50 protein-coding genes, 2 pseudogenes and 3 riboswitches (2 of these 55 only partly in view) are annotated in these 57671 nt (G+C 46.7%); of the genes and pseudogenes, 13 read left to right on the top strand and 39 right to left on the bottom strand.

Annotation, left to right across the window (positions count from 1 at the left end; genetic code table 11):
* Nucleotides 1-137, top strand: the 3' portion of a protein-coding gene (locus ACQ5BJ_RS16040; RefSeq protein WP_430111488.1) for a glycerophosphoryl diester phosphodiesterase membrane domain-containing protein. 1678 nt of this gene lie to the left of the window's left edge; 137 of the gene's 1815 nt are visible here — the last part of the coding sequence; its start codon lies beyond the left edge, outside the window; it ends in the stop codon at nt 135-137.
* 82 nt (nt 138-219) lie between these two features.
* On the opposite strand, the gene ACQ5BJ_RS16045 is transcribed toward ACQ5BJ_RS16040, so the two are convergent.
* From ACQ5BJ_RS16045 to mug, 8 genes and pseudogenes are all read right to left on the bottom strand, one after another.
* Nucleotides 220-546: an MTH1187 family thiamine-binding protein gene (locus tag ACQ5BJ_RS16045; RefSeq protein WP_005543619.1), complete on the bottom strand. Its 327-nt coding sequence runs from the start codon at nt 544-546 to the stop codon at nt 220-222.
* A gap of 21 nt (nt 547-567) precedes the next feature.
* Nucleotides 568-2205, bottom strand: a complete 1638-nt coding sequence (locus tag ACQ5BJ_RS16050) for a formate--tetrahydrofolate ligase (RefSeq protein WP_268599365.1) — start codon at nt 2203-2205, stop codon at nt 568-570.
* Between the two features lie 267 nt (nt 2206-2472).
* Nucleotides 2473-3666 carry an iron-containing alcohol dehydrogenase gene (locus ACQ5BJ_RS16055; protein WP_430111491.1) on the bottom strand — a complete coding sequence of 398 codons (1194 nt, stop codon included), beginning with the start codon at nt 3664-3666 and terminating at the stop codon, nt 2473-2475.
* Between the two features lie 227 nt (nt 3667-3893).
* Entirely contained in the window at nt 3894-5777 is a 1884-nt protein-coding gene (locus ACQ5BJ_RS16060; RefSeq protein WP_430111493.1) for an ABC transporter ATP-binding protein, read from the bottom strand.
* Between the two features lies 1 nt (nt 5778).
* Nucleotides 5779-7580, bottom strand: a pseudogene (locus tag ACQ5BJ_RS16065) (ABC transporter ATP-binding protein).
* 54 nt (nt 7581-7634) lie between these two features.
* Entirely contained in the window at nt 7635-8087 is a 453-nt protein-coding gene (locus tag ACQ5BJ_RS16070; RefSeq protein ID WP_430111495.1) for a MarR family winged helix-turn-helix transcriptional regulator, read from the bottom strand.
* A 178-nt stretch (nt 8088-8265) separates the two neighbouring features.
* On the bottom strand, nt 8266-8439 hold the full coding sequence (locus tag ACQ5BJ_RS16075) for a hypothetical protein (protein WP_005543625.1): 174 nt from the start codon (nt 8437-8439) through the stop codon (nt 8266-8268).
* 214 nt (nt 8440-8653) lie between these two features.
* Nucleotides 8654-9160: a G/U mismatch-specific DNA glycosylase gene (gene mug / locus ACQ5BJ_RS16080; protein WP_430111497.1), complete on the bottom strand. Its 507-nt coding sequence runs from the start codon at nt 9158-9160 to the stop codon at nt 8654-8656.
* Nucleotides 9161-9440: 280 nt separating this feature from the next.
* On the opposite strand from mug, the gene ACQ5BJ_RS16085 reads away from it, so the two are divergent.
* Nucleotides 9441-9650: a cold-shock protein gene (locus tag ACQ5BJ_RS16085; RefSeq protein WP_005543627.1), complete on the top strand. Its 210-nt coding sequence runs from the start codon at nt 9441-9443 to the stop codon at nt 9648-9650.
* A gap of 136 nt (nt 9651-9786) precedes the next feature.
* Here the strand turns inward: ACQ5BJ_RS16085 and ACQ5BJ_RS16090 are convergent, their stop codons facing one another.
* Entirely contained in the window at nt 9787-10101 is a 315-nt protein-coding gene (locus ACQ5BJ_RS16090; RefSeq protein WP_163974858.1) for a YbjQ family protein, read from the bottom strand.
* A 331-nt stretch (nt 10102-10432) separates the two neighbouring features.
* Between ACQ5BJ_RS16090 and ACQ5BJ_RS16095 the strand changes: the two genes are divergently transcribed.
* Nucleotides 10433-11248 (top strand): hypothetical protein, encoded by an 816-nt coding sequence (locus ACQ5BJ_RS16095; RefSeq protein ID WP_430111499.1) that lies wholly within the window; start codon nt 10433-10435, stop codon nt 11246-11248.
* An 87-nt stretch (nt 11249-11335) separates the two neighbouring features.
* On the opposite strand, the gene ACQ5BJ_RS16100 is transcribed toward ACQ5BJ_RS16095, so the two are convergent.
* From ACQ5BJ_RS16100 to ACQ5BJ_RS16115, 4 genes are all read right to left on the bottom strand, one after another.
* Nucleotides 11336-11983 carry a TVP38/TMEM64 family protein gene (locus ACQ5BJ_RS16100; protein ID WP_163974862.1) on the bottom strand — a complete coding sequence of 216 codons (648 nt, stop codon included), beginning with the start codon at nt 11981-11983 and terminating at the stop codon, nt 11336-11338.
* Between the two features lie 302 nt (nt 11984-12285).
* Nucleotides 12286-12486 carry a cold-shock protein gene (locus tag ACQ5BJ_RS16105; RefSeq protein ID WP_005543633.1) on the bottom strand — a complete coding sequence of 67 codons (201 nt, stop codon included), beginning with the start codon at nt 12484-12486 and terminating at the stop codon, nt 12286-12288.
* A gap of 240 nt (nt 12487-12726) precedes the next feature.
* Nucleotides 12727-13434: an ABC transporter permease gene (locus ACQ5BJ_RS16110; RefSeq protein ID WP_005543635.1), complete on the bottom strand. Its 708-nt coding sequence runs from the start codon at nt 13432-13434 to the stop codon at nt 12727-12729.
* Entirely contained in the window at nt 13424-14347 is a 924-nt protein-coding gene (locus tag ACQ5BJ_RS16115; protein WP_430111502.1) for an ABC transporter ATP-binding protein, read from the bottom strand. Before ACQ5BJ_RS16115 ends, ACQ5BJ_RS16110 begins: the two co-directional genes overlap by 11 nt.
* Nucleotides 14348-14800: 453 nt before the next feature.
* Nucleotides 14801-14888, top strand: a riboswitch (cyclic di-GMP riboswitch).
* A gap of 151 nt (nt 14889-15039) precedes the next feature.
* Here ACQ5BJ_RS16115 and ACQ5BJ_RS16120 point away from each other — a divergent pair.
* Nucleotides 15040-19047 carry a MucBP domain-containing protein gene (locus ACQ5BJ_RS16120; protein WP_430111504.1) on the top strand — a complete coding sequence of 1336 codons (4008 nt, stop codon included), beginning with the start codon at nt 15040-15042 and terminating at the stop codon, nt 19045-19047.
* A gap of 79 nt (nt 19048-19126) precedes the next feature.
* Here ACQ5BJ_RS16120 and ACQ5BJ_RS16125 read toward each other — a convergent pair whose 3' ends face one another.
* Nucleotides 19127-19780, bottom strand: coding sequence for an anthrax toxin lethal factor-related metalloendopeptidase (locus ACQ5BJ_RS16125; protein ID WP_268620555.1), 654 nt, complete (start codon nt 19778-19780; stop codon nt 19127-19129).
* Between the two features lie 63 nt (nt 19781-19843).
* Nucleotides 19844-19929, bottom strand: a riboswitch (cyclic di-GMP riboswitch).
* A gap of 102 nt (nt 19930-20031) precedes the next feature.
* Nucleotides 20032-20117: riboswitch (cyclic di-GMP riboswitch) on the bottom strand.
* A 316-nt stretch (nt 20118-20433) separates the two neighbouring features.
* On the opposite strand from ACQ5BJ_RS16125, the gene ACQ5BJ_RS16130 reads away from it, so the two are divergent.
* Entirely contained in the window at nt 20434-21396 is a 963-nt protein-coding gene (locus tag ACQ5BJ_RS16130; protein ID WP_430111506.1) for an NAD-dependent epimerase/dehydratase family protein, read from the top strand.
* Nucleotides 21397-21574: 178 nt separating this feature from the next.
* Here the strand turns inward: ACQ5BJ_RS16130 and ACQ5BJ_RS16135 are convergent, their stop codons facing one another.
* The 8 genes from ACQ5BJ_RS16135 to ACQ5BJ_RS16170 all read right to left on the bottom strand — a co-directional run bounded on the left by ACQ5BJ_RS16135 (nt 21575) and on the right by ACQ5BJ_RS16170 (nt 29023).
* Complete coding sequence (locus ACQ5BJ_RS16135; protein WP_040734930.1) at nt 21575-21784, bottom strand: cold-shock protein; 210 nt, start codon at nt 21782-21784, stop codon at nt 21575-21577.
* 202 nt (nt 21785-21986) lie between these two features.
* On the bottom strand, nt 21987-22634 hold the full coding sequence (gene rnhA / locus ACQ5BJ_RS16140) for a ribonuclease H (protein WP_005543645.1): 648 nt from the start codon (nt 22632-22634) through the stop codon (nt 21987-21989).
* Between the two features lie 145 nt (nt 22635-22779).
* The gene (locus ACQ5BJ_RS16145; protein WP_430111508.1) at nt 22780-23016 is read right to left on the bottom strand and encodes a DUF6953 family protein; all 237 of its coding nucleotides are present in this window, start codon (nt 23014-23016) and stop codon (nt 22780-22782) included.
* Between the two features lie 150 nt (nt 23017-23166).
* Nucleotides 23167-24690 carry a serine hydrolase domain-containing protein gene (locus tag ACQ5BJ_RS16150; protein WP_430111510.1) on the bottom strand — a complete coding sequence of 508 codons (1524 nt, stop codon included), beginning with the start codon at nt 24688-24690 and terminating at the stop codon, nt 23167-23169.
* Nucleotides 24687-26057, bottom strand: a complete 1371-nt coding sequence (locus ACQ5BJ_RS16155) for an FtsX-like permease family protein (protein ID WP_268620550.1) — start codon at nt 26055-26057, stop codon at nt 24687-24689. Before ACQ5BJ_RS16155 ends, ACQ5BJ_RS16150 begins: the two co-directional genes overlap by 4 nt.
* Before the next feature lie 164 nt (nt 26058-26221).
* On the bottom strand, nt 26222-27337 hold the full coding sequence (locus tag ACQ5BJ_RS16160) for a sensor histidine kinase (protein WP_430111596.1): 1116 nt from the start codon (nt 27335-27337) through the stop codon (nt 26222-26224).
* Nucleotides 27330-28073, bottom strand: coding sequence for a response regulator transcription factor (locus ACQ5BJ_RS16165; RefSeq protein ID WP_005543651.1), 744 nt, complete (start codon nt 28071-28073; stop codon nt 27330-27332). The genes ACQ5BJ_RS16160 and ACQ5BJ_RS16165 overlap by 8 nt, the downstream gene beginning before the upstream one ends.
* A 191-nt stretch (nt 28074-28264) precedes the next feature.
* On the bottom strand, nt 28265-29023 hold the full coding sequence (locus ACQ5BJ_RS16170) for an MBL fold metallo-hydrolase (protein ID WP_005543652.1): 759 nt from the start codon (nt 29021-29023) through the stop codon (nt 28265-28267).
* Nucleotides 29024-29157: 134 nt separating this feature from the next.
* Here ACQ5BJ_RS16170 and ACQ5BJ_RS16175 point away from each other — a divergent pair, with 134 nt between their 5' ends.
* The gene (locus ACQ5BJ_RS16175; RefSeq protein WP_005543654.1) at nt 29158-29574 is read left to right on the top strand and encodes an Lrp/AsnC family transcriptional regulator; all 417 of its coding nucleotides are present in this window, start codon (nt 29158-29160) and stop codon (nt 29572-29574) included.
* 154 nt (nt 29575-29728) lie between these two features.
* Here the strand turns inward: ACQ5BJ_RS16175 and ACQ5BJ_RS16180 are convergent, their stop codons facing one another.
* The 3 genes from ACQ5BJ_RS16180 to ACQ5BJ_RS16190 all read right to left on the bottom strand — a co-directional run bounded on the left by ACQ5BJ_RS16180 (nt 29729) and on the right by ACQ5BJ_RS16190 (nt 33442).
* Nucleotides 29729-30904 carry a serine hydrolase domain-containing protein gene (locus tag ACQ5BJ_RS16180; RefSeq protein ID WP_430111512.1) on the bottom strand — a complete coding sequence of 392 codons (1176 nt, stop codon included), beginning with the start codon at nt 30902-30904 and terminating at the stop codon, nt 29729-29731.
* Nucleotides 30905-31067: 163 nt separating this feature from the next.
* Entirely contained in the window at nt 31068-32243 is a 1176-nt protein-coding gene (locus ACQ5BJ_RS16185) for a serine hydrolase domain-containing protein (RefSeq protein WP_262866395.1), read from the bottom strand.
* A gap of 29 nt (nt 32244-32272) precedes the next feature.
* A complete protein-coding gene (locus ACQ5BJ_RS16190) occupies nt 32273-33442 on the bottom strand; it encodes a serine hydrolase domain-containing protein (protein WP_262866396.1) in 1170 nt (389 codons plus the stop codon).
* Nucleotides 33443-33762: 320 nt separating this feature from the next.
* Here ACQ5BJ_RS16190 and ACQ5BJ_RS16195 point away from each other — a divergent pair, with 320 nt between their 5' ends.
* On the top strand, nt 33763-35586 hold the full coding sequence (locus ACQ5BJ_RS16195; RefSeq protein ID WP_367668545.1) for a response regulator: 1824 nt from the start codon (nt 33763-33765) through the stop codon (nt 35584-35586).
* An 80-nt stretch (nt 35587-35666) separates the two neighbouring features.
* Here the strand turns inward: ACQ5BJ_RS16195 and ACQ5BJ_RS16200 are convergent, their stop codons facing one another.
* A complete protein-coding gene (locus ACQ5BJ_RS16200) occupies nt 35667-36656 on the bottom strand; it encodes a CapA family protein (RefSeq protein ID WP_430111598.1) in 990 nt (329 codons plus the stop codon).
* A gap of 134 nt (nt 36657-36790) precedes the next feature.
* Here ACQ5BJ_RS16200 and ACQ5BJ_RS16205 point away from each other — a divergent pair, with 134 nt between their 5' ends.
* Nucleotides 36791-37567, top strand: coding sequence for a YheC/YheD family protein (locus tag ACQ5BJ_RS16205; RefSeq protein ID WP_005543672.1), 777 nt, complete (start codon nt 36791-36793; stop codon nt 37565-37567).
* Between the two features lie 55 nt (nt 37568-37622).
* Here the strand turns inward: ACQ5BJ_RS16205 and ACQ5BJ_RS16210 are convergent, their stop codons facing one another.
* Complete coding sequence (locus ACQ5BJ_RS16210; protein WP_268620541.1) at nt 37623-38075, bottom strand: SRPBCC family protein; 453 nt, start codon at nt 38073-38075, stop codon at nt 37623-37625.
* A gap of 1337 nt (nt 38076-39412) precedes the next feature.
* Between ACQ5BJ_RS16210 and ACQ5BJ_RS16215 the strand changes: the two genes are divergently transcribed.
* On the top strand, nt 39413-40177 hold the full coding sequence (locus tag ACQ5BJ_RS16215) for a helix-turn-helix domain-containing protein (protein ID WP_268620540.1): 765 nt from the start codon (nt 39413-39415) through the stop codon (nt 40175-40177).
* A 58-nt stretch (nt 40178-40235) separates the two neighbouring features.
* Here the strand turns inward: ACQ5BJ_RS16215 and ACQ5BJ_RS16220 are convergent, their stop codons facing one another.
* The 4 genes and pseudogenes from ACQ5BJ_RS16220 to ACQ5BJ_RS16235 all read right to left on the bottom strand — a co-directional run bounded on the left by ACQ5BJ_RS16220 (nt 40236) and on the right by ACQ5BJ_RS16235 (nt 42205).
* Nucleotides 40236-41027: an exodeoxyribonuclease III gene (locus ACQ5BJ_RS16220; protein ID WP_430111515.1), complete on the bottom strand. Its 792-nt coding sequence runs from the start codon at nt 41025-41027 to the stop codon at nt 40236-40238.
* Between the two features lie 213 nt (nt 41028-41240).
* Nucleotides 41241-41483: pseudogene (locus tag ACQ5BJ_RS16225) on the bottom strand (sugar phosphate nucleotidyltransferase); the annotation flags it as partial.
* Nucleotides 41383-41895, bottom strand: a complete 513-nt coding sequence (locus ACQ5BJ_RS16230) for a GtrA family protein (RefSeq protein WP_163977727.1) — start codon at nt 41893-41895, stop codon at nt 41383-41385. The pseudogene ACQ5BJ_RS16225 and the gene ACQ5BJ_RS16230, both read right to left, overlap by 101 nt.
* A 112-nt stretch (nt 41896-42007) precedes the next feature.
* A complete protein-coding gene (locus tag ACQ5BJ_RS16235; protein WP_430111518.1) occupies nt 42008-42205 on the bottom strand; it encodes a hypothetical protein in 198 nt (65 codons plus the stop codon).
* 422 nt (nt 42206-42627) lie between these two features.
* On the opposite strand from ACQ5BJ_RS16235, the gene ACQ5BJ_RS16240 reads away from it, so the two are divergent.
* The gene (locus ACQ5BJ_RS16240) at nt 42628-47142 is read left to right on the top strand and encodes a S8 family serine peptidase (RefSeq protein WP_430111520.1); all 4515 of its coding nucleotides are present in this window, start codon (nt 42628-42630) and stop codon (nt 47140-47142) included.
* A 144-nt stretch (nt 47143-47286) separates the two neighbouring features.
* Here the strand turns inward: ACQ5BJ_RS16240 and ACQ5BJ_RS16245 are convergent, their stop codons facing one another.
* The 8 genes from ACQ5BJ_RS16245 to ACQ5BJ_RS16280 all read right to left on the bottom strand — a co-directional run bounded on the left by ACQ5BJ_RS16245 (nt 47287) and on the right by ACQ5BJ_RS16280 (nt 55688).
* Nucleotides 47287-48774, bottom strand: coding sequence for a sensor histidine kinase (locus ACQ5BJ_RS16245; RefSeq protein WP_430111522.1), 1488 nt, complete (start codon nt 48772-48774; stop codon nt 47287-47289).
* Nucleotides 48771-49454: a response regulator transcription factor gene (locus ACQ5BJ_RS16250; protein WP_289356867.1), complete on the bottom strand. Its 684-nt coding sequence runs from the start codon at nt 49452-49454 to the stop codon at nt 48771-48773. The genes ACQ5BJ_RS16245 and ACQ5BJ_RS16250 overlap by 4 nt, the downstream gene beginning before the upstream one ends.
* A gap of 157 nt (nt 49455-49611) precedes the next feature.
* Nucleotides 49612-50511, bottom strand: a complete 900-nt coding sequence (locus tag ACQ5BJ_RS16255) for an NAD-dependent epimerase/dehydratase family protein (RefSeq protein ID WP_040734938.1) — start codon at nt 50509-50511, stop codon at nt 49612-49614.
* A gap of 5 nt (nt 50512-50516) precedes the next feature.
* Nucleotides 50517-51749 (bottom strand): methyltransferase domain-containing protein, encoded by a 1233-nt coding sequence (locus ACQ5BJ_RS16260; protein WP_372515339.1) that lies wholly within the window; start codon nt 51747-51749, stop codon nt 50517-50519.
* Nucleotides 51746-52831 carry a CDP-glucose 4,6-dehydratase gene (gene rfbG, locus ACQ5BJ_RS16265; RefSeq protein WP_430111600.1) on the bottom strand — a complete coding sequence of 362 codons (1086 nt, stop codon included), beginning with the start codon at nt 52829-52831 and terminating at the stop codon, nt 51746-51748. Before rfbG ends, ACQ5BJ_RS16260 begins: the two co-directional genes overlap by 4 nt.
* 2 nt (nt 52832-52833) lie before the next feature.
* Nucleotides 52834-53601 carry a glucose-1-phosphate cytidylyltransferase gene (gene rfbF / locus ACQ5BJ_RS16270; protein WP_005543691.1) on the bottom strand — a complete coding sequence of 256 codons (768 nt, stop codon included), beginning with the start codon at nt 53599-53601 and terminating at the stop codon, nt 52834-52836.
* Entirely contained in the window at nt 53598-54365 is a 768-nt protein-coding gene (locus tag ACQ5BJ_RS16275; protein WP_005543692.1) for a glycosyltransferase family 2 protein, read from the bottom strand. Before ACQ5BJ_RS16275 ends, rfbF begins: the two co-directional genes overlap by 4 nt.
* Before the next feature lie 201 nt (nt 54366-54566).
* The gene (locus ACQ5BJ_RS16280; protein ID WP_430111525.1) at nt 54567-55688 is read right to left on the bottom strand and encodes an SGNH/GDSL hydrolase family protein; all 1122 of its coding nucleotides are present in this window, start codon (nt 55686-55688) and stop codon (nt 54567-54569) included.
* 164 nt (nt 55689-55852) lie between these two features.
* Here ACQ5BJ_RS16280 and ACQ5BJ_RS16285 point away from each other — a divergent pair, with 164 nt between their 5' ends.
* From ACQ5BJ_RS16285 to ACQ5BJ_RS16295, 3 genes are all read left to right on the top strand, one after another.
* Entirely contained in the window at nt 55853-56146 is a 294-nt protein-coding gene (locus ACQ5BJ_RS16285) for an alpha/beta-type small acid-soluble spore protein (protein ID WP_005543696.1), read from the top strand.
* A 65-nt stretch (nt 56147-56211) separates the two neighbouring features.
* The gene (locus ACQ5BJ_RS16290) at nt 56212-57132 is read left to right on the top strand and encodes an NAD(P)/FAD-dependent oxidoreductase (protein WP_268599372.1); all 921 of its coding nucleotides are present in this window, start codon (nt 56212-56214) and stop codon (nt 57130-57132) included.
* Between the two features lie 81 nt (nt 57133-57213).
* A protein-coding gene (locus ACQ5BJ_RS16295; protein WP_268599373.1) for a class D sortase crosses the window boundary here: on the top strand, nt 57214-57671 show its 5' portion. The gene runs 196 nt beyond the window's last position; the window shows 458 of its 654 coding nt (coding positions 1-458); it begins with the start codon at nt 57214-57216; its stop codon lies beyond the right edge, outside the window.

The raw sequence follows: 57671 nt of genomic DNA on the forward strand, positions 1-57671 counted from the left end.
ATGTATGGACCGTAAATGATGTGGATAGTGTTGAGCGCTTCTACACACTAGGGGCAGATGGGATTATTACAGATATCGCTGCCGAGGCAATCGATACGATCCAAATCTTGCATCAAGAAGAGAAATTGGAACAATAAATGACGGAGCTGCCGCTCCTTCATGCACGAACACCCGGTATGCAGCGCTAGCGGCCATCATACCGGGTGTTTTTGTCGTCATTTATATTTGGGCGTCTTCGTTGTCCTTATTCAGCTTTTCTCGTACGGATTGAAGCTTTTGAGCTACCGAAGAAGGCTTGTCTCTTCGATCATCTATTTTTAGCACAGTAGACACTCGCTGCGCTCCCGCTTCAAATGGACTCTCATGAAGAGCTTGCACCGCTGCAAGCAGCCGATCCAGCGGCCCTTCTATAATCGTTCCCATCGCGGTGAGCTCATAGGTAATACCTTCGACACTCTCCAGTGCCTTCTGCATCCCTGCCACATACCCGCTCAAGCTTGTAGAGCCCGTGCCCACAGGAATTACAGTAATCTCTGCTATTGCCACAACGATCAATCCTTTCTTGAACTAGCTCAGGCCCGTAATTCGGCCCTGCGAGTCAACAGATAAGCGCTCAGCAGCGGGCTCCGTCGGCATTCCCGGCATCGTCATCACTTGCCCTGTATGCACCACAATAAAGCCAGCCCCAGCAGACAAACGGACATCCTTCACTTCAACGGTGAACTGCTCAGGTGCTCCAAGCTGACCTGCACGATCCGAGAAGGAATATGGAGTTTTCGCCATACATACAGGCAATCGGCTCACACCAAGCTGCTCTAACTTGCGCAGCGCACGCTTCGCTGCAGGATGATAATGAACGCCTGCACCACGATAAATGCGTGTAACGACTGCTTCAATCTTCTCCTCAATAGAGAATTCATCTGGATACAACAGTTGGAATTTCGCTTCTGCTTCGGAGGAATCAGCTAAGTTTGCTGCATAATGTGCCAGCTCTCGGCATCCTTCGCCGCCCTGTTCCCAAGCCTCCGACAAAATCGCCCGTACTCCCGATTCCCCGCATAATTCTATGACAGCCTCAAGCTCGGCAGGCGAATCGGTTGCGAATCGGTTCACTGCGACAACTAGCGGCACCCCAAATTGCTTCATATTTTCAATATGGCGCTTCACATTTACGAATCCGGCCCGAACCGCATCCACATTTTCAACAGCAAGCTCCTGTTTGGGAACACCGCCGTTATATTTCAATGCCTTTACTGTAGCAACCAGTACAACTGCCGATGGGAACAATCCCGTCTGACGGCATTTAATATCCATGAACTTCTCTGCTCCAAGATCGGCCCCAAAGCCCGCCTCCGTTACTACATAATCAGCCAGCTTCAGTGCAAGTCGCGTGGCCCGAACACTGCTGCAGCCATGTGCGATATTCGCAAAAGGCCCGCCATGCACCAGCACCGGATCTCCCTCTCCAGTCTGCACTAGGTTCGGGTGGATGGCATCCTTCAGCAATGCACACATCGCTTCCACTGCATTCAAATCCGCCGCAGTAACCGGTTCATCTTCTTCATTAAAAGCTACCACAATGCGTCCCAAGCGGCTGCGGAGATCGTCCATATCCTCAGCCAAGCACAATACGGCCATAATCTCCGAGGCCGTCGTAATCATGAACCCATCCTCGCGAACTGCACCATTGCCATCTCCTAGACCAATTACGATGCTTCTAAGCGCACGGTCATTCATATCGACCGCCCGCTTCCATACGATACGCGAAGGATGAATACGCAGCGCGTTTCCATGATAAATATGGTTATCCAGCATAGCAGCCAGCACACTATGCGCGGATGACACAGCATGAATGTCACCAGTAAAGTGTAGGTTAATATCTTCAGCAGGCACAAGCTGCGCTCTTCCGCTGCCTGTAGCACCGCCCTTCATCCCCATGCATGGGCCAAGAGATGGTTCCCGCAAAGCCGCTACCGCCTTGCGTCCAATACGATTTAGACCCTGCGTCAGCCCAATTGTCGTCAATGTCTTCCCTTCTCCTGCCGGCGTCGGATTCATTGCGGTGACAAGAATGAGCTTCCCGTTCGGTTGATTAGCTACGCGATCCCATACCTCTTGCCCCAGTTTGGCCTTGTACTTCCCGTACTGTTCTACCTCTTCCTGTGGAATGCCTAATTGCGCTGCAACATCTACGATACGCTTCATAGTTACGCCGTCTCCCCCTGCATCCGGTAGTGTTCAATCTGGAATACATGTGATATTCATTCCTAAGTTCCTATAATACCTAATACCCCTATTATACACGCCTATTCCGCCACTTACATGTGATCCTTACAACTCAATTGTGTCAAATGAAAAAAGAGCCTGTTTTCCCAGCTTCCACGTCTAAATGGATGCATGAGAAGCAGACCCTTCCTTCTCTATATAAATGGTTTTCTAATTATTGGCTCTAAGTCCCTTACCGCTGATGGTTCATGGCTCATGATGAATCGGAGCTGCCTCTGTCGGCACCCCTTCGAAAGCAGATGAATACACACGTCGAATATCGTCTTCCGTCAGCAGCAGCGGACTGCGAGCGAGCAATCTCCGCTGCTGTATGCCATCCTTCACGAGCGAATCCAATGCATCACGAGGTATCTCAAAAGCATCCAACGTATGCGGAATTCCTGACTCTTGAATCAACTGCTTCATCCGTTCGACCGCTAAGCAAGATGCCTCTGCATCCGTTAATTCCCGAGTATCTGCGCCCATCGCCTCTGCAATATGTCGAAGACGAGTCATACAAGCGCCACGGATATAATTCATCACATACGGCAGCAGCACAGCATTCGACTCACCATGGGACAAATGGAATTGTCCGCCCAATGGGTATGCAAGAGCATGAACGCCGCCCACTCCTGCGTTGAAAAAGGCTAGGCCGGCTAGATAACTGCCATAGCTCATGTCAGTCCGCGCTTCTTTGTCCGTACCATCCTTCACTGCCCGGACGAGCGAACGACTAATCAAGCGAATCGCATGCAGCGCTACCCCGTCCGTAGTTGGGCTGGCGTGGATCGATACATAAGCCTCAATCGCATGTGTTAGTGCATCCATTCCCGATGCCGCAGTAACCCGCGGCGGCACACTCACAGTCAGTTCTGGATCAATAATCGCCGCATCAGCCAGCAAATAATCGTGAGCCACAACATCCTTGGTCGTGTCCAATGACAGCACGGAAATATCCGTTACTTCCGAGCCTGTTCCTGATGTCGTGGGGATAAGAATTTTCGGCAGGCCCCTTACAGTCAATGGACGAGTCCCGCTTAGATTCAAATACTCCGCTACTGCTCCCTCATGCTGCGATAGAACTGCCGCCAGCTTCGCAAGATCCATCGCGCTTCCCCCGCCCAAACCAATGACGAGGTCGAACTTCCCTTCACGCGTATACTGGACGAGCGCCTCGCCTGCCGCAATTGGCGGCTCGGGCATCGTATCCGCATAAATGTCAATCTCATAGCCTGCTTTCTTGAGTGGTTGAAGCACACGCTCCACAGTGCCGTTGCGATAAACCGACTTGCTTGTAACGCATAATATCCGTTTTGGCGCATGACGCTCTACTTCAGGCAACAGCTGGGCTACCGATCCCCAGCCAGTATATTGATAGGGTGCAAATCTGTGTGTAAACATTACTTACCTCACCTCTTCTTTAACTTGAACCTATTTTGCTAATGCTCACATGGATCCGGAAGTATGATCGTAACATCCTTCAAGTCCCTGATCAACCTACATCCATGGACAGCCCCCGCAAAAAGTGCTTGCAGCAGACACAAAGAAGAGCCGCCTCCTCGATACAAGCAGCTCTTCCTAACAAGCCGACATTGGATTAAAATGCCAATTGTAAAACTCCGATTGCATTAGGACACTTCTTGGGCAAGAGGGTTCATGCACAATCGGTAATAAAATCCTTCCATCTTCAGCAATTCACTATGCGTTCCACGCTCTATTATGCATCCATTCTCAATAACAAGGATTTGATCCGCTTCTCGGATAGTGCTTAATCGATGCGCGATCACAAAGCTCGTACGTCCCTTCATCAGGATTTGAAGCGCCCTCTGAATATGCATCTCTGTCCTCGTATCAATGCTGCTCGTCGCTTCATCCAAGATTAAGATGGCCGGATCGGCCAAAATAGCCCGCGCTATCGTCAACAACTGACGCTGGCCTTGGCTTACATTGCTTCCGTCCTCTGTCAGAACAGCATCATAGCCACCAGATAGACGCATGATAAACGAATGTGCGTTAGCCAGCCTTGCCGCCTGCTCAACCTCTTCCTCTGTCGCGTCCAGTCTTCCGTACCGAATATTATCCCTCACAGTGCCAGCAAACAAATAGGTATCCTGCAGTACCATGCCGATAGAGGCGCGCAGCTCGTCCTTATCCATATCCCTGATGTCTTGGCCGTCGATGAGAATAGAGCCATCATTGACATCATAGAAGCGCATCAACAAGTTGACAACCGTTGTCTTCCCCGACCCTGTCGGGCCTACAAGCGCTATTGTTTGTCCGGGACTCGCCGTCAGTTCAACATGCTTCAGCACTGGCACGTCCGGCTTATACCCGAAGGATACATTGCGAAAGACAACCTCTCCCTTTATACCCGTCATAGGCAAACTCATCTGTTGATCCGCATACTCCGGCTGTTCATCCATAATCTCAAAGATACGCTCCGCACCCGCAATCGCCGCTTGCAGCATATTGTATTGATTGGCCAGCTCATTTATTGGACGAGCGAACTGTTTGGAATAATTCAAGAAAGCCGTAATAATGCCGATTGTAATGACGCCTTGAACCGTCATATAACCGCCGACTGCCGCCACTAAGGCAAAGCTGATATTGTTGATGGCATTCATAAGCGGGGGAATGAACCCTGAGAATGCTTGCGCTTGAATGCCTACCTTCTTCAACTGCATGTTCTTCTTTGCAAAGATAGCAATTGCCTCTTCCTCACGACAGAATGCCTTAATCACTCGCTGACCCGAGATCATTTCTTCAATATATCCGTTCATGTCTCCCAGCTCGCGCTGTTGATCGGCAAAAAATCGGCGTGTACGCTTGGCAATGCTCCGTGTAACAAACAGCCCAAGCGGAACGACAATAAGGCTGATTAATGCCAGTACAGGACTCAGTGCTATCATCATAGTGATAGCCCCAGTCACTGTGATAACGCTAGTGAAAATCTGAATGGTGCTCTGTGTTAAAGAATTGTTGATGTTTTCCACATCATTCGTCAATCGGCTCATCACGTCACCGCGAGGACGTTCATCGAAGAAACGAAGCGGCAATGTTTGTACCTTATCGAATACATCCTTCCGAATCGCCTTGACCGTCCGCTGCGATATGCTGGCCATCATATACGTATGAGTCCATGACGTGAATGCACCGAGCGCGTATATCATAATTAATCCCGATACCAGTGTTCCGAGCAGCGCGAAGTCCGCCGTACCGCGGCCAATTCCAAGACTATCTATAGCCTTGCCAATCATGTAGGGCCCAATGAGTGCACATATGGAGCTTGCGACGACGAGCAGAAAAACAAGAAACAGCGGCGTACGCTCTGCACGCAAGTACCTCCACAGCCTTAACACCGTCGCCTTGGATTGCTTCGCCTTCTTGGGGGAACCCATGAGATGCATGCTTCCGCCCGAACCAGGCCCTTTATGTCCCATCATTTTTATGGAGGGCTCAGTGGCGGAACCTTGCTCTTGCTCTCTCCTTGAACGAGAATGATGTTCTGACATGCTATACCGCCTCCTCTCCTACTTGAGAACGATAAATATCCTGATACACGTCACAGTTCTCCATCAAATCCCCATGAGTACCTATGCCAACAATACAGCCGTCATCCAGCACAATGATTCGATCCGCATCCAGCACGGAACTAATTCGCTGGGCAACAATGAAGCATGTCGTACCCTTCAGTTGTTCACGGAACGCCTTCTGCATACGCGCCTCCGTACCTGTATCCACCGCACTGGTGCTGTCATCTAGTATGAGGATGGCGGGCCGCTTCAGCAGCGCCCGTGCAATGGACAAGCGCTGCTTCTGCCCGCCTGACAGATTGACACCCCGCTGGCCAATTATCGTATCGTAACCATCGGGCAGCTTGTGAATGAACTCAGTGGCTTGCGCGGCTTCAGCAGCGGCCTGCACCTCTTCTTCCGCCGCATCCGCTTGCCCCCAGCGAATATTATCCCGAATCGTCCCCGAGAACAAAATAGACTCCTGAAGCACCATGCCAACCTGTTGCCGCAGATAGCGCAAGGGAATATGACGAATATCTGTCCCATCGAGCAGGATACGACCTTCGGTCACATCATAGAAGCGAGGGATTAAATTGACAAGCGTCGACTTACCCGCACCGGTCGACCCCAGAATGGCAATTCGTTCTCCCGGTTGCGCCGTGAAGGAAATTTGCTGCAGTACCAGTTGTCCCCCTCCCCCCGCATAGCCGAAAGAGACATTATCGAAGGAGAGCTCACCGCGCGAAGCCGAATGTGTTGACGACCTATCTTCCAGATTACATGCTTCACCATCTGCACAGCTATCTGCACTGCTGTACGAGGCATCAGCGACGTTGTCAGCAATGTTATCAGCAATATCAGTCTTCGTATTCAGCACCTCTGCGATCCGTCAGCAGATACCTTGGCACGAGACAACGTCATTAGCATCATTCCAACCATCATGAGGGCGAACAAGATCTGCATCATATAGTTTGTAAATGCAATGACCTCGCCCACCTGCATGCTACCGCCGTCGACCTTCATGCCGCCAAACCATAGAACAGCTACAATACTAAAGTTCATCACCAGCATCATGACAGGCATCATGAGCGCCATAACTCGAGCTGCCCTTACCGTCATCTCTGCCAAGTCTTCATTTTTCTCTTGAAACCGTTCTTTCTCATAATCAGAGCGAACAAATGCTTTAATTACGCGAACTCCTGCAAGGTTCTCACGAATGATGCCATTCAATTTATCCAGTCTTGTTTGTACATGTTTAAATAAGGGAATGCCTTTACGAAAAATGAGGATTAATGCCCCAAGCAGCAGCGGCACTGTCACGAGGAAAATAAGAGCCATCTGCGCGTTTAGGGCAAAAGCCATGCCAATTCCGCCAATAAACAACAGCGGAAAACGCGTCAGCATGCGAAGCATCATAAGAACCACGTTTTGGACTTGAACCACGTCGTTCGTTAATCGAGTAATTAGAGAGGAGGTATGGAACTGATCCAATTTGTCGAAGGAGAAAGTTTGAATGTTCTTGAACATGTCCAAGCGAATATCCGCACCGACGTGCTGAGAAGCAGTGCTGGCGAAATAGACGCAGCCCATTCCACCTGCGATTCCAACCAAAGCGATCCCGACCATCATGAGCCCTGTTCTTGCGATATATCCCATATCCTGATTCGCTACACCATAATCAACAATATGAGACATAAGTGTCGGCTGCATTAAATCACACATGACCTCAACGAGCATGAGGAGCATGGCGCATAGTGCCGCTTTGCGATAGGGCAGTATATAAGCAAATAACTTTTTCATGGTATTAGCGCACACCTTTCACATTAGTTTGACAACTAATAATAAATGTCGAACTTATTCGTCTGTTTCCTCCTCATCATAAGGAGATAGATTATGATGCATATGCAGCAAAAAACGGCGAAGCAGTATTTTTTCCTCTTCTCGGAATCCCTGAAAGCACTGCTGTTCAACTTCCTTCACTGCCTCCTGCACATATCCGACTGCCTCCTTGCCCTTTGGCAGCAAATACACCCGCGACACGCGCAAATCTTCCTCATCTGACCGCCGCTCAATGAGTCCCGCTTTCTCCAAGCGGTTCAGCATCACTGTTACGGTTGCTGGCTTAATTTTCGCCTTCGCTACCAGCTCTTTCTGACTGCGGCCATCCTGATCACTGAGCAAAAATAGCATTGGCAGCTGACCAGGATGAATGCCTACGTCCTGAACCTTCTTCATCATTTCATTGTTGTACGCCCGAACAACCTGCGTGAGCAGCACCTCTAGCGAATCCAAATATGTATCATCCATCGCTTGCAAACACCCTCCCCTTTATTTAGCCGACTACCTATTTTGTGACAGTAGTCTATCATAGTCATGAATCCGATTCAAGCACCCTATCCATAAGTGCTTAAATGCACACAAAAAAGCGCCTGCTGAAGCAGACGCCTTTATTCCTCTTATATTCAACCTCATCCACCGAACTGCCTTATTTATGGCTGGCATGAAGATCATGCATATTCTGGTGAAGCTCCTTAATCATATGATTCATCAAGTATTGTTCTTGTGAATTCAATCCGTGCTGATTGTCCTGCGCAATATATTGCTGGATATTCCGTTTCAACAGTTCATTTCGTCGATCTAACATTTGTTCGTAACTCAAACAGAAGTCACTCCTCGCTTGTTGTACGTGCACAATTTTAGCCTATTTAAGTATACGGAGTAGACTCATGTTAGAAAAATGTGGTGACAGCTCCTCCTGCCGCTTTTGCCCGCAAGAAAGATCATCCACATGGCAAAGTACCGTTCGTTTGCAGTTATCCTCGCAAATGCTCTTTCATCGTCCTCCATGTTAAATGAGGAGTCTTATCCTACTCTTAGATGGAGAGATAACTTGCTAATTGAGCATAAATGCTTACCATCTCGTCAAGCTTCATCCGCACAAGTCCGCTAGAGGAAGGAGCCACAAATTCACATACTCCCTCAATAACCGGTGTATGTTGTATTCCCCAAGCAACACCCTTGCGCCCGCTGTACTTCTCATATACGCCCTTGCCCACAAAGCATACAGCTTGCGGCTTATAAGTATCAATCTTTTGTCGAAGCAACTGTCGGCCCTCGGCGTATTCCTCTGCCGTGATTTCCGCAGCTGTACGCGTTGGTCGAGCGACAATATTCGTAAATCCATAACCCAGTTCAATAAGATCCCCATCTTCCTTCGGCCGATATAAGCGCGGGGTCAGCCCCGCCTGATAAATGATTTGCCAAAATCGATTGCGTGGATTGGCATAATGATGCCCTGTCGCCCCTGATCTCAGACTGGGATTATAGCCAACGAACAAAATGCGCAAATGCGGAGCAAGATGATCTGGGATGGCATTCATGGATTTGACCTCCTTCATTCATTTACAGCATCATGTGAAATTAGAAAATTTCGCATATTTTTCGAAGTTGCCTCACATAATAAAAGAGCGGCAACATGCAAAACGGCATGACTATGTGATTTTTGTTATCACCGTGCCGACTGCGCTCGCAAACATACTTGGAACTTGCCGAGTCAATCGTGAATAGAGGGGCTGTCCATATGGGCAGTTCTTTTCATTCAGCCCGCGCTTTTATTTATCCCATCTCATCAGCGCGCACAAATAAAAGGAGGGTTCTACCATGTACTATGCAAAAAAACAACCCGAGCCAGTTCCCGAGGAGCAAACATCCATTTGGCAATGCAGTCAAGACGGCTGCTCTTGCTGGATGCGGGAGAACTTCACATTCGACGAAACCCCAACCTGCCCGATTTGCCAATCCGCCATGGTTGAATCAACGCGGATGCTCCCTACACTAACGAACAACACCAATTACGCCCACACGAAGTAGAACGCTCAACTTCGATGACCGCGGCTGGCTTCACCGGTTCATGGACTGGAGGCTGGCCGCATTTTTTTCTATAGCGAAAGGGGTCTGTCCTGCTCGCAATAAGCTGTCCAGACCTCTTAGTTATTCCACTTCTTAATTAACGAACAACAACTGCGGTGCCGCTTACGGCAACCATCAGCATTCCTTCACGCACAACTTCATAATCCACATCAATGCCGACAACAGCGTTGGCTCCGAGCCGTCTTGCTGCATCCTTCATTTCTTCCATCGCAATTTCGCGCGCTTCCTTCAATTTGCTTTCATAAGCGCCAGCGCGTCCGCCCACCACATCACGCACAGATGCAAGGAAATCTCGAACAACGTTAGCGCCCATGATGGCCTCTCCTGTAACAATATCTTTATATTCTACGATTTCTCTTCCTTGAATAATTGATGTTGTGGTAACGATCATAGCTTATTTCCTCCTAAGGCAAAGTTGGGATGATGAAGTATTCACTGTCTTCTATAATCTCCAGTATACAGGGTGTCATTCATTGAACCCATCGAATTACATGACAATCTGCTATCTTTTACTTACATTTTCGCAACATCCATCGCTACGAAACCCGTCAGCCTGATCAGTGATCGTCTTGACAAAGACACAACCGATTGGTTATATTTTACATAAGCATTGAATAACAACATTTCTTGCGACGGAAGCACCCGTAGGAATGGGCAGAAACGCCCTTCTTGCGGGTTTTTTTGTTGCCTGGAAAATGAATGAACGATTAAGGAGGTTTAGAATGAAAAGAAGAATTGGGAACATCATAGCTATCATGCTAATCGCATTGCTCCTGCATCCACCATTCTTAGCTATATCCCATGCAGCCGGGAAAGAATTGTCTCCCTCAGCCAAGTCAGCAATGACGAAAATGACGGAATCGACAGCGACTGTACAAGCAAGCTCTATGAACACCATGTACAGTGAATTGATTGCTCTGCAAAATCAAATCCTGCAGCGTGATGGTTCATTAAAAAAGCTGCAAGCAAAAAACAAGGAGATCTTAACCAATATCCGCAGCAGACTCCAGCAATGGGATACTGATAAGATTAACAAACTGGAAGCCTCTCTAAAGCAGACAAGACAGCGCTATGAGCCCCTGTTCGCTTCTTATCAGCTACTGAACGATCAAATTTCCCGTATAGTCTCCAAAAAAGACGAGAGAAAGGAAATGCTGCGCAAGCAGCGCGGTATTGTGAAGGCCGCTGTACAGCTAGCCCGAATGGATATTAAAGCAAAGGTAGGGGCTGTGAAGAAAGCGCGAGACAGCAGATCGAAATTCGTCAAACGTGTACGTGAGATTTTGGCGGGCATTCCTTCCGTCAATGCGCAAATGAAATCTGAGCGGAGCAGGGTCAGCGAACTCCATAAACGCGCTACACCTCTATGGAGCTCACTCCATCGAGCCGTCAAGAAGGGGGATGCAAAAAGCTCGCTCCAATCCCTAACATCGCTCGTCTCTCTTATTCGTCAAATTGATCAGTCCAAGAAGAAGCTGGAGCAACATGAGGCACGCATTACCGAGATCCTGCACAAAGCAAGAGCAGCGTTTGCTTGACGTTCATTAGGTTTATTATGGTTGTCATGTAATGAGCCAGATTTCTTCTGTAAAAATGAAAATCCCCGGAGTTTATCCGGGGAACCTTTATACCGATTGCTTATGTTGTTCTATGGTGGCAGCGCTGCGTTCATCTTCATTAGCATAACGTGTAAAGCGCGCTTCAATTTTTTTGCTTATATACAAGGACAGACCGATAAATAAGACAACAAAAATAAGCTGCAATGGGTGATCAATAAACCGTTGAATATCGTGGCCAATATAAGATACGGTGAACACCATTAGCGCCTTCCCGAATAAAATGGCGATGAAGAAGGAACGAATGCGCATACGCGCCACGGCCGCGACCATATTTATGAGGACGAACGGCCCTACAGGAAAAATACTGAGCAGGAAAACATAACTGAAGGCGTTATGACGCACCCACAACATGCTCTTCTTCACCTTCGGCTTTTCTGCCCAACGAGACAGCAGAGGGTGGCCTGCTATCTTGCGAACGATGAGGAACGTCAACATGCAGCCGCTCACAATTCCGATCCAAGAATAAAGGAACCCCCACCACAGCCCATATACCGCAGCATTGACACCAACAATGACAATGGTAGGCAGCGGAGGGATAAAGGATTTCATGAATGTTAACAAGATGCCGGGCAGCGGCCCGAAGGAACGGAATTGCTCCAACAGCGCCGTCAAATGTTCTTCTGTAAAATAAGAGGTAATCTCGGATAATTCCATGTTGTACGTATCCACCAGCCTCTATATTAATCTGTCTGAAAATGGTTCTATCCCCTTGCAGTCATGCAAATTGTTAGCTTGCTTGCAAATAGCATAACATAATTTAGGAAGCTCATACGCTTTCCTGCACAAAAAAAGATCGACAATTACATGGCACATTCCAAGCTCACTTCGTACATAATCATTACCAATTCATATGAAAAAAGCCGACCCTGAGGGTCAGCTCCTTGTTGTACAGCTTATTCTGAATACCTATAATAAATGCCCCAAACCTAAGGTTTGGGGCATTGTATTTACGTGTCTTACAGCTTTACAACGTTCTCAGCTTGTGGTCCACGGTTGCCTTCAACTACGTTGAACTCAACGCGTTGGCCTTCGTCCAACGTTTTGAATCCGTCGCCAGTGATTGCGGAGAAGTGTACGAATACATCGTTGCCGCCTTCAACTTCGATGAAACCGAAACCTTTTTCTGCGTTGAACCATTTAACTGTACCTGTTTGCATGAACAAATACCTCCTAAAATTTACATGACCTCTTATTTACATTAATAAATAAAATTCACATATTGGACAAGGTTATTCTGTTTCAAAATAACCCTCTGCAATATGTGAATCAGGTCAAATTTGAATATAGTTATCTTACCACAGGATTACCTAAATAGCAATTCCTGTTTTTTTAATTTGTTTTTGAATCGCGTTGTCGAAGCCGTACCTTCAACGAACTTGGACACGACAGCAGCTGCGCTAGTTCACAACGTCTACTCGATCAACCTTCTTAATCGTCATATATATAACGAATACACCAATTAGTGCCAAGCTAATTGGAATGATAATGATGGAATTTAACGATATACCGCCAACTCCTACATTGTTGGAGCATACAATAAGCGAAATAAGCAAGGAAGAAGTAATCGTTACCGGCGTCGAATATTTCTTCATGCCAAAATATAAAGGAATGAGACTCATCAAACTCGCTGCCAGCGCGTTCATCACGAATTGGAATGCCCCTTCCCCGATAATCGACAAGGTCAGCGTCTCTTGAATGCTGGGTTTCACGGCATTAGCCGTCAGCAAAATCGCACTGAGCACGATTTCAGATAAAATAATGCTGACGAATGTAAATGTACAAACAATGAACAGCTTACTGATCAAGAGCTTTTTCCGGCTTATCGGGTACATGAACAAGATGTTGATGGTCTTAGATTTATACTCCTCGATAATATATCGTGATAATAGCACAGCTGCAAAGGTAATAAACGTCAGCCGTACGATTGAATCCACGCCCGCAAAAAGGGCATTATATTCGGGAAAAGCAATATCATCTAACGGTGTCCGGGTATATAACATTAAAAATAGTAACGCCATCATGACGACGTTAGCTATGATCGCCCCACGTATGTATCCGCCAATTTTAAACTTTCGAAGCTCCAATTTTACTAGATTAAGCAACATGATCGCCTCCATCCAATAACGATAAAAAGTACTGCTCCAAGGAACTGTTTTTCTTGTGAATCGATTCAATTTGGATATCATTCAGGACCAATTCCTTCGTCAACACTCCTTGCTGGATATTCGGATCATATACCCGGATCATCCGCTCATCCATAACCCGCAGATTGTGTATGCCTAACTTATCTTCTAGCAGGAATGAAGCTCGCGTGCAGTCGCTTGTCACAATCTCAACATATTCACAATTTTTCATTCGAACCTCATCCATGGATACTTCTTTAATTAACCGGCCATGATTAATGACGCCAATCGTATCTGCGACAAGCTCAATCTCACCCAATAAATGACTGGATATCAAAATTGTCGTGCCATATTGCTTGCTCAGCATAAGCAGCAAATCCCGGATCTCCTTAATCCCTATCGGATCCAGTCCGTTAATAGGCTCATCAAACATAAGCAATTCCGGCTTCGTCGATATTGCTCTCGCGATACCGAGGCGCTGCTTCATTCCTAATGAAAAGTCCTTGACCGATTTATTTCCAACATGATGAAGCTTCACAAGCTCCAGTGCCTCATCAATGGAATGCATATTGTGATACCCCATATATGCACAATGCAGTTCCAGATTATCTCTCGCCGACAGCTTGTCATAAAATACGGGGTATTCGATAATTGTCCCCATGCGGGATAGCAGATGATAGGAATCAGGAGCTAATGTTTCTCCGAACAATTCGATTTGACCAATCGTAGGCTTAATTAGGTTCGTGATCATCTTCATGATCGTTGTTTTGCCGGCCCCGTTCGGCCCTAGAAATCCATAGATCTCTCCCTGGCGAATATTCATATTTACATTCGAGACGACCTCTTTGTCTTGGAACGTCTTCGACAGATGATGTGTACGTACTAGATACGTCATGGCAGTATCTCCTCTCACTCAGTTGCCAATTTCCCGATGTCTTCATAGTTATTGTATAAGACAGTGTTCTCTTATTCCTTACTCAATCCTTACAAAAATCTTAAGCCCTATGGGGTGATTGTTTTACCGGCTGTATACACCATATGTGAATTTGCAAATCAGTCTTTTAACTTACTACTCTAATTATTATCATATGGACATGGCGGCGATTCAAATGAATATTTATGTTCTATATCTGAATTCACTAGCATATCAATTTCTCGTAATAGAGTAAGATACGACACTCTGTCCGATGTATGATTCAACTCTAGTAGGTTAATACTTGTAGTATGTATACCAACTAGTATTTTCTTATCATTGACAAATTGTTCCTCTTAACCTATATTGAGCATGATAGTTCCCTATGCCTAGGATCTCAGTCATCTACGCTTACATTTACGAAGCACTTAATTAAATCTCATAGGGCACACTAATCGAAAGATTAGGCCGCAAAGCTTCGGAGTCTAACGGTCTTATGACCTATGACAGTCCGGCTGCAACTAACGATCGCGTTATTGCAGCCGGACTTTTTTTATTTATGTGAGGTTCCGACGGAATTAACTTTCCGTTGAGCTATATAAATAAGAATGAGGAGGCATGGACTCACTGTAGTTAAGGGAGGAATAAAATGAAAAAATGAGGTGGCGAATTGAATGAAACGTAGAGTAAAGTTAGCTGTAACATGGCTGTGCGTATTTGCCGTGTTCTTCGGGTTTATTCCTCACACACTGCAAAGTGCAGATGCAGCCGCACAAGATCCAATCTGGCCAGAACCAGGTGCTGTGAAATTAAGCAAGACAGCGAAGCCAACCGGGACGCCGGGAGAATGGCAGATTACTCTAACCGCCGAAGGGAAGAACGTTGAAGCCGGTGACACCGATGTCGTACTTGTCTTAGACAAGTCAGACAGTATGAGATCCTACAAACGGTTAGACAATGCCAAAAAGGCAGCAGAGAAATTTGTAAATACGCTGCTTTTTTCCAACGTCAAAACAAGAATTGCTCTTGTCACGTTTAGCACCAGCTCAGAGGACACATCATCCGGATTCCTTGGCCAGAATGATAAACAGCAGCTCCTGAACAATATTAAGGGTATCTCGGCTTCCGGAGGGACAAACATACAAAGCGCTCTCTACACAGCACATCGTTTATTAGCTACCAAGAGTTCAGCCAAAAATAAATTTATTGTGCTGCTCAGCGACGGTGCGCCAACGTTCAGTTCTCCTGCAAAAAAAGCTGCCTCTTATTCATGGCCCAACAATAAGTACAACTTTGTATTATCAGATTTTGACTACACCAAGACTATCGGTTCAGGCAACAGCTATCAATTATCCTCTGGCTTGTTCGGGGATCGATACACGATAGGCAACTATACGGTTAAGGACAATGGAATTCCTACGATATCTCAAGCCAAGGCATCCAAGGATGCAGGAATCAACATTTATTCGATCGGGCTTGAGGTCGGCAATGATGCTAACGCTGTATATGTATTAAAAAACAGCGCTTCAGCAAACAACTATTACCCATCTGACAGTGCGGAGCTGGAGAAGGTTTTCTCTGAACTGGCAGGGAAAATCTCTTACGCGGCTGAAAATGCTGTAGTCAAGGATCCGATGGGTGAAATGTTTAACCTTATTTTCAAGGGTAATGCGCCTGTTGAAAATCAAGACTATAAAGTATCTCAAGGGACAGTGAAATGGGATGCAGCTTCTGAAACGTTTGTATGGGACGTTGGCAACATCGTAGAAGGAAGTCCGGCAACCTTGACATATACCATCAAAATGGACTCTTCCAAAAATCCAAGCGCCGATGTCAATTACCCGACAAACGGGCGAACTACCATGGAATACACAGATGTGAATCAACAACGTACATCAAAAGAGTTTGAAGTGCCGCAAGTCAGCTTCGGCAAAGGCTCCATACTTGTGAAAGGCTACAAGGTAAATGACCAAGGCGAGCCTATTAACGCAGACGGCAAGGTTGTTGAACGTGTGGATCTTGCAGAGCAGTTGTACAGTGGATCCTTCACCGTCAACGGCAAGGACGCGCTGGACATAGGGCCGAAATACAAGGTGCCTGCTCCGAAGCTTGATAACTATGTATTGAAAAAGGGTACTGATCCTACAGAAGAAACGTTAACGATTCAGGAGCCTAATAAAACCATATGGTTCGGATATGCGCTAGCTCCACATAAGTTAACGATTAAGTACGTAGATAGAGAAACAGGTAAATCCATCGCTAACGACGACTCTTCTCTCTCCGGCACAATCGGACAGACGATTACGTTGAAGGCTCTGGACATTCCAGGTTACACACCTGAGAAGACTGAGGTTCAGTACACGTTCAAGGCCAAGGACAACGAATACACCTTCTTCTACAAGAAGATGGATCTTCCTATCAGTATCAAGTTCGTCGATAAAGATACGAGCAAGTCCATTGCTGACGACGACACTTCTCATTCAGGCAAAGTTGGCGAGGCCGTTACGTTGAAAGCTCTGGATATTCCGGGTTACACGCCTGAAAAGGCGGAAATAACCTATACCGTCAAAGCTACAGACAACGTGGTTACCTTCTTCTACACCGCGAATCCACAAAAAATAACCATCCACTACATTGACCAAGACACCAAGCTACCTATCGCAAAAGACTCTTCGAAAGACGGCAAAACTGGAGAATCAGTAACACTGACTGCACTTGAAATCACAGGCTACACTCCAGTGAATCCGGAAGTCAGATACACATTCACGGCTGAGGCTAACCAAGAGCATACCTTCTTCTACACCAAGAATGCTCCTGTAGAACGCACTGTTCACGTCCACTATAAAGAGGCGGATACTGGTGCGGTTCTGAAGGAATCTACTTCGACAAGCGGTAAGGTTGGAGAAACGGTTACGCTGAAGGCGGAAGATATTACGATTAATGGTGTTGTCTACGTTCCTAACGCTTATGAACATGAATACACCATTACTGACAAAGAGGAGCAATCCTATACCTTCATCTACACCAAGAAGGACGTTATTCCTCAAGAACGCACCGTGCACGTCCACTATAAGGATGCAGCTACTGGCACAGTTCTGAAGGAGTCCACTTCAACAAGCGGCAAGGTTGGGGCAACCATCACACTGAGAGCAGAAGATATTACAGTTGATGGTGTAATCTACGTGCCAGCTTCCTATCAGCATGAATACGCAGTCACTGAGCAAGCTGAACAATCCTATACGTTCTTCTACAGCAAGAAAGAGCTGCCAACCTATTTCGTAACTGTTCATCATCTTGAAGAAGGCACTGACGCAGTGCTGCATGAACCTACTACGGTCAGTGGAAAGTCTGGCGAAGTCGTTCATGTAACAGCTGAGCCAATTTCCGTCGCTGACGCCGTGTACCAGCCAATAAAATTCAACCATGACATTACAATTGAGGGGACTCTAGAACAACTGTATACGATTTACTACAAGAAGGGCGAACCAGTAGAGCCATTGCTGCTGACGGTATTGCATCTGGATAAGGAAACTCTTGCACCGCTGGCAGAACCAACTTCACTGAAAGGCAAAGCCGGGGAACACATTACGCTGAAACCTACACCGATTACTGTGACAGATGCAGTCTACAACCCGGAACACGCTGCTTATGACTATGTCTTCACGGGAGAAGCGACTCAGACCTTCTCTATCCTCTACATTAAGAATCCAATTACTCATCCAGATCAACATGTGACAATTAAGTATGTGGAGCAGGGAACAGGCAAGCAGTTGGTGAATCCAACGACGAAGAACGGCAAGGCCGGGGAAAAAGTAGAGCTTACAGCACTGTCCATATCAGGGTACACACCTGTGAAATCCACTGACACTTACACCTTCACCGATAAGGAAGGGCAAGAATACATCTTCTATTACACACGAAACTCAAGTGGCGGAGGCAGCAGCAGTGGCGGCAGTAGTTCCTATTATCCAAGCTCCAAGCCATTACCACCAGTTCCACCAGTAAAACCATTGCCGCCGGTACCAAAGTTAGAAACCAGCTATCACTACAATTACATCAATGGATATCCGGACGGTAAAATCAAGCCGGAAAATCTAATTAGCCGCGAGGAAGTAGCTGTTATTTTCTATCGCCTAATGGAAAATAGCACACGGGCTAACTTCTTGAAGGGCACGAACTCCTATAAGGACATTGCCGAAAAACGTTGGTCGAACAGGCACATCTCCACCATGGAGAATGCGGGCATTATCAAGGGATACCCTGATGGCTCCTTCCTGCCGGAAAGACCAATTACAAGAGCAGAGTTCGCCGCGATTGCTTCGAGATTCGATAAGCTGAACGAGCAGCCGAATACGATGTTCTCCGATATCAGCGGTCACTGGGCGGAGAAATACATTGTATCCGCTGCGAACAAAGGTTGGATTAAAGGTTATAAAAACGGCACATTTAAGCCAAATCAATACATTACTCGCGCCGAAGCTATGGCCTTCATTAACAGCGTGCTGAACCGCAAGGTTCACAATGATGAAATTCATAAGGACGCGAAAAAATGGCCTGACATTACTCCAACGAACTGGTACTATTCCGATGTGATGGAAGCCACGAACTACCATGACTACCACCGCATCAAGGATAACTTCGAATCGTGGGATAAAGTCAACGCCGATGTTGTCTATCCATAATCGCAACAAAGCACGATTATGCAGCAAAGCGCCTATTCGACGCATGTCGAGGAGGCGCTTCTTCTTCTATGTAAGGCTCTCAGTTGGCAAACAGCTTAGCCATAAACTCATACGTTAATGGCATGCTGTCCTTCAAATCGCTCCGAGTCGCATCGCTATACAAGTACAAACTTGCCGCTTCAGCGAAATATTCCGTTGGGTATGCCGATACATAGCCATCGCCATTATATTTCACACTTGCTTCTTTGTTGAAAATATTTATGAATTCGTCTGTGCCGCTTACTTCATTGAGTACAAGACGATCAACAGCATGCAGTGTTTCGTGAATTTCCAGATTGAGCGAATTATGACCCTTCCCTTTCTCGCTATATCCAATGCGAACTGCAACTACTCGCTCACTCACTCCGGGAACATCATCCCATGTTAACCCAGTGCCTTCCCATCCTCTAGGTACTACCCCTTTCAGATAAGCAAGCTCCGGCTCGTTCGTTATGGCGCCTTGTGTAAGCTTAATTTTAACCCCTTTGCTGTACAAGGCGTCCAAGATCGATGTTGGAATCTTCTCCAGCCGCTGCTTCATTGCAGCCGCCTCACTATGGTTGTATTCACCGCTAGGCAACACAACCAGCTTGTCCAAAATGGACTGCTCCTGTGCATGAGCCGGAGCTGCAAATAACGGACATACGATCATAACTGCAAGAATAAGTGCGACAACACGCTTGTCCCATTTCACGATACATTCTCCTCCCGAAGCGAAAACAACTGAATGATCGATTCAGCACTGCCCTGCTTCATGATTGGTAACTGGCTGGCTTAGCAAGATACGCTGTAGCCCCTATAGCTTTGCGTCACCATTTTTCAATGGCTTTGCCTTTATACAAATACGGAGTGCGATATGAAGTTTACAAGCAATAAAAAAGATCCCCACTTACCGAAATAAGAAGGGATCGTAACGTGCATTTTCGCTGCCGCTATTCCTCTATACTCGGTAACTGGCTGGCTTAGCGAAATTCGCCGTAGCCCCTATAGTTTTGCGTCGCCATCTTTCGATGGGTTTGCCTTTATCTATATAGACTCTATCAATTTGGAAAATAAATCTATTAGTTCTATATCACCAGATTAATGCTGCTAGAATCGAAAGTCAAGCAAGAAACGGCAATTTCTTACAAGAAAATTAGCTCCTTTTACCCAACCTAAGGCAGTATTGTGCCTAACCCTGTCTCTATCACGCACAACGAAAAGCTTCTATTACTATTTTATTGAATAGTTACTATACAAAATAACCGTACTTTTATTAGAAAAGCAGTTCGATTATGATAACAGCACAACAGGGCGCACCTTGGATGTGAAGGAGCTATTGGGGTAAGACAGAGGGGGAATAGATCTATGAAGGCAATTGTATTCGGAAGCACTGGCTTTATTGGAAGCCATGTCGTTGAACAGTTGCTGCTTGCTGGACACGAAGTAACTGCTGTGGCGCGCCATACAAGCAATACCTTATGGCTTGAGCAAATGGGCGTTCATGTAACTCGACTTCAATTGATGGATCCAGCAGAGGTGGCCAACGTTATTAAGGGACATGATGTGGTGTACAACTGTACGGCAGATGCGAAGCTCCATACGACGATACGTACAGAAGCGCCTGTAGAGATTCAATTGACGAGATTACTGGCAGAAACTGCAGCTGCCCAAGGGGTAGCTCGTTTCATTCAACTGAGCACCATTGTTGTCTATGACTTCCACAGCAATGAACCAATCGATGAACAATATGATACGCAGCCGATATACCCTATTCAGCAATTAGGACTGACAAGGGAACAGATTGTGAGGGAAATTGGCGACCGAACCGGAATGACGTCCATCATTTTGCGGCCAGCCAGTGCGATCGGCATTCGAGATAAGACATCATTCTTTGCACGAATGTTCAAGACTCATCAGAGCGATCAGTATCCTATAGTTGAGAGTGGAGCAGCCAAGGTATCGCTTGTAGATACCCGCGATATCGGTCGCGCAATGGCATGGCTCGGAACCTACGATCAGCCCGCACAAGACAACGGTATCTATGTGTTAAAAGGGTTCGACACATCCTGGAAGCAGTTGAAGAAAGCCATTGATGACGCTGTAGGGAAGTCAGCAGCTGAACTCCATATTCCCGCAACTCTAACAGAGAAGCAGTTGAAATCGTATCACATGTCACCTTTTGCACGGGATACATTAACGACCAACCGCATCTGGAACGATAACAAGATCCGCATGCTGGGCTTCCATACCCAATATACCTTGCAGGAGGCCGTTACAGACGCAGTTGAGGATCTAATGAACCGACAGCAGAAAACACCTTATCACTAACTGGACTAATTGAAACTGGTCTGAAGTAAGAAAAGGCAGTCCTAACTTAGTCAACAACTTAAAATTGCTGACTTGTTAGAACTGCCTCTTCTCTAGGTATTGTCATCATCTAAAAAAGAAACACGTTATCCGTGTCCCCAAAAGCTAAATAGTACTATAAAGCATTTTCCTTCAACCCTTATTTGGATTGAACTGGACTTGTGTTAGCAAGAACAGCTATCTTCTTCTCGCCCTTGACCATAGCTGACTTGCATTGCGGGCATGTCGGTTCATTGGAAAACGAGAAATTGTCTCTCATCCATCCATTACATTCTTCGTTCGAACATATCCACACCGATGTCATTTCCATCGGCACATCCTCCTGTGATTTCTTCCGCGAGCTGTACAAACCCCATCTCTCCTCACATGATATGTTGATACGCCGACTGTAAATATAAAAGCCCCAAACGTCACGTTCGGGGCACGATATTGCGACTACAGCCGAATCAGTATGGTTCCATTATACCATATTTCCAAATTAATCTGTATGAAAAGTGGTTCTCCATTCCAATTCCGCACAAATCTAAGCAAAAGGAGTTGTTGAAAAGCTTCTATTTTCTGCCGTAATCAGCCTTAATCTCGCCCCAATGCTCCGTTTCCCATTTCAAGATTTTGTTGCTGTACGTATTCGTTTGCAGCCAGTGAAGCGCCCGGTCGACCAGATTCCATACTTCCTGCGTTGACTCATTGCGAACCAGTGTGGTCGCCACCTTCTTCTCCCGAACCCACTTCATGGCTGTCCGAGAATCGCTGTAAATTGTTTTATTACTGCCCTGCTGCTTAAGATAAGCCAAGGAATGTACAATGGCAAGAAACTCCCCTAGATTGTTCGTGCCATTTGGAATTGGGCCTTTTGCAAAGAGCACCTCTCCCGTTTTCGTGTCTACGCCCTGATACTCGATTGGGCCTGGATTCCCCCTCGTCCCTACATCTACGGAAATGCTATTATAATCAATTTCCGATTTGGATACAGGAGCTGAGGCTCCCTTCGATTTACCGGTCGCTCCTTTCTTTGCCGCACCTTGTCCCCAATGCTTCTTCCAGCCTTCCTGATAGGCCTTCTCCGCTTCTGCCTTGGATGTATAGGACTTATATTTTGCATCCTTATAATTGCTCACCTGTGCCTGACATTGCGGCCAGCTCGTATAAATTCCCGGCTTACTGCCTTCCCATACCACATAGTATTTTTGCTGCGCCATATATCATACCGCTCCTTCACCTTCTACTTCTCTATTGACGGCGAATCGCCTGCCATCCACCAGATGCACAAAAAGCAAATGATGCCCCTTATTATCCAGCGTTCCCTCATCACATTGACGTCCATTGACATCCATTGACGTTCGTTTACGTCCATCCCCAGCAAAATCCGTCTCTGTCCCACGCAATTTTGCCGCGATGGAGCTTGCGGAACGCCTTCTTGACTTCCTTGTCGAGTGAAGCATTTCCATTCTCGTTCACATATACAAAATGCTCTCCGAAGTTGGCCTTCACATATTCAATGACATCGCTCTGATAAGCAACGCCCTTTGTTCTGATTTCATCGGCCATCCATTCCGCTACCTGTTGAGCCGTGTATTCCACCAACATTCCACTCCTAATTCATATCGATACTTTCAGCCTGTTCTCATTATAATTGAGCCCGCATCATATTCCTAATGTACTCCGCAAATTATCCCTAATAAAAAAAGCCATCGGTATCCGACAGCTTTCCCATTCTTAATACGTAATCCATTATTCCGTTTTCTTCGTAACGATTTTCAAGGCACCGTATACAAACCATCCTGCAAACATCGCTGCCAAGCAGTATGCAGCAATGAGAATCGTCGGCGGAGACCATACGGCGATAAACGACCATGGCATGCCCCCAAGGAATAATTTCGGAAGCGCAAGCACCAAGCAAATCCCCCCTGCACACACAAGCAGCAAGGCTACAAATCCAATTAATCGCATAACACCAAGCGAAACCAATACACGCTTCCGCTTCGCGATATTCCAGGCGAGCCTTCCACCTGCCAGCCATCCCAGCAGGGCAAGCCCTCCTGTAATCCCGACTGCGCTCACTGCTGCTTGATCCAGGGCCTGCATCCGATCATTCGGTACCGTATCGCTGAGGTTCTCTCCCTTCCACAGCGTCAGCACGCTTTGGCCAATAGCAGCCGTAGCATCGCTCATCCTATTGGCCATGACAGCAACCCCAAGCTGCCGATCCTGCTGTAAAATGATATAAGAGGAGAAGGTCGGGTTCGCACCTGCGTGCATAATAAGCTTCTGATCCTCTCCGATGCTCCACCCGCTTGCATAGTAGGTATCATCGATCGGATCCACGGATAGATCGGGCTTCTGAGATTCTTGCACTAATTCTTTGCTTACCTGCTCATTCAATCCATATCCGAGCTGTGCGTTCATCCATTTCGCAATATCAATGCTGTTGCTTACCAGATATCCGGCTGGGTTATTGCCGCGATAAATCGGCGGAAAATACGATCTCGGCTTCAGAAAGCCCACTCGGTATCCAGTCGCCATCTCGCTAGGCAGAACCGGCTGGATGCCGACAAACGAAGCAGTCATGCCAAGCGGCTCCAAAACATGCTGCTTTATATACGTTTCATAAGACTGCTTCGTTACCTGCTCGATAACTAGTCCCAGTACATCATAGTTAATCGTTGCATACTCATGTGAGCTGCCCGGCTTGCGATCCAATTCTTGTCCCAGCAGCATCCGAATCGTTTTTTCCAACGCACGATCCGTATCGTCTTCGGGAATTGAAGCTATCGTCCGGGCCGAAATGCCGCTTGTATGGTACAGCAGCTGGCCAATTGTAATTGCAGCCGGCTTTCCTTCATTGTTCATGGTGAACCATGGCAGGTACTTTCTGACGTCATCCGTCCGGTTAATCAATCCTGCCTTTTCAAGCTGTAAAATGGCTAGTCCCGTAAAAGCCTTAGTCGTAGACCCTAATTCGAACAACGTATGTTCTGTCACAGTTTTTTTTGAATCCAGATCGGCATAGCCAAATCCTTTTTCAAACACCGTCTTTCCCTTCTCAACAATAACAACGGACATACCCGGAATTTGACTGCGCTCTCGTTGTTCTTCAATAAATTGCTCAATTTTTTTGGTGCTGGCTGTGTGTTCTGCCTCCGCTTGTTCCGCTGCAGCATAGGGTAGGGCACAGGTTGCCATAACAGATATGGCTATCATCATACAACCAACAATTGCGGCTATTTTCTTGCAAACGATACGTGAAATGTTCATAACTTTCTCCCCATTCTATGCCCAAAGGCACCTCGCAGTATGCTATTCATGTAGTCATGGCAAGTGATTAAAAAATATATCGTGTGCAAGACCAGGTAGATGCCGATAACGGCGAACGAATAGCTCCAGTTGGATAGCATCAGGAGATTGTCCAATGCCTTCATAGCAATCAAGGCATGAATGGTACCGATAATACAGGGAGCAAAGAAGAGAATACCGATTTGGGCCATAACAATGCCTCGAATTTCGCCTTCCGTCAAGCCGATCCGAGACAGTGCCTTGCAATGCGCCTGATCCTCTCGAAGCTCGGTAAATAGCTTGAAATAAATCACGCTGCCCGCTGCCATAAAAAATAACAAGCTAATGAATAGGCCAATGAACATCGTCAACCCCATCAGGCTCTGCGCATTCTCGTACTGCGTCCGATAGCCGTCGACCTGGACGGCCCGCTTCATCATGTAAATTGCACCCGACGCCGTCACCATGACCGCACTCAGCATTGATACGAGAAACAGCATCATTGCATTACTCTTCAGTCTGGATCTAAGCTGGCCAACGATAATCATCGTGGTTCGATGATAATAGAATCTTGGGCTTCGCTGAATGGAGTGCAGTACTAACAAGCTGAACTGGGTGAAGAATAAGTACGTACCAATCGTTACTGAAATCATAACCGGCAAGGCCAACAACGGGAAATTCCTTATATTTATGCTAAGTGCCAATCCATAAGCCGTTCCTAAGCAGATGACTGCCAGAGCTGCGAGTCCATGAGAAAAGGCAGCTTGTTCGGCCGGTTCTCTTGAAGCCCCAAGCATATCAACGATCTCGCCATGGCCTGTCTTGCAGGCAGCCCATGCAGATATGACCGCAAACAACAATGCAAAGCAGACAACGGTCAAGCCTAGCGCTTCCATTGGCACAGCAAATAGGATCGTCACCTCTCGATCTAGCAGCACTTCCATCGTCATGAAGAACAGCTTGCTAAATGCGATGCCGAGTCCAATACCAAATCCAATGGCCAACATGGCAATGCCTGCATGCTCGTATACAATCAATTTGCGCAGTTGCCCTCGTGTCATTCCAAATAAAGTGAGCAGGCCGAATTCCTGCCGTCGCGTCCTGATGAATGCCGTACTAGAATACAGTACGAACAGTACCGAGAATATGATGATGATATACTGGCAAAACATCATGCCCTGCCTAACTTTGTCAGCGCCTAATATATGGCCGTTCAACACATCAGGATGGAATCGAAACGCGGCAAACATGTAAAAGACCATAACAGAAAATGCGCTGCTCAGGAAAAAAGCACAGCATGAGCGCCAATTCCCGCGAATGTTGCGCAAAGCAAGGGCTCGAATCGTCATGACCGCTTTCCCTTGGAGGTTTCCCTATTCCCTCGCCGCTTGATCGTACTCATAACTCCTGGCCTCCCATGCACAATCTCTTGATGTATCACAACAACGCAAGTATATCCCTGCTAACCGTATGCATCCCATCGATTTAGGTGACATTGCGGCGCTCGGCAACCTTACAAGATTGTCACCTTCCGAGAATGAGTTGAACGGCAATCAGCGCCGCTCAAGTAAATGGAGCCCCTTGCTTGAAACGTCACCGTCATCGTTGTCCCTCCATGAAGCTCTGAAGATACCGACAATTTATGGCCTAACCGGCCGCAAACTTCCTTGGCTACATATAGTCCCATTCCCGTCGATTCCCCAAGCGCCCTTCCATTCTCCCCCGTGAAGAATGGATCGAATATGCGAGGAAGATCATGCGGCGGAATTCCGGTTCCCTCATCCGTTATACTTAGGTGGCACTCCCCTTTATCGTCATTCATGATGCGGAAGTGGAGCTGCTTCGCGCCCGGCTTGCTCTTACTGTATTTGATTGCATTGCTGACGAACTGACTCAGTACGACACGCATCCACTTTTCATCCGTTTCCACCCAAGCCTCACCCTCGATAAGCGGAAAGGTAGAATGGCGAATGCAGAGACGCTTATGTCCGTTCACCACCGAACGAACAAGATCATGCAGAGGTATTCTCCGTATATGGAGATCCATTTCGAACTTATCGAGTCGCGCTGTATACAACAGCAGCTCCAAGCTGCGGGACATGCGATCCGTTTCCTCCTGAATGCTTGCGGCAAGCTGCCTCTGCCCCCCCTTGGATATCGGAATCTGCTGCATCGCCTCCTGGCACAGCATGTCCGCCGCAGATATCGGAGTTTTCATCTGATGCACCCATTGAAGCACGAAATGATTATGCATCTCCTGCTGGCGGCGGTAGGCTCCAAGCTCATTCAAATAGATACGATGTTGGCGCTCCAGCACATCCGCAACGAGCATCTGCTCCCTTGTGATGGGGGATTGAACGAGTATGGCTGCATTCACGTCGCCGGAATCTGTGCATACTTGCATCAGTTCCTTGTAATAGTTTTTCTGCCGAATGTAATCTACGACTAGCCATAGGACTACAAATAATAGTGAAAGCACGATGAAGTAGACGATCGTACCGTCATCCATCGCTTCTGGATACTTCGCCTGCTTCAGCAGCATCAGGCTGGTTCCAAGTCCAATGATTAGAGCGCTTGCAAGCAGATACAGCAGCCGGTCACGAACAAACACTATGGGGTATTTATTCATCAAGATTATGCTCCTCCTTCGATCCCTCGCTTTCCTCGCCGAGCACCAGCTTATATCCTATCCCTCTAACCGTGCGAATTGCATCCGGCAAACCAAGCTCTCCTAGCTTATTGCGCAGCCTCTTCACATTTACCGTCAATGTATTGTCGTCCACGAATTGAGTATCGTCCCAGAGCGCTTCCAGCAACTGATCTCGGGTCACGGCAATACCACAATGTACGAGCAGGCATTCGGCCAATAGCTGCTCGTTCTTCGTCAGCCCGACTTTCCTCTGCTGCCATATAAGCTCGTTGCGGCTAAGACTTAATATTAGTCCTTCCGCGACTATGTCCGCCTCCGGCGGCGGGGGAAGCTCGGAGACGGAGGCATAATCCCCATATACTCTGCGCAGCACGCTGCGCACCTTGGCAACCAGCAAATCGAGCATGATTGGCTTTGTAATATAGTCATCGCCGCCATTCTCAATTGCCATTACTTGATCCATCTCCCCTTCTCTCGCCGAAATGAACATGATCGGCAGATTGGATCGGGCGCGTATCTGCCTGCACCAATAATAGCCGTCAAAATACGGCAAATTAATATCGAGCAGTACCAAATGAGGATCGAAAGCGGTCAGTTCGGACATCAAATCTCGAAAATGTGAAGCGCACAATGCTTCAAAATGATATTTTTCTAAATTTCTTTGTATGACGGAGGCGATCTTCTCATCGTCTTCTACTATCAAGATGCGGTACATATATGCAATCCCTCCCGTTAGTTATACAAGCCATCAAAATTTCCCTTTTGCCTAAATAGATAATAAAAATGATACCACCTCCGCCATTTTCCGTATAGAAATCGAAAAGGCTGCCGAACCAGTCGGCAGCTTCTGTAGCATGAAATTCCCCTATTAATTCTCAATCTCGCACTATAACACCATCGTAGACATCACAACTTTATGACCTGACCATCATCGGGAACGATAATTTGATCTGCAATCCCTTTCTCTTGAGCAAAGCTGCGCAGCTCCTGTCTCGACAGCAGACAGTGATTCACTGCCTCCATATGAGATGAAATAAGGATAGACTCTGGCGCTGCCTGATGCGTCCGATAAATATCCTCCTTCGTCATAAGGATTGGGTCGCCTATCAGGAACTGTGCTGCACCTCCGTTAACAACAATGACCTCAGGGCGATGCTGCTGGATCGCCGCGTCCACCTCATCGCACCATATCGTATCCCCCGCGACATACAAGGTCTCCTCTTCCGAATGCGACAGAACGAAGCCGGATACCGTACCCATCCGCTCTCCAATTTCTCCAGTGCCATGCCGGCCAACTGTACGCTGCAAACGAACTTCACCTATGGAGGTATGATCATTCATCGCCTCGACATGATAGAACCCTACATCACGAATCGCTTGAGCATCCTGCTCATTTTGAGCAATAATGTGAATTTCCTTCGGCAGCGTCGATTTGGCTGTATCATCAAAATGATCAAGATGAAGATGCGTTATAATGACGGCATCCGCCTGAATGATTTCTTCTATATTCATCGGCAGATCAACTAGCGGATTATTTAGTTCTCCATGTGGGGTATTCGGAAATGCAGGATAGGTCTCCTTAGGAGCTAAAAACGGATCAACCAGCAATCTTTGACCTCCGTATTCCACAATCAGCGTAGCGTTGCGAATTTGGGTAATTTTCATTTTTATATTCCTCCTATGGCAGCAATTCTCTTTTTCTCGTCCTGCGTATAGGATAATATGAAGGAAGAAAGTTAGACATATGCTGAATCAAGAGTTATCCCCCATTTACTTGATTTATGAAAGAGGTTGTTACGATGCTTGATTCTACTGACCAACACATTATCGAGGAATTGTCCCGCAACGCTCGAATATCCATGAAGGAGCTCGGTCAGAAAATTCATATGACAGGCCAAGCAACAGCGAATCGGGTGCAAAAGCTTGAGGACGAAGGCATTATTGAGCGGTATACGATTCAACTGAATCAAGCCAAGGCCGGTTATCCTGTACAAGCGTTTATCCAAATTTATACGAAACAGCCGGATCATCGGCCATTCCTGTCGTTTGCCGAGACACAGCAGACCTATGTTCTGCATAATTATAAAATTAGCGGCGAATGCTGCTATCTGATGGAGTGCCGCTTCCCCTCCAATGAGGAACTAGATGCGTTTCTCGTGGAATTGAATCAATATGCGAATTACAAGCTGTCCATCGTCATTAAGAAAAACCCTTAAGTAGAATCTCACCAAACTTCAACCCATCATTCAACGTCAAAAATAGCCAGACATTCTAACCTCCTTCCGCCAATGCTGATCGTAACATAAAGAATACAGCCGTCTTTAAGACGGCTGTATTCTTTGTCCCTTTGTCGGACATGACAATGATTATTTACGGCTTATCGGCACCATTAAATTCGGCACGAAAGATTTCATCATGGGGATTAGTCTTCGATCCTGCAAACTGAAGTATATTGACGTTAGCACTCATGACGTGCTTGCCGTCAAGCGTCCCCCCGCTTTGTGAACCGAATCCAGGAATGCCACCGCTATGGCCCCACACCGACTCTCCATCCGCACGCTTCGTTATTTCGTAAATCCCCAATCCATACCGCCCTACAGGGGCCTCCACACCATCCAGCATTTGTGTCAGCGATTCATGTGACACTAGCTTTCCACCTAGCAGTGCACTGAAAAACGTATTCAAATCCTTGGCAGTCGAAATCATGTCGCCCGCTGCGTTCGCCCAGGATGGATTTAACTCCGTGATGTCAATATACTGCTTGTCTTCCAATCCCACGTATCCCCGCGCATGCGGATCCGCCAAAGAGGATTGCGTGCCTGCAACGAAGGTTTCTTTCAAGCCTAATTTGTGAATAATTCGTTCTTCGATATTGTCGCTGTACGTTTTACCTGTTGCCTTCTGGATAATGGCCCCTGCCAATACATAACCCGTGTTGGAGTAGCTCCATCCCTTCCCGGGCTCGAACAGCGGCTTCTGCTTCAGGCCAAGCCGAATCAATTCATCTACTGAATACATACGATAAGGAGTCTCCACAATCCGCTTTGCGAAATCTTCCGTTGTATAACAGGCAATGCCGCTCGTATGATTCAGCAGCTGACGAATCGTAATGTTGCTCCCATCATATCCATTCCCTTGAACCACGCCTGGAAGCCATTTTTCAACAGAATCATCCAGACTTAATTTCTTCTCCTCCGCCAATTGAAGCATTACAGTTGCGACGAACGTCTTCGTGATGCTGCCGATTCGATAATGGAATTCAGGCTCCATCTTGCGATCACTATAAATACTTGCCTGGCCCGCTCCATAGGACCACACCTTACCATCCTTTACAACCTGTGCAAGGACACCGGGAACCTTCTTACCCTCCACAAGCTCGTCCATCGCCTTTTTGACGCCCGAATGCTTCTCGTCTAACATATGCGCTTGGGTTTGTTGGGCTGCTTGATTACTTTCTCCTTGTGCTTGAGCTGCCGGGGCATTCAGCAGCATAGATCCTCCTATCAGTACAGCAAAACTCGCCAATAAGCATTTTCGAAATAACATAGAATCCGCTCCTATTCTTTTCTTCTAAATCACGGCATGTACCGTACACTCAGGTGAATTTAGCAAGCTGTATGTCCGCGACCTAACTCCAAACTATCTGAATAATGTCATATTTCGTAGTGATGGAACTTCGTTTCAATTGATGAACATTGCAATAAATACTCTACGGCTTGTCGATACCACTAAAGGCTGCACGGAAGATTTCAACATAAGGATTTGAAGTGGATATTCCAACCTCCAGCGTATTGATGTTAGCGCTCAGAACGAAATTTCCGCCAACTGTCCCCCCGCTTTGTGAATGGAATCCATGAATGCCACCGCTATGGCCCCACACCGATTCACCATCCGCGCGCTTCGTTAATTCGACAATCCCCAATCCGTACGGCCGCCCTAAAGGGGTCTCCACACCATCCAGCATTTGTGCCAGCGATTCCTGTGACAGCAGCTTTCCACCTAGCAGTGCACTAAAAAATACATTCAAATCCTTGACAGTCGAAATCATGTCGCCCGCTGCATTGGCCCAGGATGGATTCATCTCCGTGATGTCAATATACTGCTTATCTTCCAATTCAACATATCCCCGTGCATGCGGATCCGGCAAAGAGGATTGCGCGCCTGCAACGGAGGTGCCTTTCAAGCCTAATTTGTGAATAATTCGTTCTTCGATATTGTTGCTGTACGTTTTACCTGTTACCTTCTGGATAATGGCCCCCGCCAATACATAACCCGTGTTGGAATAGCTCCATCCCTTGCCGGGCTCGAACAGCGGCTTCTGCTCCAGGCCAAGCCGAATCAATTCATCTGCTGAATACGTACGATAAGGATTCTCTACTACTGTCCGCTTTGCGAAATCTTCCGTTGTATAACTGGCAATGCCGCTCGTATGATTAAGCAGCTGCCGAATTGTGATGTTGTTCCCGTTGTATCCATTGCCTTGAACCACGCCCGGAAGCCATTTCTCCACAGAATCATCCAGACTTAATTTCTTCTCCTCCGCCAATTGAAGCATTACAGTTGCGACGAACGTCTTCGTGATGCTGCCGATTCGGAAATGGAACTCTGGATCCATCTTGCGATCACTATGAATACTTGCCTGTCCCGCTCCATAGGACCACACCTTACCTTCCTTTACAACCTGTGCAAGAACACCGGGAACCTCCTTACGCTTCACGAGCTCGTCTATCGCTTTTTTGATGCCTGCATGCATTTCATTTAACACATGGGGTGCTTGGTTTTGTTGTATCGCTTGATTACTTGCACGAGCTGCCGGAGTATTCAGCAGCATGGCCCCTCCTAGCAGCATAGCAAAACTCGCCAACAAGCATTTTCGAAACAACATAGAAACCCTCCTAATTATTTTTTTAATAATTACGGCTTGTCGATACCATGAAACGCTGCACGGAAGATTTCAGCGAATGGATCTGGAGTGGATATTCCAATCTTCAGCAAATTGGTGTTGGCGCTCATGACGAATTTTCCGCCAACAGTCCCCCCGCTTAGTGAACGGAATCCATGAATGCCACCGCTATGGCCCCACACTGACTCTCCATCCGCGCGCTTCGTTATTTCGTAAATCCCCAATCCATACCGTCCAAAAGGGGTCTCTACACCATCCAGCATTTGTTTTAGCGATTCTTGTGACAGCAGCTTTCCACCTAGCAGTGCACTGAAAAATACATTTAAATCCTTGGCAGTCGAAATCATGTCGCCCGCTGCGCTCGTCAAGGAAGGATTCAGTTCCGTAATGTCAATGTACTGCTTGTCTTCCAATTCGACATATCCCCGTGCATGCGGATCCGGCAAAGAGGATTGCGCGCCTGCAACGGAGGTTCCCTTCAAGCCTAATTTGTTAATAATTCGTTCTTCGATATTGTCGCTGTACGTTTTACCTGTAACCTTTTGGATAATGGCCCCTGCCAATACATAGTTCGTATTGGTGTAGCTCCATTTCTTACCGGGCTCGAACTGCGGCTTCTGCTCCATGCCAAGCCGAATCAATTCATCTGCTGAATACGTACGATAAGGATTCTCCACCGCCCGATTTACGAAGTCTAGCGATGTATACTCTCCGATGCCGCTCGTATGATTCAGCAGCTGCCGAATCGTGATGTTGTTCCCGTTGTGTCCATTGCCTTGAACCACGCCTGGAAGCCATTTCTCCACAGAATCATCCAAACTTAATTTCTTCTCCTCCGCCAATTGAAGCATTACAGTTGCGACGAACGTCTTCGTGATGCTGCCGATTCGGAAATGGAACTCTGGATCCATCTTCCGATCACTATAAATACTTGCCTGGCCCGCTCCATAGGACCACACCTCTCCATTCTTTACAACCTGTGCAAGGACTCCGGGAACCTTCTTACCCCCCACAAGCTCGTCCATCGCTTTTTTGACGCCCGTATACTTCTCGTTTAACACATGGGGTGCTTGATTTTGTTGTGCCGCTTGATTACTTGCACGAGCTGCCGGAGTATTCAGCAGCATGGCCCCTCCAAGCAACATAGCAAAGCTCGCTAACAAGCATTTTCGAAATAACATAGAATCCGCTCCTATTCTTTTCTTCTAAATCACGGCATGTACCGTACACTCAGGTGAATTTAGCAAGCTGTATGTCCGCGACTTAACTCCAAACTATCTGAATAATGTCACATTTCGTAGTGATGAAATGTCATTATGATCCAATTTTTTAACAACAACACCTTAATGGGGGACGACACGGTCTCATATGACATAATGTCATGATGCACCAAGCGTCCTATTCGCTATTAAATCTAACCAAATGAATGACGTAGTTGCCTCTTGAACGTCGTCATAACTGTTATCAATACATTGCAGAATTTATCTGGATATGAAATGAGGTGCTGACATTGAATATAGCAATACCGTGGACGAAACAGCGGGCGTGGTACGATTGGGCGATTCTGGTCACTCGAATCTATTGGCTGTTCAGCGCGTCAGTCATCATACTAGCATTCCGTGAAGAATTCCCTCACGCGGTGTGGATGCTCTGTGCGCTAGCCTTGTTCGTCTATCCTCTTCCGCTGCTGCAACGCTTCGGAAGGCAATGGTATATGCTTGCAGAAATCGTGCTTTGTGGGGTTTCCAGCATTTGGATAAGTGCCTACTTGCCTTTAGCCTCTTGGCAGTTCCTTATGGCTGCCTTTGTATTCGGCTTCTTAAGCAGCCAAAATTGGCTGTGGTGGACCGCTCCCCTGGTCGTGATCTGTATTCCCTTCGGTATCGGCATGGTCACGAATTCAGCAATGGATGTGATTATGCTACAGTACTTGCCGAACAACGGGTTGGCATACTTTCTAGGCTTCGCTTTCCAATTATTGGCACTCACTCATAAGCAAAGCCTAATCATTCAAGAGCAGAATCGCGTCCTCGAACATCATGTAACCCAAGTAGAGCAGCTTACTCTGATCGAGGAGCGGAGCAGACTGTCCCACGAACTCCATGATACAATCGGGCACACGTTAACATCCATCATTATGGGATTGGAATCGATACGTCCCGCTATTCCTGAACCACACAGCGATCAATATGGGGAAATTATAGTGCGGGCTCGCAAAGGGCTCGATGATATTCGCAAACATCTGCATGATCTGTCTCCGGATCAGATGGATGGAACCCTAAGCGAATCGATAAACCAGCTGTCGAACGACTTCTATACATCAACAGGCATCAAGGTAAAGCTCCGTATGTTGGGAACAGAGTCTCCTGTAACGAAGCACGTTAGTTACTGCCTATATCGGTGCTTGCAAGAAGCCTTGACGAATGCTGCACGTCACGGGCAGGCTACCTCCATTGATATTTCGCTATTTTACGATGAAGAATGGCTCCGTTTACATATTGAGGACAATGGGCAAGGGATGGAGCAGGTACAACACGGCTATGGACTGTCGGGAATGAAAGAGCGTTTGCTCGCACTAGGCGGCAATTTATCTATTCATTCACGTCCTCAGGAAGGCACGGTTGTCGTGTGTTCGGTACCGCTTAACATGCCAACCTCCAATGCCGCAATCCGAATCCTTGTCGTAGACGATCAGGAATTGATCTTGCATAGCTTGCAAGATTTATTGATCAAGCACCCTGAATTCGAGGTGGTTGGAACAGCCTCCAATGGTCGCGCTGCACTTGAACAATGCGAACGGCTCAACCCGGATCTCGTGCTTATGGATGTAAAAATGCCGGAAATGGACGGGATTAGCGCACTGCAAACGATGAAGCAGTCATGGCCAGACTTGAAAGTCGCGATCCTAACCACTTTTTCAGACGTCGAGCAAGCGATAACGGCCCTTAAGCGCGGAGCCAACGGCTATATGCTGAAGTCTGTCCATCCTAGAGAACTGACCGAGGCTATCAAATTAATAAATAATGGCGGGACATGGATTGCAGAGGGCATTGCGGAGCAAGTATTTGCAGGCATGAAGCAATTGAAGTCGAGCAAAATGGAAAATGGCGCAAGTCGTATTCAGGACGATCCATACGGACTTACACAGCGTGAACAGCAAATTTTGCAGCATCTATCGCTGGGCTTGCGTTACAAGTCTATAGCGGAGAGATTGTTTTTAAGCGAAGGCACGGTGCGGAATTATTGCTCGGTTCTCTATTCCAAGCTACAGGTTAGCAATCGGGAAGAGGCCGTACTGAAGGGGAAACTGGAGAATTTAAGTTAAGGCCTCTACTTAGAGGAACGAAGGAATAGAAGGGAGGGGAAAGTACGCGATCCTTATCCCTTCCCATTTCTGCAAATCCATTAATGCTCTTGGCGCCATGGCCGTTCCGGAACGACTTTGAACACTGTTCGTCCTTGTTCCTCATAGCGTTGCACGGAAGTCTTGATCCGGTCGATTTTCGTAATGTCCGCTGTTCCTCTTTTATCTCTCGTTATCGTGAGAGACAGAATCATGCCTTGCAGCGTCTTCGGCTCCTTCTTCAGCCGTGTTGTCAAAAAATTGCCTAAAGACGAAGCTGCCACACGCAGCCTTGTTTGTCCGTAAATGTCCTTCGTTCTGGCCGAAGTCACAGGATGGAGCACATGGGGATGCGCTCCCAGCACGATGTTCACTCCCTGACGAAATAGCAGAGACATCAGCCTGCGTTGGCTCGGTGTAGGAGAGGTGCGGTATTCCCGTCCAAAATGCAAACAAACGATCACGATATCCGCACTCTTTCTCAACTCGCGCACATCTGCAAACAGCTTCTTCCGATTCAGGCGACTGACCTGCCATGGATTCGGCACGGGAATGGAATTGGTTCCTTGCGTATACGCGGCAATTCCAAGTTTAATCCCTTTTACGGTTAGTATCAGCCTGTTATTCGCTTCCCCGCGCGTGCGAAAAGTACCGGTATGTTGCAGCCCATGCCTATCTAATACGTCGAGTGTCCGTACAAGCCCCTTAATTCCGCCATCCATACAGTGATTGTTCGCTGTCGTGAGCAGGTTGAAGCCCGAATGCTGCAGTGCAGGCGCCAACTCATCCGGGCAGCTGAATATAGGATATCTCGTTTTCGGATGCCTTTTCTCTATCCACCGATTGCTGTCTGGCCGCTTTAAAATACCCTCATCATGCCAGTTGGTTCCTGAAAATGTCGTTTCCAAATTGCCGATTGTAAGATCATGCTCCTGAAAATAGGGCGCAACCTGTTCGAAAATAGGCTCGAACCGATAGCCATCATCTTCCTTCACAGAGCCAATAATCTCACTTTTCATCAAAAGATCCCCTACAGCTGCAATTCGAATCATTTCCAAAGCATTCATCCTCCTTGCCCATAGTGTATTCCGCATTCGAACAATGTGTAAAAAAAGCAGAGACTTGAAAAGCAAGTTCTTCACCACACGAATAGGATAAGGTAAACATATGGCAAGGAGACGATTTCATGAAAAGCCGAAGAAAGAGAAAGAGTGCATCTGTCACTCATTCTGTCGTTAAACCTAAGGGCCCTAAATTGGAGCATCATACGGAATTAATGAAGGACAATGAACTGCGCGGACATTTGCCGGAGACGATGAAGCTGGATAAGGAATCGTTGTTTTTTATGCTGTCGTTATATCCATCTGTCTATGTGAAACCCAATCAAGGCGCCTTTGGCGAAGGAGTCATGAAGGTAACTAAGTCCAGTGATTCATCTGAAACGGAGCAGTTCCATGTTCATCGCGGAACGAAGCAGCATACCTTTCACTCGAAAGAACGATTGTATTCCTTCATTCTCTCCAAGAAAACAAGCAAAAAGTATATCGTGCAGCAGGGTATTGACTTACTGCACTGGGAGGATCGCCCCTTCGATCTGCGAATTATGGTGAAGAAGCAAGAAGACGAAAGCTGGAAAAATGAAGGCATCTTAGGACGTGTAGCCCAATCGAACAAAATCGTTACGAACATCCGCAGCGGTGGAAGTCCTGTATCGATTGAGAAGCTGCTGTCCTCTCATACGAACTGGGTAAGTCTGCGTAATGTGAAAGAGCAAATAGATCGTATCGGGGTTCGTGCAAGCGAAAAAATCGAAAGCAAATATCCGGGAGTGAAGCTTCTAGGCATTGATATCGGACTTGATCAGCGACTGAAGCCTTGGATTATCGAGGTCAATATGAAGCCTGAAAAAATATGTTGGGACTGTATTGAGAAACTGTACCAAGAAAATGAATCTGTATCATAGGCCCCAAAAAGAAATGAGCCGACATTACGTCGGCTCGCTCTTGCTCTATATGATTTTACCAGCCAAAATCCAGTGTATTCCCTGTTTCGGCCAGTGTCTTAATATTGCTCAGAATCATCCACCAATGCTCCTTCGTACTCGCATAGGAAGGATGCCCTTCTGTCCAATTGTCATTGACCAGCGTCAATTTCGTACAGCCCCCTACCTCATCAATGGAAAAGGTAATTCTAGTCTCCAACTCCGCATGATTCTCTCGATAAGATGGACCCGGATGCTCTGTATAGCTCAACACTTTGTTTGGTTCATAAGCTAATATGTGGCCATATACATGTACCGTCTCATCCCCATCATTGCCGGGGCCGACATACTGATAAGGAGCTCCGATTTCAAAGGTAGATTTCAGAACACTGCCGAAGAAAATTTTGCGCGTTCCCTCGGGAGATGCGATTGCATTCCACACTACTTCCGGTGATGCACCAATATAAAACTCATACTTCAATGCCTCCACTTGTTATATCCCCCTTTTGAAATGATACTCGTCATGCACATTCGGTAAGTTCCTCCTACCGCTACTATGATTATAGGTATTGCCCTAATACTTGTATTGTAAAAACGCGACATTTCAGTTACGTGCGATGTTTATTTGACTGAACAGCAGCGACGTGAACTAGCTGAATTAAGTTAATCATAAAAAATCCCCTTTGGAGGTATCTTAAGGGGATTTTTTCTTTATTAGGCAGTAAAGTGCAAACGAAATTTTCATAAGAAGCACAGAGCACACAAACATTACAAATATTAAAACGAATCCGTTGTTTAGATATCCTCTTGTTATTCCAAATGAGAGAAAAAATATAATGAGGGCAAGATTGATGACAAGATTTACAATATTATGTGATCGTTTTCTTTGCGATACTACTTGTAAGTAGTTTTTGAAAAAAATTCCCCATATTCTCCTCCCATTAATTTCAAGTTTATTACCACATATACTCCGCCAAGCCACTACGTATTCATTCGCTAATCCTTTCATCTATTATGCTTTACGATTTTCAAAGATATTTTCATGTAATGTAGATAGGCTACTCGTCTATCTACACTTCCGACTTTAATCAAATGCTTTCGTAGGAATCAATTTACCGCTTATATAAGGAACTATTCGTTCTGTGTTCTATTTTTTCCTCCCAGTACCTTACAAAGTCCTGAAGTTTAAGAGCCGAGGCTCCTAGAAATCCTCCCATATAAGGCAACCAGGGTAGGCTATGGTTTTGAGAAGGTCAAGACAAAATGCAGCAACGATTGAAAGATGAAAGTACCAAAGGGATAAGAGAAGACAGCTAAGACATTTCGAATGATCAATACAAGTGCGCATAGATGGCTACAGGTATATCTATGACAGCAATAATAAGTATGTAACAACCTTTATTCGTAGTATGCACGATGACGAATCTACGGATAAGCAACAGGAAAACATTTACTAGATTCGCAGGCAGTGCTAGAATTCTTTTTAAGAACGAAAAAAGACGCCATGACTTTGCCCGGTCAGCGGTTTTTATTCACATAGATATATGATACGTATATCCTTTTTAGTTGTATCCTATTTTAGAAAATGAAAATGGTTAGGCCTGCCTTCCCCTCCTGCTGGAGGGATTTTTTATGAGTATAGCAAAGGCACTAGAGTATATTGAGACTTTCACCATCAATCTGTCGATGGCTATATCATGTTAGTCAAAAAAGGAAGCGCGGTTCCAGCTGTTTCACTTAATGACTCCACCCATCTTGATCACAGGAGTGATTCCCATCGTACATATGCAACCCGCTCCCTCTAAGCCCAGCATGGGCATTCTGAATATGAAGCAGGGTGAACAGAAATTCACGCTTGCGCGCCATAGTCCTTCTGGGGATTTATGTGATGTCATGAAACACTTCTGGGTGATTCATTGGGATTTGACCGGACAGCCCCCCTTCGAACAGGAAATCGTCCCAAATCCATGCGTTAATATTGTCATTGAACCCAATCAAACAGCCATTTACGGTGTTGCACCGAACCGCTATTCCCAACGCCTTGAGGGGAAAGGGAAGGTGCTCGGTATCAAGTTCAAGCCAGGAGGATTTTATCCCTTCGTCAAACAGCCCATCATGCAAATTACAGGACGCTCCATGCGATTTGAAGAAGTCTTCCAAGTCGACATAAGGCAGTTTGAACAAGCGGTGTTGTCAGAAGATGAGGATGAGGGCATGATCGCGGTGGCCGAAACTTTCTTCAAGGCACATCTCCCCGCAAGAGATGGCAATGTAGCTTATCTCAATCGGATTATTGGCCGCATTCAAGAAGATCGCTCAATTACGAAGGTCGATCAAATATGTGAACAATTCGAGGTAAATAAGCGCAAGCTGCAAAGGCTGTTCCAGCAGTATGTTGGTGCAACACCCAAATGGGTCATTCGACTCTATCGCTTGCAAAATGCCGCAGAATTGATTGACAATGGAATTTATGAGGATATACTCGGTCTCTCCGCAGACCTTGGCTATTACGATCAATCCCATTTCATTAAGGATTTCAAAGCTATTATTGGAGCTACACCTGAGGAATATATGAAGGGAATTCTGCGATAGACATATGGAAGGCCGGATATCCTTATCTACTAAGGAGCCCGGCCTTTGTCATGCAATCCTATTCCTTCGCCTTATCCTCTGACTGCGGCGTATCACAATCATTCATAATCAAGTGAATTGGGCAATGGTCACTGCCTAAAATATTCGAGTCAATACGAGCATCCACCAAAAAATCGCGCAAACGTGAAGATACGAGGAAGTAGTCAATGCGCCAGCCGATATTCCGCTCGCGTACCTTCGGCATATATGACCACCAGGTGTACGCATCCGTTTGGTCCGGATAGAAATGACGGAATGTATCCGTGAAGCCCGCGTCCTGCAAAATCGTCATCTTCTCCCGCTCCTTGGTGGTGAACCCGGAATTGCCATGGTTCGACTTCGGATTTTTCAAGTCGATCTCTTGATGGGCAACGTTCAAGTCTCCGCACACGATAACTGGCTTGCAGGCATCCAGCTTCTGCAAATAGAAGCGGAATCGCTCTTCCCACTCCAGTCGTTCTTCCAGACGGGATAGATCACGCTTCGAGTTCGGTGTGTACACATTGACTAAGAAGAAAGATTCGAATTCAAGTGTAAGGATTCGGCCTTCCGGCTCCTCATTCTCCTCAATTCCATAGCGTACGGATAGGGGCTTCTTTTTCGTAAATACGGCTGTGCCTGAATACCCCTTCTTGAGCGCATAATTCCAATACTGCTCATATTCCTCGCCGAGATCAAGGTCAATCTGTCCTTCCTGCAGCTTCGTCTCTTGAACACAGAAGATATCCGCATCCATCTCTCGGAAATAGTCCAAAAATCCTTTATTCACACAAGCCCGCAAGCCATTCACATTCCAGGATATAAGCTTCATTGTTCTATATCTCCTTGCCATAACTAGTAATCGTTAATACTCTCTTAAATAGTGTAACATAAGAAAGTACGGCTAGTAGAATGATCTGACAAGGAGATGGTTGGATCCCGCTTCGTCCCTCATGCAAACTAGTAAAACTTAATCTCTTCTTCTGCAGTAAGATGCAGCAGATATGATAACAGCTATGACAGCTCTTCTCGCGTGTCTCCCCGTTCCCTGAATTAACAGTGTTTGTTCCAACCCGAAGGAGTTATCGAAATAATCCTCAATCGAGCGTTTGTTCCACCCGGTTACGACAATAATGCTTTCAATGCCGGATTGTACGGCTTCTTTCACAATATATTGAATAGCAGGCTTATCCACAATCGGCAGCATTTCTTTCGGCTGAGCCTTCGTGGCTGGAAGGAACCTGGTTCCCATGCCGGCTGCGGGGATTACAACCTTCCTGATTGCCATTATCCTCCTTCCTTGTCTCTTGATAATGTGCAAATACCCAAAATCGACTGCCGCTATAATTCACGAACATCCCTCCTGTCGTAGCCGCCAGCTTGTTGATCCATAGCGGAAGCCCGCTCCAGTCAATCAGCATCAGCAACAGACCGGAGGAAAGCAGCATCGAGATTCCGTTCAATAGCGCAAATTTCATGATTTCGTGTGTCCTGATTTTATCCGACACTTGAAACGTCCATTTCCGATTGAGGAGAAAGCTATTGATCATTCCGGCACCGGAGGAGGCAACTTGCGCCATTACATACGATGCTTCCCCCGCGATAAGCAGATAGAACACGGAAAAATCTACAATCGTGTTGGCAAATCCAACTTGGCAGTAGCGCATAAATTGAATCGCCGCTTGCTTATCGACCCTCATGGCATTCTCTCCTCTCCTGATATGACTTTTATTCATTGTCTTGTGTTTCCTGAATTTCATAGAGGAATTGGAATCTCTCTCTCATTTCTCTTGATTGATCCGATCCATTCTGCTACAGGCTGTTACTCCATTCTGTATTCGTTATCTCTTTCCCGTTCTCTCGAATCCACTCTATAACCCCGTTACTTCTGCCGTCTGGGCCGCCAAAGCCTCTGCTCGAAGGAATCAAGAAATATTTCACTTCTTTATCAGTAATTAACTTCTTCAGCTTCTCTATAGTAAGAATCGGATCTGAGCCTGAAAAAATCATTTTCTTTTTATAGAACCCATGGACGTGATTCCCCTTCTAAAAAATTGCCGAAGATGCCCCGCGTTTCCCGAAGACATCTGATAGCAACCATCATACCCGGGCTAGCTGAGCACAGGCTTAAGCGGAACTGAACGAAATATGAGGGCTAGCTGAATATATGCTGAAAATGAGAAATCCGATCTGTTTAACAACGAAACTCTGATTTTCTCAACATTTCCTATCACTCTAAGCCTACTTAATAGCCTTTCTAAAATATGATTTAGGACTAAATACCCATGTTTTCAAATAAAGTGTGCGCTACAATATTCACTATCACCTATTGGAATGATATGGAATCAAATACTGAATTAAGGAGGTTAGTAGAATAAGAGATTCCGGAGGTTCACAAAAACATCATCAATCATTTAAAGGGAGGCTACAGCTTGAATCTACATACGATACGTAAAAAATTAGCGGGAATCCTTAGCATCGCTTTAGTAGCCGCCATGCTATTCCCCACCTCATCACACATTTATGCACAAGATGTTCAATCGCAAGAACACGTCACACCAAAGATCGAATCGAGTTTGTCGTCACAGCTCCAACTCTCTGATCAATTCCAAAACTCTTTAGCTCCTACTCAAACAGGGAATCTCGTCCCTCAATCCGACAGCAACAATCCAATAACGGTGATCGTCGAATTAAAGTCAGACCCCGTAGCTCTGCACTCCACTCAGCAAGGTCAAAGTCTGGCACCATCAGCCAGTAATCAGGAACGGAAAATTCGCTTAGAGCATACTGCCTTCAAATCACAAGCCAAAAAAAAATTAAATGTTGTATTCAATCACGAGTACACGAAAGTGTTCAACGGATATTCCGTACGCATTCCAGCAAATGAAGTGGATCAACTTGCGAAGCTTCCTAATGTAAAAGCTGTTTATCCGAACCTGGAGTACAACACATTGCCTGTCGACAACGGGTATGTATACAAACCTCTAATGGATGAGAGTGCTCCACACATCGGTGCAAACCAATTATGGGATATTGGTGTCAAAGGGAACGGCATTAAGGTTGGGGTACTAGATACAGGGGTCGATTATCGCCATCCAAGCTTAAAAGATGCATTTAAAGGCGGATGGGACTTCGTCGATAATGACAATGATCCAATGGAAACTCTCCCTGATTCGACGAAGCCGAAAAGACCAGACGGCAAGGAATATCATACAACTCACGGTACACATGTATCCGGTACAATTGTCGGCCGGGGTGATCCGAACAATCCGAACGGTAAAAACGGCTGGGTCAGAGGGGTAGCTCCAGGTGCTGATTTATATGTATACCGGGTGCTCGGCCCATACGGAGGTGGATCGACTGAGAATATTATTGCAGCTATCGACCGAGCGGTAACAGACAAGATGGACGTCATCAACCTCTCGCTCGGAGGAACATTCAATAACGCGTATACAGCTGATTCGGTGGCCGTTAACAATGCGGTACTGGCAGGCGTGACCGTTGTATTAGCGGCAGGCAACGATGGCCCAATGCCTGGAACGATTGGCACTCCAGGTGGCGCTCATCTTCCTATATCCGTAGGTGCTTCCACGCCTCCGATGATTACGTCTTTTTTCAAGGCCAACGGTATTCAACCATTATTGTATGCTCAACTGGCTGAATACGCTCCGGAAATCTCTGAAAAAGGCAAAGAATTCGATGTGGTATACGCCAACTTCGGCACATCTGAGGATTACAAAAACATTAACGTTTCCGGCAAACTGGTGCTCGTTTCGCGCGGCAACCTCAGCTTTCATGACAAAGCAAAAAATGCAACCGAAGCTGGTGCGGCAGCAGTTATCATCTTCAACAATGAGTCGAGTGAACTGAGGGCTAAACTTGAGGAAGCCGGCACCTACGCGCCTACCTATACAATTTCCCGGTCCGCTGGACAAGCCCTCAAAAAGAACTTGGAGCAGGGAATTACCAAAATCACCTTTGATACGATACTAGAAAAGGATCTATTAGCGGATTTCAGTTCCCGCGGGCCAATCTATCCAGACTATACCGTTAAACCAGACATCACTGCCCCAGGCGTCGCAATACGCTCCTCTGTTCCAGCATGGGATGGGAACTATACGAATGCTTATCAAGATTCACAAGGCACCAGCATGGCTGCCCCTCATATCGCAGGCGCGGCTGCCTTGCTGCTGGAGAAATACAACCACAAGATTGCAAGGGATGAGCTGAAGGCGCTCCTTATGAATAATGCCTTGCCGATAGAAGATCGCAATCATACCTCTTATACTATAACCGAGCAAGGAGCTGGTCGAGCAGACCTCAATAAGTCTATTGAGGCCACAGCCATTGCGCTCGTTCAGGCTACTACAAATGCAACAAAGGATCGACAAACTATCTCCTATGAAACCGGGAGCGTATCTTTTGGACTGGTTCCATCAGGCACTTATACTCGAGACATTACCGTGAAGGATATCGCCAATAAGAATCAAACCTATACGATAAGCAGTATATGGAACGGAACAAGCAACGGCATTGATCTGCAATTCAGCTCTAGTTCAGTAACCGTGCCTGCAAATGGGAAAGAGAGCTTTACTGTTCAGGTGGTAATCCCGCCAGATGCTGCTAAAGGCAACTATGAAGGAACCATTACTCTAACCGAGCAAACTACGAATCATCAACTGCATTTGCCTGTAAGTTTGTACGTTGGAGGTCAGTATGAAATTGCTTCAATTACGAATCTAACAGTCAAACCAAAAAACTTATCACCGGGCGGAAATGCTGAGGAAACCGCAGCGGCTTTAGCTTCGTTTGATTTAACACAACCACTGGAAGACTTCAAACTATCGGTAACAGACCTTGTATACGGAACATATATGGGGGACTTCTATGACAGCAAGGGCAAGCTTCACCTTCCAGATATATATGGAGAAAGAAAATGGGGAGGAACAGTAACGAAAGATGGAAAAGTTGCTGCGTTGCCAGATGGATCTTATGAGCTAGCGCCGTTCGTCAATGGCAAGAAGCTTGACAAGCAGGCAGCAGAATTCGTAATTGATCGTCTTGCACCTGAATACACGTTGAATGATCCCCCGCTTATCATTGATCGAGAGAATCCGGGTAAGGGGATTATTCGAGGAAAAATTACAAAGGATTTGTTTATTGATCTACACCCTGGAAAGTTCGACCAGTATATTGCCACAGCTGTAGTTGATGAATCAAGAAAACAACTCGACGGTACCATTAACGTCAAGGATGGAACATTTGAGATACCGGTCAATTTGAAGCCAGGTCACAACGAGTTTTATTTATTCGTATATGACATTGCTTTAAATGGTTTCACTGAGCCTGCCGAACATATTGTTTTTGATAATAAGGACATTGTATATGCGGGCAGCAGCAGTTCTAAAGTATTCACTGGAAGCCCATTTGATGTCAAGGTCAACTATTCTGTTGCAGAAGCCGTCTATTCCGCTTCATTCAGTCTTACTTATGACAGTAAGCTAACTTTGCTGGATGTGAAACCAAGCGTTACGCTCGCCACTTATCAACAGAAACACTATCCAGATACGCCACTGCTTGTTCATCAAGAAATAACCGAAAAAGATGGCTTGAAGACATTGAACTATAGCATCAGTCTAAGCGGTGGCGCCTATGAAGGCGAAGGTGATCTTGCAACATTCACCTTCACTGGAAATCAAGAAGGAACATATGAGTTTAAGCTTGAGGCCGTGAAGCTGCTTAATGAGAGCAGTAATTCAGTTCCAATAGGTGCGATTTTGTATCCTAAGATTGAAATCATCAAGCCAACCGTTCCAAATCCGAAGCCAGAGCCGCCGACTTATCCTGCCTCATCAGGAGGTTCCGCAGCCTTGACTGCCCCGACTCCATCAGGAAAGCAATTGAAAGCAGGGTTGCTGACGGAGACGAAGAAGGATAGTACGGTAAATGCCGTGTTCAAAATTCAGGCAGACGCTGTTCAAAAACAGCTGAAGGACAAAGATGCCAAGCAAGTCCAACTCGATATCAGCGATGTTCGCTTGAAGGAATATGGCGAAGTTGCGTTCACGCTAGATAAATCGACAGTTAAGCTGCTGCAAGAATCAGGCAAGGATCTGCACCTGGCTGGAGCAGATTATGCCATTGTCATTCCGAATAAGTCCTTAACTGAACTTATCGGCACGAACGGACTCGAGCTGGTGGTGTCCCTATCCGATCATAAGGATAAAGGATTCAGCAAGGAGCGCGGCGAGGCGACCTTCACGACACCAATGATTACAATCCGCGGTCCTAAGGACGCGAAGGGCGTAACGCTCGAAATCACCCTGAAGTTATCAGATGCTTCGAAAGATATCCGCAAAGCGGGTATATACGCTCGCGCGCAAGATACGACGCCTCCTTGGAGCTATGTACAGACAGGAGCCAAGGCTGACGATAAAAAGTCTGTTACGTTCGAAGTGACTCAATTTGGTACCTATACAATTGCTGAGCATGTAAGAACATTTAGCGATATTGCTGCACATTGGGCTAAGGAGGAAATCGAAGTCATCGCCGCTCATGAGCTGCTGCGCGGCAAAGATAGCTTAGATACCTTCAAGCCGAACGATGTTATTACTCAAGCCGAGTTCTCTTCCTTGCTTGATCGCTTGACGAACAGCGGAAAGACATGGGAACAGCGAATTGCTGAGCCTGGCGCACGCAATCCGATCACGCGTGAGAAGATGGTCGTCTTGCTGGCACAAGCCCTGAAGGCCGACCTGTCCCAATCGAACGCATCGCTTGGGTTCAAGGATGAAGCGCGCATCTCCCAAGATGCGAAGGCAGCCGTTGCGTATGCAGTCAGCAAAGGACTCATTAAAGGATCGGACAACAATACATTCAATCCGGCTGGAACTTCTACTCGTGCACAAGCAGCTATCATTTTGTTCCGCGTATTGAACGAGCTGTAATCCACGTTTTTTACACACAAGAAGCAGAAATCCCACGATCATTTCCGGGATTTCTGCTTCTTTCTTCTATTTTATAAGAGCAGCAGTTATCCAGCCCAAGTTCTCCTGCCCGTCACTCTATGAAATGCTATTTAAAGCAAAGGGTTAATGAGGCAACCAGATCAGGAATGTACTCCCCTCTCCTACTCGGCTAATGACGTGAATCGCCCCCCCATGCGCTTCTACAATCGACCTCGTAATGGCCAGACCTAGGCCAGAACCTCCTTTTTTACGATTGCGCGAGGACTCACTGCGATAGAACCGATCGAATAGATAAGGTATATGTTCCGGAGCAATCCCTGTCCCATTATCACGGACAGACAATTGAACGCCATTCTCTTGATGAACTCCTTCTATATGAATGCAGCCCAATGCTTCATCCGTATGTTGAACAGCGTTATGCACCAGGTTCAGTATGACCTGCTTCATCTTATCTGGATCATGCCTGCATATGAGCTTCGGTTCTATGGCGAGTGTAACCGTCCTATACCCTGCCAGCATTATAAGCTGCGGCTCCATGCTGCGAATGACCTCGTCAAGAGGCATGTTCACCAACTCAATGGATGGTGCTCCATCCCGATCGAGCTTGGCAAGCAGAAGTAAATCATGAACAAGCTTATTCAAACGCTCTGATTCGCTATGCATGCTGGTTAACGCCTTATGAAGCTGTTCTGGATGCTGTGCTGCTCCGCGAAGCAGCACCTCCAGAAACCCATGAATTGAAGTTAGCGGTGTGCGAAGTTCATGAGAAGCATCAGCAACGAATCGCCGCATCTGCTCCTTCATTTCCCGCTCCGCTTCGAATGAGGTTTCTAATCGCTGCAGCATGCCATTGAAGGAATCGGCCAAGCGATCTACTTCGGATTGCCCCTGCTCGGTAGAGAACCGCCGAGCCAGATTGCCCGCATCAATTTGTCCAGCTGTCTTCACCATAGTAGACAGCGGACGGAGTGTCTTCCGTATTACAGGCTGCAGAACAATGATGCCGAGTATCATCGCAACCGCAGAAACAATGAGAAAGGTTAGCGTTTGCCCAATTAGCAAGTCGTCAAGAGGAGCCGTTGGGGTACTGATCTGCACAATGCCGGATGTCCGTTCAGGCCCGAGAACAGGATGCAGCACAACCAACTGTTCCTTTCCATTCGAATCCTTCGCTATATGGTAAGCAGGCTTGCTCTCAGGGGGAGTCCTCTTCACCTTCTCATATTCCGAAGACTCCAATCGTACGGTAGCCAGCTCATCTTTCCCATTGGGCATTGGCTGATATTCCCCTTCCGAATTGATATAGGCAACATGGGTATCCGGGATAAGAAACATCGGCAGGGTTGACTTGGAACCACGCTGCCCCATCGATCCAAGTTGGTTGCGATGCTGCCCCATCCGCTTCCACACGAAACCTGGAATACTCATCGCATGACTTTGGAGACTTGCTGCTTTATTTTGATATACAACCTCGCGCATGAAGAAATATTGCAGCATACCAATGATGACCAATAACACGGCGATAACGAGTAAGGAACGGTACAGCAGCTGCGCCCGCAGCGAAGATAGATTTACCAGCCTATTAAAACATATGCGCCATCGATTCCTCATGGAATATCTACCCGATAACCTGCCCCGCGCAGTGTGCGAATTAACTGATGCTCCTTGTCGTTCAGCTTATCCCGTAGGGAGCGGATATACACCTCAACAATATTGTCCTCCCCGCCAAAGTCGTACCCCCACACCCGTTCCAAAATAACAGCCTTGCTTAGCACCATACCCCGATTCAGCACAAGAAACTTGAGCAAATCATATTCCGTTGGGGAAAGAGCAAGCACGCTGCTGCCATACGAAATCTCCTTACGCTTATCATCGATGACGAAAGGACCAATCTGCACATCCCCGAACATCGTCGGGAACTGGTTGCGTATGCGAGCATGAATGCGGGCTAACAACTCAGCGAAGCTGAATGGCTTGACCATATAATCATCAGCTCCCAGATTCAAGCCCTTCACTCGATCATCGATCTCATCCTTGGCTGTTAGCATAATAACAGCTACATCTTCTGATCTTTTCAGCATTTGACATACTTCGTATCCATCCATGCCTGGCATCATGACGTCTAATATAACCACATGAGGCCGAAACTCGGTATAACGAGCAATGGCAGCAACACCGTCCTGTGCGGTCTGCACTTCAAACCCTTCATTCACCAAGCCCAACTCAAGAAATTGTACGATATTCGGCTCATCGTCCACGATGAGAATTTTAATTTCTTTACTCCGATTCATCTGTGACCACCCTCACTACTGCGTTATGTCCCCTATTACCATCTATTATCCTATCAGTAGCTGAAATAAAGCTGAGTGTTGGCTTAAAATTTATTGAGGCGGCCGCAAATGAATAAAATCGATAATAAAATCCGAGATCCAAATCGGAATTGGCAACTTACTTGAAGCTCCTATACCATTCGATTGTTTCGCGTATTCCTGCCTCCAAGGTATACTGGGGCCTCCAGTGCAATTCCTGCCTTAGGCGCCCAACATGAGCACCGACATACAAGGGTTCGTCTGCAGGATCAGGAAGCGCCCCTAATCGAAGCAACGGTTCACGCCCCAACTCCTTAGCGACCATAGTAGCAATCTGTTTCACCTGAACCGGAATCCCTGATCCGATATTCAACGTCCCCTGCACCTTGCTCAAGAGAAAGGACACCAGCGCATTTGCCACGTCCTTGACATACAAAAAGTCACGATACTGCTTGCCTTGTGAGCAAGCAGCCTCTCGTCCATCCAGCAACGAGCGAATGATCGAGGATACCAGGCGATTCCCTTGCTCTTGAGGTCCATAAAGATGGAAAATTCGTGCCCAGCCGCTGCTCAATCCCGATTGTGAAGCATAAGACTCCAGCCAAGCTCGTAGTGAATTTTTACATATCGCATATAGTGTCTTTGTCGATAAAGCAGAAGCTTTTTCTGATAATAGTCCCTGCGTCCATTCATACTCGGCACAAGAACCTGCAACAATTACTCTTCGTCCACCACATTGAACGAAACGCTCGATAAGCATTTTGCTTGACTGCATCCAGTTATAATTGCGAAGCGAAGTATAACATTGTGGAGGAATTGCATCCCAGGCAAGATGCATAAGGTGTGTAGGTCTTACTCGATCAATAAGCACCTCCACCTCTTTCTCATCGAATAAATCGGCTTGATGCCACGTACATAAGAGATCCGTTCGGGATGATCTGTGATAAAGCGCATGAACGTTATACCCCTTCTCGAGCAGCAACTGAACAACGAATCCACCAATCCACCCACTGCCGCCAGTCACTAGTATTGTCTCCATATCTCCTACACCACTTCGATTTCTGGAACTGGAACGACGAATTTGCCGCCCCACTCTCGGATGTAGTCGCATTGCTCCATGATCTCCTCCTTCAGATTCCAAGGCAGGATAAGCACATAGTCTGGACGGGCACGTTTCAGTTCCTCAGGAGCCCGGATAGGAATTCGCGAACCTGGCAAATACATGCCTTGCTTATACGGATTCTGATCTACAGTAAAGGGGAGCAAATCCGGATTCACCCTACAATAATTAAGCAGCGTATTGCCCTTCGCTGGTGCACCGTAGCCCACTATTAACTTGCCTTGATTATGGACGTCCGTCATAAACCGGACAATATCCTCCTTCATTTTCTCTACCTGCTGAGCAAACGAGATATATGTCCGCCAATCATGCAAGCCAAATAGCCGTTCCCGTTCCTGAATCTCCTGCACGGCGGATGCAGCCGAGCGGTTGGCTTCATCATGCATGACATACAAGCGCAGTGAACCTCCATGTGTGGTTAATTGTTCTACATCAACAACTGTAAGCCCATGTATTGAGAGCAGATGCTGGACGGAGAACAAAGAGAAATAAGAGAAATGTTCATGATATATCGTATCGAACTGCTTATATCGAATGAGATTGAGTACATGCGGAAACTCAATCGTAATGGTGCCTTCCGGATGGAGCAGCCGCTTTAAGCCAGCGACAAAATCATGTACGTCCGGGACATGGGCCAGTACATTGTTCGCTACGATTAGATCCCCGTATATTCCTTCCCTCATAACGAGATCTTCCGCGAGCCGTTGCCCGAAAAACTCTGTCTTCGTCGCAATTCCCTTATCCCTCGCGAGCTGAGCGACATTGCTTGCTGGTTCTACTCCAAGTGTTCGAATGCCTCGCTGATGGAAATATTGCAGCAAATAACCGTCATTACTCGCAATCTCAATGACCTGTGATTCGGCATTCAACTGAAATCGTTGAATTGCCATGTCCGTATATTGCTCAGCATGCCTCAACCAGCTAGTGGAATAGGAGCTTAAATATAAATAATGCTTGAAAATACTCGCCGGGCTCGTGATTTGATCAAGCTGTACGAGACAGCAAGTGTCGCATACATACGTATGAAGCGGATAAAAGGGTTCCGTGCGCTCCAGTTCATGTGGTGCCAGGAAGGCATTCGCGAGCGGAGATTCCCCTAAATCAACAAATGTGTGCGCAAGCAGGGTACCGCATATCCGACAATGTGAGTTCATTATCCTTTGCTGCCTCCCTCTCCGTGAATGTAAGCAGCAATCTGCCGCTCTGATGCCGCTCTCGCGTTTACTCCTGAACGATACTGTTGATGCCAGGACAATGTCCATGACACAGCCTCTCTTATAGACAGCTTCGGACGCCAGTTCAGCAGTTGTGCCGCCTTGCTGCTATCCAGAGATAGTCTAGGTGCTTCGGATGGCGACACAATCTGTTCCTGCACCACCTTCATATCCACCTGCCATAGATCTGCTGCCATCCGAATGATATCCTGAACTGTTGTGTCTGACTGTTCAAGCGGACCAAAGTTCCAAGCATCTGCATATTGCGGACTGTCCCACAGCTTCTCCGCAAGCAGCAGGTAACCATGCAAGGGCTCCAAAACATGCTGCCATGGACGAATCGCCCCAGGATTCCGAACAACAATCGATTCTGATGCCGTAAAAGCCCTTATTATATCAGGCATTAAGCGCGATTCGGACCAATCTCCGCCGCCAATGACGTTGCCTGCTCGAACCGAAGCCATGTTGGGCCCTTTCCCTTCCTCGGCATGAAAATAAGACTGTCGATAACATTCTGCAACGATTTCAGCACAAGCCTTGCTTGCGCTATAGGGGTCATGTCCGCCAAGCGGATCTCCCTCGCAAAATGGAAGCGCCTCTTTCCCCGTATTGCGATAGCACTTGTCGCTCGTTACATTGATAACAACGTGAACGCTTGATGTATGGCGAACCGCCTCCATCAGATGTGCCGTTCCCATTACATTGATATGAAAGGTGCTTACGGGATGTACATAGGATGCTTGTACGAGCGGCTGCGCAGCCAAATGGAATACAATCTCCGGCTCATATGCCAACATCATCTTCAACAGCGCTGAATAGTCATTTACATCTCCGATAACGTATTCCCTGCACATAGCTTGAATATCCGCAGCAGTGAACAGGTTCGGCTTCGTAATCGGGGGCAAGGCGTATCCGAGAACTTCGGCGCCCATTAAGGACAGCCACATCGTCAACCAAGAGCCCTTGAAGCCCGTATGTCCAGTAATGAGCACCTTCTTCCCTTGCCAAAAAGCTTCATTGACCATGCTTACCACACCTTCCACGGCGCTTGGCCCCGTTCCCATAATTCCACCAATCTTTTCTTATCGCGCATCGTATCCATCGGATGCCAGAAGCCATGATGCTCGTAAGCCATGAGCTGCCGCTGGCGTGCAAGCTCAGTTAGGACGTTCGTCTCCCACACGGAAGCATCATCGACAATGTATGGGAACACCTCCGGCTCCAATACAAAGAAACCACCATTTATCCAGCCGCCATCTCCTGCAGGCTTCTCTGTAAAGTCAATAACCTCTTGTTGAGCCAAGGCAAGTGAACCGAATCTTCCAGGCGGTTGAACCGCCGTGACTGTTGCATATTTGCCATGTGATTGGTGATATGCAATCAATTCCGCAATGTTCACATTGCTAACCCCATCCCCATAGGTGAGACAAAAGGTAGAGTCCCCAACATACTCCTGAACTCGCTTAATCCGTCCCCCCGTATCTGTCCCTTCGCCAGTGTCGATTAATGTGACCTTCCATGGGACAGCATTTTCCCCATGATAATGAACAGTGTGGCTCTCCATATCCAAGGTGAAATCCGTATGCCGCATGAAATACTGGAAGAAATACTCTTTAATAACATAGCCTTTGTACCCCAAACAGATGACGAAATCACGAATTCCATAATGGCTGTACAGCTTCATAATGTGCCACAGTATCGGCTGTAAACCGATTTCGATCATCGGCTTCGGCTTCACCTGCGTTTCTTCTCCAATTCTCGTACCATAACCGCCAGCAAGAATAACCGCCTTCATTGACTCTCACCCCACAATCGCTGATAAGCAGGGTTATTTCGCAAGTCTGACGTCAGCTTGATAAAATAGGCATACATTTGCTCCAACTCCTCGCGATTCACATGGTGTTGATGCCCCATTCCCCGACTTATACTGTTGGCCGACAAGGTTGATCCAATTTGCAGTTTCCGCAGCCGCATTTTCTCCGTCCATGGACTAAAGATGAACTTCATTACAAAGGCAGGAAAGGGATTATCTACGAACGGATAATCGACATACGGATGTGATGACCAATGTCTTCCTGGTGCATAGTTTCCATGGGGGTAGCGATGAATATATCGCCCTAGATCTGGTAATATATATCCATGGTGACGCTGTCTGACGAGTGGTTGTTCTGGATCGGGCTCTCCATATGAATAGGCAGGATCATCGATTAAATAGATGTGGCGTACATAATAAATTGAACTGCCAAGCATATCTAATGATGCGAAAAAATGCTCCTTATTAGAAACACACAGAAACTCCGTTGTATTGAGCGTCATTTTCCAACCCATACATTGCTGCTCTATTTCCATTACTTCTTGATCCACCAGTATTGCATCAAACTCAGGTACACGTGAATTTCGAATCTCCCAATGGGGAACCAACTGTTTGCAAATATCAACGGATCGATCTGTTGAGCCACGATTAATCAAAATACCATGATCAAATAGTGGAGCATGATGTTTTAACCACCATGGCAGCAAATATTCCTCATTGTAGAAGTGAGAAATTAGGATTCTCATGTCAACCCCCCTCTTTTTCTATTACTATATGAATCTTGAATGATAGAAGTCTCCCATAATCGTTCCTCCGTTCAAACCTATTTTTCTTTCAGCAATGTCGTTCTCCACATTTCAAACGGCGCTAATCGTCAAATAGAGGACGCCTGCTGAGGGCCTCCTCTAAATCATTTCTATGCAACTCTTTTCCTTGCTTGTGTAATGTTACGAATTCTTCGCCAGTATTTCTCTCAGCACAAGCTCCAATCCGTTTGCTATCTGTATAAACCCTAGATCAGTAGGATGAGTACCGTCAACATAGCATTCATGGGCATGCAATGGCAGCAGCTTTTCTCCGTCATAGAAATGGATATTGCCATCCCCTGCTTGATGCAAGGATTCCACTAATGTCATCTGCATATGCTTGCGCGCTTGATGCAGCTTGACATCCTCAGGATCGAAGCTTGTGTATGAAAACGGAAGTCTCGAAAGGACCAGAATCGGGACAATTGGATGCTTGTCTCGATAGATTTGAATAAATTGCGGGAGTGTCTTGGCATATAGCTCAGGAGAAACACTGTTTGCTTCATAGTCCAGCACAAGACAGGCTGGATCAGAAATGGAAGCAATGATATGAGCCAGGTCCGGCTCCCCCTTTCCGCTCCCCGAAAAGCCAAGATTAATAAACTCCCGATTCATTTTACGGCTTAGTATGTTCGTATAGCACATGCCGGGCCGGGTCGCACATGCTCCTTGTGTAATTGAGGTTCCGTATACAATAATCTTCCTCGCATCCTCATAGCTCGGTGGAGGCTCTACTAGAGCGCCCTTTTTCAAGCCTACTTGGATTTCCTTTACCCCCTGATATAACGGGAAGTTCAAGACAACGAGTCTCCTCTCTTGTGCGTCACGGAAAAATAAAACAGACTCATACTCGGATTCTCTTGGATTCCATCCTGTCGTACTTCGATAGTGCAGCTTGCCATCTACTTCGACATAGCAATCAAATCCACACTGTCCTGTCGCTGCCATATGATACATATCTCCTGTTCCGGACAATGTAACACGGAGAAAAAGCTTGGAAGAATTCGTCACGAATCGAATCTGTCCGCCTGCTGTATGATTTGCCAATATGTCCACTGCCTCTGGAATTGAATACTCCGGTGATACAGGGAGACGGCGATATCTCCCCTCTGCGGCAAACCAATGAAATCCTGAGATCATAAATGGCTCCTCGAGTGGAGAATACCACACCACATCAGACGTATCTGTCCTCTGCTGCTCAATTGGCATTTCTTCTTTTTTTACCGGCATAACATCCTGTACAACCTGATCGTCAACGTTCATTCCCAAACTCCTCTCAAATGGCTTGTTCACCCAATGAAACGCATGGTGATGGATGATTTATCCATCACCATGCTGCTTTCCTTTTCCTTTCCACATAAATTCTAGTTTAGAGGGAAACTTACGAAGAGCACTTATCTACAAGTTCTAAACAGGAGGTTATTTGTATGTCACGAAGAAGCCGCCGTAAGCTGCTGGTTACAGGTGCGGAACAAAGCGTCAATGCCTTCAAAGCCGAAGTCATGCGCCGTGAGGGATTTGCCGTCGATCCGAGTCGGCCGAATGATGTGAAATATGAGGTGGCCAAGGAACTAGGCGTCCCTTTGCAGGAAGGCTACAATGGGCAACTGTCTACTGAAGACGCGGGTCGAGTAGGAGGAAGAATTGGTGGATCGATGGTGAGAGAGATGATTCGCTTGGCACAGGAAAATTTGACGAAGCAGAATGGAAGCAATGAATAACTGCCAGAGCATAAAAGAAACCATCCATTCGCTTCAAAAGCTGAATTATAGAAAGGTGTCCCAACATGTGCTATGAAAGCATTATTATTGGTGGTGGCATTGCAGGTCTTCAAGCTGCCATTCAGTTAGGCAGATATCAGCATCGCGTACTGCTCATTGATAATGAGAACGGCAGGTCGACGATCTGCCGTTCCTACCATAACATTCTTGGATGGCCTGATGGAGTATCTGGCGAACAGCTTCGCCTTCTCGGGAAACAGCATGCTAAATCTCTCGGCATATCCTTCTTGAAGGATACCGTGATACAGCTTTCGCGCGATGACTCACAGGGTTTTCTTGTGAATACACTGGAGAATGGTCAATTTGCAGCATCAACACTGTTACTGGCAACCGGAATTATGGATAGACTCCCGCCCTTGCCTCATCTCATGCCTTGTCTTGGGCTTACCGTATATGTATGCCCAGATTGCGACGGCTATGAGGTAGCTGGCCGCCGCACTATCGTAATGGGTTCAGGCCCTACTGGGGCGAATATGGCGCTAACGCTATCATATTGGACTTCCGACCTCATTTATATTAATCATGAGCAGAAGCCCTTATCCATGGAACACATGGAGTTGTTAGCTGAGCATCATATAGAGCTAGTTAATGAAGGTATCGATTCTATTTTATGCGAGGAAGAAGGTATCTTCAGCGGCGTGAAGCTCACCGATGGCAGAACGATAAACGGTGAGCGCGGGTTCGTTGCTTTTGGCGGCAATGAAGTGCGTTCCTCGCTGGCTGAACAGATCGGCGTAGAGCGTCTCGAAAATAAGCATATCATCGTAGATCCCCGTACAAAAATGACCAATGTACCGAATGTATGGGCGGCCGGAGATATAGGCGTGCATTCCGAGCAGGTTACAATCGCATTGGGCGAGGGATCACAAGCTGCGATCTGGATACATAAAGCACTCATGCAAAAACGAGAAGGAAAGAACAAATAAATCTGTATTTCCTCATGGTCAGTCGTGGAAAATAAGTCTTCGCATACGGTACAATAGAGGCACGAATGCAACAGTAAGGGGGTGCCTCTTATTTCAAAGAAGAGATTAATACTATCACGGTTGATCGGCGCTGCAGCGCTATTGTTACTGCTGACCGGATTAGCTCTTATCCTGTTTCCCAAGTGGAACGAATACAATGAACAGCAAAGAGAGCTTCGCTTGCTTACCGAATGGGACAATCTCCCTCAGGATATCATTCCTGTGTCCTCAACATCAGAGAGCGATCCGGCCGCCGGGAAGAAGAAGCTCCAACCGAAAGTCATAGATGGTCTGCATGTGTACGGCACGATTTCTATAGCGAAAATTGATTTGCGCGAACCTATGGTGGAAGGGGCTACTCCGGCTTCTCTTAAGGTGGGAAGCGGAATTGTGGTGCCTGGAAGAATGCCGGGAGAGCTCGGCAACTTCGTATTGGCAAGTCACCGCAGCCTGACCTTCGGCAGGCATTTCAATAGACTGGATGAGTTAACAGCAGGGGA

This window comes from Paenibacillus sp. B1-35 (genome assembly GCF_050474385.1).
Classification (GTDB): domain Bacteria; phylum Bacillota; class Bacilli; order Paenibacillales; family Paenibacillaceae; genus Paenibacillus_B; species Paenibacillus_B alvei.

What these genes read in the sequence shown, in the direction of transcription:
- ACQ5BJ_RS16050 (WP_268599365.1), bottom strand. Translation starts at nt 2,205, where the DNA reads ATGAAGCGTATCGTAGATGTTGCAGCGCAATTAGGCATTCCACAGGAA.
- ACQ5BJ_RS16055 (WP_430111491.1), bottom strand. Translation starts at nt 3,666, where the DNA reads ATGTTTACACACAGATTTGCACCCTATCAATATACTGGCTGGGGATCG.
- ACQ5BJ_RS16060 (WP_430111493.1), bottom strand. Translation starts at nt 5,777, where the DNA reads ATGTCAGAACATCATTCTCGTTCAAGGAGAGAGCAAGAGCAAGGTTCC.
- ACQ5BJ_RS16070 (WP_430111495.1), bottom strand. Translation starts at nt 8,087, where the DNA reads ATGGATGATACATATTTGGATTCGCTAGAGGTGCTGCTCACGCAGGTT.
- mug (WP_430111497.1), bottom strand. Translation starts at nt 9,160, where the DNA reads ATGAATGCCATCCCAGATCATCTTGCTCCGCATTTGCGCATTTTGTTC.
- ACQ5BJ_RS16085 (WP_005543627.1), top strand. Translation starts at nt 9,441, where the DNA reads ATGTACTATGCAAAAAAACAACCCGAGCCAGTTCCCGAGGAGCAAACA.
- ACQ5BJ_RS16090 (WP_163974858.1), bottom strand. Translation starts at nt 10,101, where the DNA reads ATGATCGTTACCACAACATCAATTATTCAAGGAAGAGAAATCGTAGAA.
- ACQ5BJ_RS16095 (WP_430111499.1), top strand. Translation starts at nt 10,433, where the DNA reads ATGAAAAGAAGAATTGGGAACATCATAGCTATCATGCTAATCGCATTG.
- ACQ5BJ_RS16100 (WP_163974862.1), bottom strand. Translation starts at nt 11,983, where the DNA reads ATGGAATTATCCGAGATTACCTCTTATTTTACAGAAGAACATTTGACG.
- ACQ5BJ_RS16105 (WP_005543633.1), bottom strand. Translation starts at nt 12,486, where the DNA reads ATGCAAACAGGTACAGTTAAATGGTTCAACGCAGAAAAAGGTTTCGGT.
- ACQ5BJ_RS16110 (WP_005543635.1), bottom strand. Translation starts at nt 13,434, where the DNA reads ATGTTGCTTAATCTAGTAAAATTGGAGCTTCGAAAGTTTAAAATTGGC.
- ACQ5BJ_RS16115 (WP_430111502.1), bottom strand. Translation starts at nt 14,347, where the DNA reads ATGACGTATCTAGTACGTACACATCATCTGTCGAAGACGTTCCAAGAC.
- ACQ5BJ_RS16120 (WP_430111504.1), top strand. Translation starts at nt 15,040, where the DNA reads ATGAAACGTAGAGTAAAGTTAGCTGTAACATGGCTGTGCGTATTTGCC.
- ACQ5BJ_RS16130 (WP_430111506.1), top strand. Translation starts at nt 20,434, where the DNA reads ATGAAGGCAATTGTATTCGGAAGCACTGGCTTTATTGGAAGCCATGTC.
- rnhA (WP_005543645.1), bottom strand. Translation starts at nt 22,634, where the DNA reads ATGGCGCAGCAAAAATACTATGTGGTATGGGAAGGCAGTAAGCCGGGA.
- ACQ5BJ_RS16150 (WP_430111510.1), bottom strand. Translation starts at nt 24,690, where the DNA reads ATGAACATTTCACGTATCGTTTGCAAGAAAATAGCCGCAATTGTTGGT.
- ACQ5BJ_RS16155 (WP_268620550.1), bottom strand. Translation starts at nt 26,057, where the DNA reads ATGACGATTCGAGCCCTTGCTTTGCGCAACATTCGCGGGAATTGGCGC.
- ACQ5BJ_RS16160 (WP_430111596.1), bottom strand. Translation starts at nt 27,337, where the DNA reads ATGAATAAATACCCCATAGTGTTTGTTCGTGACCGGCTGCTGTATCTG.
- ACQ5BJ_RS16165 (WP_005543651.1), bottom strand. Translation starts at nt 28,073, where the DNA reads ATGTACCGCATCTTGATAGTAGAAGACGATGAGAAGATCGCCTCCGTC.
- ACQ5BJ_RS16170 (WP_005543652.1), bottom strand. Translation starts at nt 29,023, where the DNA reads ATGAAAATTACCCAAATTCGCAACGCTACGCTGATTGTGGAATACGGA.
- ACQ5BJ_RS16175 (WP_005543654.1), top strand. Translation starts at nt 29,158, where the DNA reads ATGCTTGATTCTACTGACCAACACATTATCGAGGAATTGTCCCGCAAC.
- ACQ5BJ_RS16180 (WP_430111512.1), bottom strand. Translation starts at nt 30,904, where the DNA reads ATGTTATTTCGAAAATGCTTATTGGCGAGTTTTGCTGTACTGATAGGA.
- ACQ5BJ_RS16185 (WP_262866395.1), bottom strand. Translation starts at nt 32,243, where the DNA reads ATGTTGTTTCGAAAATGCTTGTTGGCGAGTTTTGCTATGCTGCTAGGA.
- ACQ5BJ_RS16190 (WP_262866396.1), bottom strand. Translation starts at nt 33,442, where the DNA reads ATGTTATTTCGAAAATGCTTGTTAGCGAGCTTTGCTATGTTGCTTGGA.
- ACQ5BJ_RS16200 (WP_430111598.1), bottom strand. Translation starts at nt 36,656, where the DNA reads ATGATTCGAATTGCAGCTGTAGGGGATCTTTTGATGAAAAGTGAGATT.
- ACQ5BJ_RS16205 (WP_005543672.1), top strand. Translation starts at nt 36,791, where the DNA reads ATGAAAAGCCGAAGAAAGAGAAAGAGTGCATCTGTCACTCATTCTGTC.
- ACQ5BJ_RS16215 (WP_268620540.1), top strand. Translation starts at nt 39,413, where the DNA reads ATGAAGCAGGGTGAACAGAAATTCACGCTTGCGCGCCATAGTCCTTCT.
- ACQ5BJ_RS16220 (WP_430111515.1), bottom strand. Translation starts at nt 41,027, where the DNA reads ATGAAGCTTATATCCTGGAATGTGAATGGCTTGCGGGCTTGTGTGAAT.
- ACQ5BJ_RS16230 (WP_163977727.1), bottom strand. Translation starts at nt 41,895, where the DNA reads ATGAGGGTCGATAAGCAAGCGGCGATTCAATTTATGCGCTACTGCCAA.
- ACQ5BJ_RS16235 (WP_430111518.1), bottom strand. Translation starts at nt 42,205, where the DNA reads ATGATTTTTTCAGGCTCAGATCCGATTCTTACTATAGAGAAGCTGAAG.
- ACQ5BJ_RS16245 (WP_430111522.1), bottom strand. Translation starts at nt 48,774, where the DNA reads ATGAGGAATCGATGGCGCATATGTTTTAATAGGCTGGTAAATCTATCT.
- ACQ5BJ_RS16250 (WP_289356867.1), bottom strand. Translation starts at nt 49,454, where the DNA reads ATGAATCGGAGTAAAGAAATTAAAATTCTCATCGTGGACGATGAGCCG.
- ACQ5BJ_RS16255 (WP_040734938.1), bottom strand. Translation starts at nt 50,511, where the DNA reads ATGGAGACAATACTAGTGACTGGCGGCAGTGGGTGGATTGGTGGATTC.
- rfbG (WP_430111600.1), bottom strand. Translation starts at nt 52,831, where the DNA reads ATGGTCAATGAAGCTTTTTGGCAAGGGAAGAAGGTGCTCATTACTGGA.
- rfbF (WP_005543691.1), bottom strand. Translation starts at nt 53,601, where the DNA reads ATGAAGGCGGTTATTCTTGCTGGCGGTTATGGTACGAGAATTGGAGAA.
- ACQ5BJ_RS16275 (WP_005543692.1), bottom strand. Translation starts at nt 54,365, where the DNA reads ATGAGAATCCTAATTTCTCACTTCTACAATGAGGAATATTTGCTGCCA.
- ACQ5BJ_RS16280 (WP_430111525.1), bottom strand. Translation starts at nt 55,688, where the DNA reads ATGAACGTTGACGATCAGGTTGTACAGGATGTTATGCCGGTAAAAAAA.
- ACQ5BJ_RS16285 (WP_005543696.1), top strand. Translation starts at nt 55,853, where the DNA reads ATGTCACGAAGAAGCCGCCGTAAGCTGCTGGTTACAGGTGCGGAACAA.
- ACQ5BJ_RS16290 (WP_268599372.1), top strand. Translation starts at nt 56,212, where the DNA reads ATGTGCTATGAAAGCATTATTATTGGTGGTGGCATTGCAGGTCTTCAA.